This window comes from Flavobacterium sp. GNP011, from assembly GCF_056428925.1.
The window spans coordinates 1-57,671 of sequence record NZ_JBWJVJ010000002.1; the positions used below are offsets into that span (position 1 = coordinate 1).

52 protein-coding genes and 1 tRNA gene are annotated in these 57,671 nt (G+C 33.3%); 23 read left to right on the forward strand and 30 right to left on the reverse strand.

The features are described from left to right. Nucleotides 1-32: 32 nt before the first annotated feature. The 3 genes from AC061E_RS02595 to AC061E_RS02605 all read left to right on the forward strand — a co-directional run bounded on the left by AC061E_RS02595 (nucleotide 33) and on the right by AC061E_RS02605 (nucleotide 1,682). Nucleotides 33-377, forward strand: a complete 345-nt coding sequence (locus AC061E_RS02595) for a hypothetical protein (RefSeq protein ID WP_478284867.1) — start codon at nucleotides 33-35, stop codon at nucleotides 375-377. 11 nt (nucleotides 378-388) lie between these two features. Continuing rightward, complete coding sequence (locus AC061E_RS02600; protein ID WP_478284868.1) at nucleotides 389-775, forward strand: hypothetical protein; 387 nt, start codon at nucleotides 389-391, stop codon at nucleotides 773-775. 454 nt (nucleotides 776-1,229) lie between these two features. Then, nucleotides 1,230-1,682 (forward strand): SRPBCC family protein, encoded by a 453-nt coding sequence (locus AC061E_RS02605; protein WP_478284869.1) that lies wholly within the window; start codon nucleotides 1,230-1,232, stop codon nucleotides 1,680-1,682. 15 nt (nucleotides 1,683-1,697) lie between these two features. On the opposite strand, the gene AC061E_RS02610 is transcribed toward AC061E_RS02605, so the two are convergent. From AC061E_RS02610 to AC061E_RS02650, 9 genes are all read right to left on the reverse strand, one after another. Beyond that, nucleotides 1,698-3,089: a GH25 family lysozyme gene (locus AC061E_RS02610; RefSeq protein ID WP_478284870.1), complete on the reverse strand. Its 1,392-nt coding sequence runs from the start codon at nucleotides 3,087-3,089 to the stop codon at nucleotides 1,698-1,700. 2 nt (nucleotides 3,090-3,091) lie between these two features. Further along, on the reverse strand, nucleotides 3,092-4,510 hold the full coding sequence (locus AC061E_RS02615) for a hypothetical protein (protein WP_478284871.1): 1,419 nt from the start codon (nucleotides 4,508-4,510) through the stop codon (nucleotides 3,092-3,094). 97 nt (nucleotides 4,511-4,607) lie between these two features. After that, nucleotides 4,608-5,612, reverse strand: coding sequence for a hypothetical protein (locus AC061E_RS02620; RefSeq protein WP_478284872.1), 1,005 nt, complete (start codon nucleotides 5,610-5,612; stop codon nucleotides 4,608-4,610). Nucleotides 5,613-5,915: 303 nt separating this feature from the next. Then, entirely contained in the window at nucleotides 5,916-7,121 is a 1,206-nt protein-coding gene (locus AC061E_RS02625; RefSeq protein ID WP_478284873.1) for a hypothetical protein, read from the reverse strand. A 70-nt stretch (nucleotides 7,122-7,191) separates the two neighbouring features. Next, entirely contained in the window at nucleotides 7,192-8,661 is a 1,470-nt protein-coding gene (locus AC061E_RS02630) for a hypothetical protein (protein ID WP_478284874.1), read from the reverse strand. A gap of 292 nt (nucleotides 8,662-8,953) precedes the next feature. Then, nucleotides 8,954-9,700: a LytR/AlgR family response regulator transcription factor gene (locus AC061E_RS02635; RefSeq protein WP_478284875.1), complete on the reverse strand. Its 747-nt coding sequence runs from the start codon at nucleotides 9,698-9,700 to the stop codon at nucleotides 8,954-8,956. Then, nucleotides 9,693-11,237, reverse strand: coding sequence for a tetratricopeptide repeat-containing sensor histidine kinase (locus AC061E_RS02640; protein WP_478285110.1), 1,545 nt, complete (start codon nucleotides 11,235-11,237; stop codon nucleotides 9,693-9,695). The genes AC061E_RS02635 and AC061E_RS02640 overlap by 8 nt, the downstream gene beginning before the upstream one ends. Nucleotides 11,238-11,509: 272 nt before the next feature. Further along, nucleotides 11,510-11,902, reverse strand: coding sequence for a hypothetical protein (locus AC061E_RS02645; RefSeq protein WP_478284876.1), 393 nt, complete (start codon nucleotides 11,900-11,902; stop codon nucleotides 11,510-11,512). A gap of 511 nt (nucleotides 11,903-12,413) precedes the next feature. Beyond that, entirely contained in the window at nucleotides 12,414-13,220 is an 807-nt protein-coding gene (locus AC061E_RS02650; RefSeq protein WP_478284877.1) for a UbiA prenyltransferase family protein, read from the reverse strand. Nucleotides 13,221-13,365: 145 nt separating this feature from the next. Between AC061E_RS02650 and gcvP the strand changes: the two genes are divergently transcribed. From gcvP to AC061E_RS02690, 8 genes are all read left to right on the forward strand, one after another. Continuing rightward, complete coding sequence (gene gcvP / locus AC061E_RS02655; protein WP_478284878.1) at nucleotides 13,366-16,215, forward strand: aminomethyl-transferring glycine dehydrogenase; 2,850 nt, start codon at nucleotides 13,366-13,368, stop codon at nucleotides 16,213-16,215. A 92-nt stretch (nucleotides 16,216-16,307) separates the two neighbouring features. After that, on the forward strand, nucleotides 16,308-17,654 hold the full coding sequence (locus AC061E_RS02660; protein WP_478284879.1) for a M48 family metalloprotease: 1,347 nt from the start codon (nucleotides 16,308-16,310) through the stop codon (nucleotides 17,652-17,654). 23 nt (nucleotides 17,655-17,677) lie between these two features. Continuing rightward, nucleotides 17,678-19,225 (forward strand): DUF6770 family protein, encoded by a 1,548-nt coding sequence (locus AC061E_RS02665; protein ID WP_478284880.1) that lies wholly within the window; start codon nucleotides 17,678-17,680, stop codon nucleotides 19,223-19,225. Between the two features lie 330 nt (nucleotides 19,226-19,555). Beyond that, a complete protein-coding gene (locus AC061E_RS02670; RefSeq protein ID WP_230154017.1) occupies nucleotides 19,556-20,614 on the forward strand; it encodes a 3-oxoacyl-ACP synthase III family protein in 1,059 nt (352 codons plus the stop codon). Nucleotides 20,615-20,848: 234 nt separating this feature from the next. Further along, nucleotides 20,849-21,376, forward strand: coding sequence for a methyltransferase (locus AC061E_RS02675; RefSeq protein WP_478284881.1), 528 nt, complete (start codon nucleotides 20,849-20,851; stop codon nucleotides 21,374-21,376). Between the two features lie 26 nt (nucleotides 21,377-21,402). After that, a complete protein-coding gene (locus AC061E_RS02680; RefSeq protein ID WP_478284882.1) occupies nucleotides 21,403-22,251 on the forward strand; it encodes a glycosyltransferase family 2 protein in 849 nt (282 codons plus the stop codon). A 79-nt stretch (nucleotides 22,252-22,330) separates the two neighbouring features. Continuing rightward, complete coding sequence (locus AC061E_RS02685) at nucleotides 22,331-23,080, forward strand: MlaE family ABC transporter permease (RefSeq protein WP_478284883.1); 750 nt, start codon at nucleotides 22,331-22,333, stop codon at nucleotides 23,078-23,080. Next, nucleotides 23,077-23,838: an ABC transporter ATP-binding protein gene (locus AC061E_RS02690; RefSeq protein WP_478284884.1), complete on the forward strand. Its 762-nt coding sequence runs from the start codon at nucleotides 23,077-23,079 to the stop codon at nucleotides 23,836-23,838. The genes AC061E_RS02685 and AC061E_RS02690 overlap by 4 nt, the downstream gene beginning before the upstream one ends. A gap of 4 nt (nucleotides 23,839-23,842) precedes the next feature. Here AC061E_RS02690 and AC061E_RS02695 read toward each other — a convergent pair whose 3' ends face one another. After that, nucleotides 23,843-24,442: a SprT-like domain-containing protein gene (locus AC061E_RS02695; protein ID WP_478284885.1), complete on the reverse strand. Its 600-nt coding sequence runs from the start codon at nucleotides 24,440-24,442 to the stop codon at nucleotides 23,843-23,845. A gap of 12 nt (nucleotides 24,443-24,454) precedes the next feature. Continuing rightward, nucleotides 24,455-25,132, reverse strand: a complete 678-nt coding sequence (locus tag AC061E_RS02700; protein ID WP_478284886.1) for an SDR family NAD(P)-dependent oxidoreductase — start codon at nucleotides 25,130-25,132, stop codon at nucleotides 24,455-24,457. 129 nt (nucleotides 25,133-25,261) lie between these two features. Here AC061E_RS02700 and AC061E_RS02705 point away from each other — a divergent pair, with 129 nt between their 5' ends. Then, entirely contained in the window at nucleotides 25,262-25,834 is a 573-nt protein-coding gene (locus AC061E_RS02705; protein ID WP_478284887.1) for a GNAT family N-acetyltransferase, read from the forward strand. Here AC061E_RS02705 and AC061E_RS02710 read toward each other — a convergent pair. From AC061E_RS02710 to AC061E_RS02755, 10 genes are all read right to left on the reverse strand, one after another. Next, complete coding sequence (locus tag AC061E_RS02710; RefSeq protein ID WP_478284888.1) at nucleotides 25,827-26,807, reverse strand: M28 family peptidase; 981 nt, start codon at nucleotides 26,805-26,807, stop codon at nucleotides 25,827-25,829. The two genes, AC061E_RS02705 and AC061E_RS02710, sit on opposite strands and share 8 nt — an antisense overlap. A 39-nt stretch (nucleotides 26,808-26,846) precedes the next feature. Next, entirely contained in the window at nucleotides 26,847-27,500 is a 654-nt protein-coding gene (locus AC061E_RS02715) for a hypothetical protein (RefSeq protein WP_478284889.1), read from the reverse strand. 4 nt (nucleotides 27,501-27,504) lie between these two features. Continuing rightward, nucleotides 27,505-28,539 carry an ATP-grasp domain-containing protein gene (locus tag AC061E_RS02720; RefSeq protein ID WP_478284890.1) on the reverse strand — a complete coding sequence of 345 codons (1,035 nt, stop codon included), beginning with the start codon at nucleotides 28,537-28,539 and terminating at the stop codon, nucleotides 27,505-27,507. Between the two features lie 10 nt (nucleotides 28,540-28,549). Further along, nucleotides 28,550-29,260 (reverse strand): NRDE family protein, encoded by a 711-nt coding sequence (locus tag AC061E_RS02725; protein ID WP_478284891.1) that lies wholly within the window; start codon nucleotides 29,258-29,260, stop codon nucleotides 28,550-28,552. Next, entirely contained in the window at nucleotides 29,248-29,736 is a 489-nt protein-coding gene (locus tag AC061E_RS02730) for a DinB family protein (protein WP_478284892.1), read from the reverse strand. Before AC061E_RS02730 ends, AC061E_RS02725 begins: the two co-directional genes overlap by 13 nt. Further along, entirely contained in the window at nucleotides 29,730-30,119 is a 390-nt protein-coding gene (locus AC061E_RS02735; RefSeq protein WP_478284893.1) for a DoxX family protein, read from the reverse strand. Before AC061E_RS02735 ends, AC061E_RS02730 begins: the two co-directional genes overlap by 7 nt. 12 nt (nucleotides 30,120-30,131) lie before the next feature. Next, nucleotides 30,132-30,590 (reverse strand): YHS domain-containing (seleno)protein, encoded by a 459-nt coding sequence (locus AC061E_RS02740; protein ID WP_478284894.1) that lies wholly within the window; start codon nucleotides 30,588-30,590, stop codon nucleotides 30,132-30,134. A gap of 2 nt (nucleotides 30,591-30,592) precedes the next feature. Further along, nucleotides 30,593-31,192 carry a peroxiredoxin-like family protein gene (locus AC061E_RS02745; protein ID WP_478284895.1) on the reverse strand — a complete coding sequence of 200 codons (600 nt, stop codon included), beginning with the start codon at nucleotides 31,190-31,192 and terminating at the stop codon, nucleotides 30,593-30,595. Between the two features lie 80 nt (nucleotides 31,193-31,272). Next, nucleotides 31,273-31,950 carry a Crp/Fnr family transcriptional regulator gene (locus tag AC061E_RS02750; protein WP_478284896.1) on the reverse strand — a complete coding sequence of 226 codons (678 nt, stop codon included), beginning with the start codon at nucleotides 31,948-31,950 and terminating at the stop codon, nucleotides 31,273-31,275. An 85-nt stretch (nucleotides 31,951-32,035) separates the two neighbouring features. After that, nucleotides 32,036-33,175 carry an acyl-CoA dehydrogenase family protein gene (locus tag AC061E_RS02755; RefSeq protein ID WP_478284897.1) on the reverse strand — a complete coding sequence of 380 codons (1,140 nt, stop codon included), beginning with the start codon at nucleotides 33,173-33,175 and terminating at the stop codon, nucleotides 32,036-32,038. Between the two features lie 88 nt (nucleotides 33,176-33,263). Here AC061E_RS02755 and AC061E_RS02760 point away from each other — a divergent pair, with 88 nt between their 5' ends. The 5 genes from AC061E_RS02760 to AC061E_RS02780 all read left to right on the forward strand — a co-directional run bounded on the left by AC061E_RS02760 (nucleotide 33,264) and on the right by AC061E_RS02780 (nucleotide 38,164). After that, complete coding sequence (locus AC061E_RS02760; RefSeq protein WP_478284898.1) at nucleotides 33,264-34,328, forward strand: anhydro-N-acetylmuramic acid kinase; 1,065 nt, start codon at nucleotides 33,264-33,266, stop codon at nucleotides 34,326-34,328. A gap of 148 nt (nucleotides 34,329-34,476) precedes the next feature. Further along, entirely contained in the window at nucleotides 34,477-35,061 is a 585-nt protein-coding gene (locus AC061E_RS02765; RefSeq protein ID WP_478284899.1) for a chalcone isomerase family protein, read from the forward strand. 88 nt (nucleotides 35,062-35,149) lie between these two features. Beyond that, complete coding sequence (locus tag AC061E_RS02770; RefSeq protein ID WP_478284900.1) at nucleotides 35,150-36,376, forward strand: Glu/Leu/Phe/Val dehydrogenase dimerization domain-containing protein; 1,227 nt, start codon at nucleotides 35,150-35,152, stop codon at nucleotides 36,374-36,376. A gap of 175 nt (nucleotides 36,377-36,551) precedes the next feature. Further along, nucleotides 36,552-37,451, forward strand: coding sequence for an energy transducer TonB (locus tag AC061E_RS02775; RefSeq protein WP_478284901.1), 900 nt, complete (start codon nucleotides 36,552-36,554; stop codon nucleotides 37,449-37,451). Between the two features lie 71 nt (nucleotides 37,452-37,522). After that, nucleotides 37,523-38,164: a hypothetical protein gene (locus AC061E_RS02780; protein WP_478284902.1), complete on the forward strand. Its 642-nt coding sequence runs from the start codon at nucleotides 37,523-37,525 to the stop codon at nucleotides 38,162-38,164. Nucleotides 38,165-38,450: 286 nt separating this feature from the next. On the opposite strand, the gene AC061E_RS02785 is transcribed toward AC061E_RS02780, so the two are convergent. Together AC061E_RS02785 and AC061E_RS02790 are read right to left on the reverse strand one after the other, a co-directional pair. After that, nucleotides 38,451-38,846: an ExbD/TolR family protein gene (locus AC061E_RS02785; protein ID WP_144894004.1), complete on the reverse strand. Its 396-nt coding sequence runs from the start codon at nucleotides 38,844-38,846 to the stop codon at nucleotides 38,451-38,453. A gap of 1 nt (nucleotide 38,847) precedes the next feature. Next, entirely contained in the window at nucleotides 38,848-39,543 is a 696-nt protein-coding gene (locus AC061E_RS02790) for a MotA/TolQ/ExbB proton channel family protein (protein WP_478284903.1), read from the reverse strand. Nucleotides 39,544-39,671: 128 nt separating this feature from the next. On the opposite strand from AC061E_RS02790, the gene AC061E_RS02795 reads away from it, so the two are divergent. Beyond that, nucleotides 39,672-40,892, forward strand: coding sequence for a bifunctional folylpolyglutamate synthase/dihydrofolate synthase (locus AC061E_RS02795; RefSeq protein WP_478284904.1), 1,221 nt, complete (start codon nucleotides 39,672-39,674; stop codon nucleotides 40,890-40,892). 87 nt (nucleotides 40,893-40,979) lie between these two features. Beyond that, nucleotides 40,980-41,054: transfer RNA gene (locus tag AC061E_RS02800), tRNA-Val, on the forward strand. A 62-nt stretch (nucleotides 41,055-41,116) separates the two neighbouring features. Here the strand turns inward: AC061E_RS02800 and AC061E_RS02805 are convergent. Further along, the gene (locus AC061E_RS02805) at nucleotides 41,117-41,698 is read right to left on the reverse strand and encodes a MiaE family protein (protein ID WP_086454570.1); all 582 of its coding nucleotides are present in this window, start codon (nucleotides 41,696-41,698) and stop codon (nucleotides 41,117-41,119) included. Between the two features lie 348 nt (nucleotides 41,699-42,046). Here AC061E_RS02805 and AC061E_RS02810 point away from each other — a divergent pair, with 348 nt between their 5' ends. Next, nucleotides 42,047-43,282, forward strand: coding sequence for a glycosyltransferase (locus AC061E_RS02810; RefSeq protein ID WP_478284905.1), 1,236 nt, complete (start codon nucleotides 42,047-42,049; stop codon nucleotides 43,280-43,282). 40 nt (nucleotides 43,283-43,322) lie between these two features. Here the strand turns inward: AC061E_RS02810 and AC061E_RS02815 are convergent, their stop codons facing one another. The 6 genes from AC061E_RS02815 to porU all read right to left on the reverse strand — a co-directional run bounded on the left by AC061E_RS02815 (nucleotide 43,323) and on the right by porU (nucleotide 52,448). Then, entirely contained in the window at nucleotides 43,323-43,694 is a 372-nt protein-coding gene (locus AC061E_RS02815) for a RidA family protein (RefSeq protein ID WP_478284906.1), read from the reverse strand. 337 nt (nucleotides 43,695-44,031) lie between these two features. Beyond that, nucleotides 44,032-45,696: a dihydrolipoamide acetyltransferase family protein gene (locus AC061E_RS02820; RefSeq protein ID WP_478284907.1), complete on the reverse strand. Its 1,665-nt coding sequence runs from the start codon at nucleotides 45,694-45,696 to the stop codon at nucleotides 44,032-44,034. 7 nt (nucleotides 45,697-45,703) lie between these two features. Continuing rightward, entirely contained in the window at nucleotides 45,704-46,702 is a 999-nt protein-coding gene (pdhA, locus tag AC061E_RS02825; protein ID WP_478284908.1) for a pyruvate dehydrogenase (acetyl-transferring) E1 component subunit alpha, read from the reverse strand. A 143-nt stretch (nucleotides 46,703-46,845) separates the two neighbouring features. Then, nucleotides 46,846-47,328 (reverse strand): cytidine deaminase, encoded by a 483-nt coding sequence (gene cdd / locus AC061E_RS02830; RefSeq protein WP_478284909.1) that lies wholly within the window; start codon nucleotides 47,326-47,328, stop codon nucleotides 46,846-46,848. Nucleotides 47,329-47,409: 81 nt separating this feature from the next. Next, nucleotides 47,410-48,579 carry a type IX secretion system outer membrane channel protein PorV gene (gene porV, locus AC061E_RS02835; RefSeq protein ID WP_478284910.1) on the reverse strand — a complete coding sequence of 390 codons (1,170 nt, stop codon included), beginning with the start codon at nucleotides 48,577-48,579 and terminating at the stop codon, nucleotides 47,410-47,412. 38 nt (nucleotides 48,580-48,617) lie between these two features. Then, the gene (gene porU, locus AC061E_RS02840; protein ID WP_478284911.1) at nucleotides 48,618-52,448 is read right to left on the reverse strand and encodes a type IX secretion system sortase PorU; all 3,831 of its coding nucleotides are present in this window, start codon (nucleotides 52,446-52,448) and stop codon (nucleotides 48,618-48,620) included. Between the two features lie 203 nt (nucleotides 52,449-52,651). On the opposite strand from porU, the gene gldJ reads away from it, so the two are divergent. The 3 genes from gldJ to AC061E_RS02855 all read left to right on the forward strand — a co-directional run bounded on the left by gldJ (nucleotide 52,652) and on the right by AC061E_RS02855 (nucleotide 57,280). Then, a complete protein-coding gene (gldJ, locus tag AC061E_RS02845) occupies nucleotides 52,652-54,331 on the forward strand; it encodes a gliding motility lipoprotein GldJ (protein ID WP_478284912.1) in 1,680 nt (559 codons plus the stop codon). Between the two features lie 64 nt (nucleotides 54,332-54,395). Continuing rightward, a complete protein-coding gene (locus tag AC061E_RS02850) occupies nucleotides 54,396-55,682 on the forward strand; it encodes a UDP-N-acetylmuramoyl-tripeptide--D-alanyl-D-alanine ligase (protein WP_478284913.1) in 1,287 nt (428 codons plus the stop codon). Between the two features lie 836 nt (nucleotides 55,683-56,518). Continuing rightward, entirely contained in the window at nucleotides 56,519-57,280 is a 762-nt protein-coding gene (locus AC061E_RS02855) for an NUDIX hydrolase (protein ID WP_478284914.1), read from the forward strand. The last annotated feature ends 391 nt before the right edge of the window (nucleotides 57,281-57,671 follow it).

Genomic DNA, 57,671 nt, shown 5'->3' on the forward strand with positions numbered 1-57,671 from the left:
AATTTAATTGGTCATTATAAATTATAACAACCATGAACCTCAACATTATTGGTTACACAATTTACCTATTGATAACCACAATAATCATTATAAAAGTTGGGAAAATATGTTACAACAACGGCAACATATTCGTTTCAGAACTACTTCCAAATCATGAAGATTTGTGTCACAAAATCAATCAAATATTGTTAGTTGGATATTATTTATTAAATCTCGGATACTGTGCAATGACTTTAATTTCTTGGGATAAAATCATAACCTTTCATCAACTTATTGAAATTATTGCTTTCAAATCGGCGGTCATTATTTGTACTATTGCCATGATGCACTACTTCAATATTATCCTTCTTACGAAATACATCAAAAAATTAATTTAAATACATTTATTATGGAAACTACAAAAATTTTAATCGGTTACGCCTTTTATTTACCAGTTGCCTTATTATTAACTTATTATGTTTCAAGAACGCTTTTCAAAAACAGTAAAGTTTATATGTTAGACATTTTCAAAGGTCGAGAAGAAATTGCAAATGCGACCAACAAATTATTCGAAACAGGTTTTTATTTATTAAATTTAGGATTTGCACTAATGATTCTTGAAATGAATATGTATCAAGACAGTTACCAATTATTAATAGAAAAATTAAGCTACAAAATTGGAGGATTCACTATCTATTTAGGATTTATGTTATTTTTAAACTTGTACTTTTTCTTTAGAGGAAAACGTAAAGCAAGTGAAACCAAAATTGAAGAACGGATAGCAGTTAAAGAATAAAACAACAAACTTCACAGGTTTTAAAAACCTGTGAAGTTTAAAGATTTGAAAACGTTTATAACAAATTAGCTATGAATTGGAGTTATTTATTTAAACATTGGTTAGGAACATTATTTCTCGCGCCAATAATTTCAGAGCTTATCAATATATTATTTATTCCAACTTCGAACAAAATAGTAGGTTTGATGGAAGTCTATCCAATTACAATTATTTTTGGCTTTATTTTTTCAATTCCAACTTATATCATCTATTCAACAGCATTCTATTTCCTGGGAATAAAAAATGTAAAAATAATAACTTCAAAATTAATTTTGATTACATTATCAATCATTGGAATTATAATTAGTTTTTCCATCGCATTTAATAATCGAGAACATGAAATAACGACAGCCTACATTTTAGCATCACTAGCGACAGGCATATTTTTCAAATTAAATTTTATAGAAAACCAGAAATGACAACCATACAACTAACAACCAAAATAAACGCACCAATTGAACTCATTTTTGATTTATCAAGAAACATAGATGTTCATCAACAATCCACTGCGAAATCAAATGAAACCGCTATTGATGGAATAACTTCGGGTTTGATAAATTTAAACGAAACCGTAACCTGGCGTGGAAAGCATTTTGGCGTTTATTTAAAACACAAAAGTTTAATATCAGCAATGGAAATTCCAACCTACTTTGTGGATGAAATGCTCGAAGGCAAGTTTAAATCCTTCAAACACCAGCATACTTTTATTCAAAAAAAAGGATTTGTGATCATGGAAGATAAAATTCAATATGAAACACCTTATAGCATTTTTGGAAAACTTTTTAATCAATTAATTTTAAGAAAACATTTGACTCATTTTATCATAAACAGAAATAAAGTATTGAAAGCATTAGCAGAAAAATCGTAGACTTGAAAAGTTAACTTATTTATATAAATCTGATTTTTTTCCATAAAAAACATCAAAATCATAAATATTGGAATCTACAAAATAGGAATTACTTTTTTGCCAAATTTTATATCCTTTTTCTTTCCATGCTACAGGGATTTTAATTTCTTTGGCTTTAGTATATTCTGCTACCCACAGAGGATATTTAGAAAATAACGTGTTTGCTAAGTATTTATTGGCAAATGACGGAGCTGTGTATATCATTGGTATTCGTCCGCTTACATACTCAATATAGTTCAAGAACTTCACTAAATCATTTTGCAATTTGACTGGCTTAACTCTTCCATTTTTGGGTAAACTCAATTGTTCAATATCTACAATAGGTATCATATCTGTCTTACCTTCAGCAGCTATTGTTTTCCAATAATGTTGTGCTTGCTTTATAGGATCTTGATATGTATTATAAAAATGGTATGCACCTAAAATACATTTTTTCTCTCTAATGATTTTCCAGTTTTTAATAAAATCAATATCAATTTCAGAGGTTCCTTGAGTAGCTTTACAGATTATAAAAGAAATATTATCCGCGGGGTCTATTTGCATAGAAGCGTCCCCGTTCCATTTGGAGATATCAACACCATAAAAATATTGTGCCGAATCTATCACGGGTTTCGGAACAATCATTCTATTTGGAATGTTATTTTTTTGATTCGTGTTACTATAATTTTTATTTAGTACTGTCTTTTCCTTGTTACTAATACGTTTTAAATGTCCCTCATATTCCATTGTTTTATTATAAACAAAATAAGTCAGCGCACTAAGCAGTATAAAACTAAAGATATTTGTCAACAAACTTCTCTTACTGTTGCTTACTAATAATTTTTGGACTGGATCGATGTTATACTCATTTACTAGTAAATCTCTAAACTTATCAGAAAGTACCATTACACCTGTAGTGGTACTTAATATGAGTTCAAAAATATCTGCATCAAAAATAATTCCTTTATATATTATGTTCTTATTCTTGTCGTGTATGGTATTGGTTGAAGAAGAATAATCCCCTTTATCATTTAAAAGAATAGACTTTCCAGAGGCTTTGACATCCGTAAATGTTTCCTGAAAAAAGTAAAGCATTTCAGTTTTATTTCTGTAAATAGTTAAATAATTGTTTACCTTAAGATAGTTAAGAAGTGTAATTAATTCAAAAAATAATTTTACTTCTTCACTATTTTTCTCCTCATCATCAAATATTTCAGGAGTCATAAAAAAAACGGCATAATACCCGTGTGATTGCAATATTAATGCTCTCTTGCTTTGTTCTGTAAAATAAAGCTTCTGCAGGAATTCATTCAACAAAATATGGTTATTAGAATTAGCTTCTAGTATTTTATTTAGAATACTTTTTTCCCTGTCGTTAAATTGTCGCATAATTAGGTAGTTTTTACTTTTGGAGGATAATATTTATCCTGCCACAATCCTTCAATTTGTGATTTTGATATCTTCTTCAAATTAAAACTGATTGGTACGCCAACATTGTTATCTTTATTGTTAATTGCTGTTAAATAATTTTCGAAAGCAGTCATCATCGAATTTATATCCAGCACATTATTGGAACCATGATCAATTTTCCCCAATCCTTTAATAACGCTTTGAATTTTGGCATTTTGAACGTTTAAAATTCTGGCGCCAGTTTTTGATTTTTCCGCATCGGAATTGATCGTATCAATACTTTCATTTTCTTCAGAAGCTATAATCGAAATTAATTCCGGATCTACTTCTGCCAACTTGCCTACTCCTAATTTTAACTGGTTTGACGCTATGGAGGGAATTGCCCCCATTACAACAACACTTACATGCGATGAAACACTCTGGGTACTAAGCATTTCTTTTACCTTATTCATAAAAGAATCTTCAACACCGAACCCACCGGCTGCATTTTCTAGCCAGCCACCTATTTTTAACTTTTCATCCAATGCTCCTTTCAATTTATCGGAAGGACCAATACTACTGGAATCAGAATTTAAGATATGTACCATGCCGATAAAGCTCGATCCGTAACCAGCACCCGCTAATAAGGATAAATCATCAGAATCATTATTACTTTTGCTATTTGCGCTGCTTGATGATGCTGTTTTTAAAGTTGATGTATCAATTTTATCATTACTATTTACTGTATTCCAAACAGAAATTACCTTATCAGGATCAATAACTAAAGGTTCAAACATTTTTACGTTACCATGCGTGCAACTTGCTGTAATGATAAGTGTACCAGCAATGCTATGATTTTGGACTTGTTGATTTATTTGCGAAGAAACCGTGCTTGCCATTTCATCAGATTTGGAACCCAAATTACTTGTAGAATCTCTGACATATTTTTCGATATTGGCCATGGTGTCATCCTGGCGGTTACTGCCAAAGGAAAAATATTGAGAGTCCAGTTTTAATGATTCTGAAGACAAAGGAAGAGTCTTAAGACTGCTCAAGGAAAAATCAACAGGGCTTTCTAGTCCTTCTGCAATTTCCAGCTCGCTAAGTTCTTCACGAAGTTGCTGAATTTGTGTTTCATTTGCTATCCGCGACGTTAAATAATCACCTGCGCTTTGGGTAATAGATTTGTCTATTTCGGGTTGTCTTTCTTTTAATTCAGTAATATCCACATTCATATCAGTAAGCTCGTTTATCGTCATGGCAATACTTCTTTTCATCATGATAAAAGAGTTCAGTTTGTCTTGTGATGAATCAATCTTAACCTGACATTTGCTTATGTTTCTTAAAATATCTAGAACTTTTGGATCGACAATATTGCCTAATACTAAAGAAGGGTGATCGTAGGGAATGGATGATGGCATTTATATTCGTATTAAGATTATTTTAAAAAAAGCAAACTAAAAGATTACAAGTTGTTTACTACTTATTTATAAAGAATTCCATGCCTTTCATAAGACATTAATTAAAGGAATTTATTATTTTACTAGTAAACTTACTTTCATAAGTTAGCGCTTCCAGAAATATATCTGGAATATTATTTGACCTGCCATTAATGGCTAGTGCTTTAAAAAGAGTGTCAAATTTGGAAGGGTTTTTTTTAGTTAACACTAATTTCCCTGTATTATACCATTCATTTATCTTTTTCTGCCAATCAGATTTAAACTGAATTGAACATGTTGAAGGAATATTCCAATTGTCTCCTCTCCCTAAATGTGTAGAAGTAGCAGCTCTATTCTGTGCCGTCATAAAAGCTGAGCAAGGAAAACATGAAGAGACCTTATTGGTATTGTTTCCAAGAGCAATTTCAAATATAAAAGAATTTGTATCTATGGTGGTACTATATTTAATCATCGATTGTATCATCCCATGATAACTTTTAAATAAACTCCCATCAATATATGGTGCCGTTACAGCTGCAGAAAAAACTGTGTAATCAATACTCATTCCTTGAGTAATGACAGTGTTTTTTTGCGCCTCTTTCACGGCATTTATAGCATTATTTGTATTAACGACACCATTTTTATAAGCATCTGATATAGAAGCGTCAACTTCTGTTCGATACACTGAAGAGTATTGCTCTAAGGCTGATGGCCCAACCATAAACAGTTTTGATGTAGTTGACATACCCCCAATATAAGCACCATAAGGTGGTGAGCTTAACAAATTAGCTTTTTGTTCGATTACAGCTAAATATTTTGAATATTCATCAGTAAATTGATATGCCGCATCCAAAGTTGCAACTTTTGGCGTTTTTGCAACTATATATGCCAAATCACTCTTGCTTACAGATTGACTAACAGCAATAGAAACGCCCTGATCTTGAAGAAAATTCTTTACGCTGATATAATCTGTTTTTTCTCCTAAATCAGAGTATTGAAATTCGGTAATATCCTTGGTTGATGCGCCAACGAATATGGTCGCACAAAGAGCATCAGCTAACGATTGGTTTAAAAATTTGTCCATAAAATTATTTCTTTACTTATTATATTAGTTTTCGGATTCCCTTTTGTATTTAAAATATAATTACTCTATTGAGCGGTGTGCTACCCAATAAATTGTTATTGGGCTAGTCACATTTATTAAAGTAATAATATCCTAAAGAGTAGTTATATTTGGTAATGCATTAATCGCAATATCGCCAACTTTGTATATGCCTGATTGAGTCAGACAATGATTAGTTTTAAAATGGTCACTTCCAAAGGCAAATAAAAATTCCTTTGGAAGAGCCATCTCTCTTTTATGGGTTAAATTACTTCTTGGAAAACATTATAATGCCAGAGAAGGCATTAAGCGAACATTCCCGGAACCCAATTGCCAAAAAACATTATCATCAACGATAGTTGTTCCAATGGACACTTTATCCGTTACTTTGACAACAGTTGTATTTGCTAACGGTGCTCCATTATTTGCTTCATAGAGTTTGTTTACTGCCGGTACCTGGGTACCATTTGCACCATTCCATACTTGTGTATGGCATCCAGAAGCCAAGGGCGGCAATGTGTTTAAGCCATCGCAGTTAAATGCATACGAATGTGGAGTTGGTCCCGCAACGGGCAGTAATCTTATAGAGGCGTCCTCTAAAGACAAACCACCAGAAGGTACCAATTGGATTTTTACATATTCGTTGGCAGTCCTTATTCGCCCAAAATCATTTGCAAAATCACCTCCACTTCTGGCATGATCCAAACACACTTCGATACCGAATTTTATAGGAGTTCCTGTAGAATCGTTTACATCTTCAAGAGTAAAAATAGCTCCTCCTTCGGTTACTCCAAACAGATCCTCAGGTATTATTGTCTTGTCATCTAATGGCTTAACACTGAGTGTCGAGTGAGAAATATCGACTGTGTTAGTAAGAAAATCAATATTAGAAATATAATGTTTTCTGGAAGCATAATTAGTACTGATATTTTCTAACCCGCCTAATTGTACTAAACAGGTATTGTAGGCTTCTGCGGCATTATCCGTATTATAAACGTAGTTCCCATCATTGGTTTTAGCACCAGTAAAGGACGCACTGATAGCCGTTCCGAAAACAAAAACCCAATCATTGTATTTACTATTGGACGCAATCAATTGTAATCCTCCAAATAATCCAGGCCATTTATTGTAAGAAGCTGGTAAATTAAATTCTGCTGGCGCCTTACCATTCCACCCATTAAGTAAATCGTGCAGATAAGCACCGCCAGCACCCCTGTATAAAAATTCTGGTGCCATAAAAACTTTTAATGTGCCTGGATCTTTATCTGATTTATCATACGCTTTAGATATTGCGTCATCAGTAAATGAAATACGTGAATTAATATCGATACACTGCGACAAAGCATCTATTCGGCCATCTAATGATCTGCTATATCCAGGATAATACTTTATTAGGTTTGCAAACGGAGAAGAAGGAGGAGCAGGGATCATGACTTTTGCCGGCCCTGTATTTAATTCCCAAGAAATGAATTGAACTTTTGAGTAATTCATAATACTATTTTTCTTTTATAAATTGCCTACTCTATCCAGTTTTCGGCATCCCTGTTATTCTAAGAATCTGCTATGAAGCAGGTGTTGGATTTACAGGAGTTGAATCATCTCCATTACCAGCCTGATTGTATTTATTAGGATAGTATTTTGCCAGCCACATTTGTGCAATTTGGGACTTGGTAATTGGTTTTAAATAGTAATTAATCGGAATACCTATGTTCCCTGCTATACATTTATTAACATAATCTTCCATGGCATCCATTAAGGAATTGGTATCAATTATTTTATTGTTCTGATTATCAATAGTTGACAAACCACTAAGTACGGCACTTACTTTGGCAGTTTGCATCGATACCAACTGTCCGCCAGTTCTAGCGTTACCAGCAGCAGAATCTACGGTTGTCATATCATCTGATGTTGCGTTTTGAAGTGTCTGAACGGCTTTCATGGAAGATGCTCCGTCAAAATCACTAAATGATTGCACCGCCATCATTACCGTATTTGATTTAATCGACGGAATAGACCCCATAACCGTAAGCGTGCAATGTGACGTAATAGACTGTGAGCTCAACAAATTTTTGGCATCCGCTGAAAAGCTTGAATCTACACCAAAGCCGCCCGACTCATCTGCAAACCAACAACCTACACTAAATTGTCCCTGAATAGATTCAGCAATAGAATACATCGATTCCGTTGTAGTAGTATCAGTTATATTTAAGGTATGAACCATACCAATGAAACAAGAACCACATGTTTCTCCGGACAATATCTGGAATTTATTTTCCTGAGGAGTGTCCTGCTGAGCCATTGTTTTAATGATTCCTGGAATATCATTAGTTTTGATCATATCATCAGTAAACAAAGAGTTCCATACCCGTACCGATTTATCCACATCTAAAATAAAAGGGGCAAGTAACACAGCATCCTTATGGGTACATGTTATGGTTACCACCATTGTTCCGGAAATGTTATGATTCTGGTGTTGACTGTTCACTTGTGACTGTGCCGAAGTTTTGGCTTGGCTTGAATATGTATCGCCGAATACACTAACTGAATCACTGACAAAAGATGCCACTGTTGCGGCATGAGTACCAGAATCCTGTAGGTTTTGATCAAAGGCAAAATATTGGCAATTCATTTTAAGAGAATCGGCAGCAAGTGGCATTTGTTTAATCTGTGTTTTATTATAATCAATTGGACTTTCAACGCTATCGCTTAGTGTTCTTATTTTAGCTTTTAAAGGTTGTATGGCTTTTTCTGATTCCACTTTAGCTTTTCCATATGCTTTGGCCGCATCTGCTATTTGTGTTCCAACATCCATGCTTTCCTGAATAACATCAGCAACGTCAATATTCATTTCTATTAACTCCTGCACCGTCATATCAAGACTGCGTTTAAGGGCAATCAATGAGTTCAAAGTATCCTCAGAGGCATCCGCCAGTGATTGCGCAGCGCTAATGGCTACCAAATTATCTAGCTTGTCCTGGCTAACAATATTGCCTAATACTAAAGATGGATCATACGGGATGGTTGATGGCATAATTTATTTACTTAAATTGTTTTTCTTACTCATATGGCTTTTCGGAATACGCCCCGTTTTTTAAGTAGTTCCTGAACTCTACTTTTTTATCAGAAGTAAACAGATTTTTTTGTGTTCTTTCTGGTAATTCTTCTACAATTTTATAGTAAAGAATTAGAATTTATAAATAAAATGGCACCAGACAGAAAATCTTTGTCATGAAGTTGGGAAAACTTCTAATTAGATTTATAAACAAAAAAAAATCTTTCAAGAATGAAAGATTAATTAGAGGTAAAACGGAAAAAAGGATAACTCACTTTAAGACATGAAATCTTTTAATAATATCCTTATATTTATCACTCAACATGATTTTATGATTTCCCTTTAAAATAATTAGGTTTTCGGAAACAAGTATTTCCTCTATTTTTTCGGAATTCACGATGAAGTTTCTATGTGTCTTGTGAAATTTATTGGCGTCCAAAAGTGTAATAATTTTTGTTAATGAAATTAAGATCACAAACTTTTCACTTTCAGTTACAATATTGCAGTATCTTTCTTCTACTTCTATGTACAAAATATCAGTAATCAATACTTTTTTTAAAGCATTTTTCTTTTTAACAAACAAATAGTCCTTGCTTATTACCGTGTTTTGATCTTTGCTTAAAAAAACATTGGTCTGTGCATAAAACTTCTCTACTGCCATTTCTATGGCATACAAGATTTCCAATTCATTAAACGGTTTTAATAAAAAACTGAAAGGATGAGTGAGTTTTGCTCTTTCAAAAATTTGACGGTCTTTTGAACTTGTAAGAAACACAAATGGTTTTATGGAATCCGGAATTATACTGATGGTTTCAGCAAAGGCTATTCCGTCAGGCTTTCCATCTAAAAAAACATCAATGACTATGATATCAACCGCATTTTTATAAAACAGTAAAAGTGCCTCATTATAGGTAGTTGCAACTCCTACAACTGTATAATTATTTTCTATAAGTACTTTTACAAGTGGATCACTTTCTGTGGGAAGATCTTCAATGATAAGAACATTAATGTTATCCATGATTCTCAAATTTTGGCAACATTACAATTATTTTAGTCCCTATATTTTCTCGGCTTTCAATTCCTAATTTACCGCCGTTTTTACTAATCATAGTTTTACATAATTGCATGCCTAGTCCAGTCCCCATACTTTCATTGTTCCTCTTTTTAGAAAGTAAAATGGTTTCTTTCAAAAGTTCTTGCCGTGTCGTTTCATCCATTCCCAATCCGGAATCTTCTATTATTAAATTGCAAAAAACATCATTAGAATCACGGGTATAAATCAATATTTTCTCATTTTTACCAGAAAATTTAATTGCATTGTCCAAAAGATTTCTGAGAATTATTTTTATCGAATCCAAATCTGCAAATACAAAAACATCATTAGAAACTGCATTCTCAAAGGTTAAATTTTTATCTGCCATCAAAGGTTTATAATTGTATTCTACCTGTTGAACTATAGAATACAAATGCAGGGATTCCTGAAAAAAGTACAATTGTTTGGTTTGCAATAAGGCCCAATTAAGTAAATTATCCAATAAATTATAAGCACCATTAGCAATGGCGCTATTCCTATGCAACAATTTATCTAACTCTGTAAAGTTTTTGATCTCTAAGCTTTCAATCAATTTAGCATTACTATTTTTTAATGCACTTACCGAAGATCGCAAATCATGGCTCACGATAGAAAACAATTTATCTTTTGTTGCATTCAATTCATTTAATTCCGCTTTTTGGGCGAGTATTATTTTATTGTGTTTTATTTTTTGTCTATAAAAATAAATACCTGTTCCAAACAATAACAATAATAAAACCGAAGAATAAAAGAGTCCGTTTCTCTCCGCAATCTTAAGCTTGTTTTCGGCTTCAAGTATATTAATTTCCTTTTGCTTTTGCTTTACTGTAAATTTCTTTTCCAACTCAGCAACTTCCCATATCTTGTTTTGGTCGTTTAAAGAATCTTTCCAAGATTCATATTCTTTTCTATACACTAAAGCTAATGGAAAATTTTTCCTGTTCTCTTCAACAACAGCCATGTTCATAGCTGTTTCTGTTTTTAGTTCAAAATTCTTTACTTTTTTTGATAATAGATATGCCTTTTGGAAGTAGGGAATGGCTTTTCTGTCTTCATATTGCACATAATACAAGTTGGCAATATCCATATAAGAACTTATTAGCAATAAAGTATCCTTTTCAATTTTCTGTAAATCAGCACTTTTAAAAAGATATTCTTCTGCTTTATCAAATTTATTAAGATGTAAATAACTCAAACCTAAATTATGAATAACGGTGCTTCTTTTCAAGTCCAATGAATTATCGTTATTCATTTTTTCAATTTCTTGAAAATAGGCTATCGCTTTTGAAAAATCCCCTAACTCTAATGAAATTTCCCCCAAATATAATTTTACTTTGTAATAAAATCTAAATTTATAAGAAACTGCATTAAATTCATTTTTGGCCTTATTTAAAAGTTTTTTTTGTTGAAAACTGAATCCTCTAAAATAATGGCAATAATCTACAAGTACCGGATTCTTACTGTTTGTGCTCAATTGTTTCATAGAATAAACCAAGGTGGAATCCCAGTTTTTTTTAATAAAAAACAAATGAGCCTTATCAAAATTAATTTCATTTTTAAATTCTCTAGCCTTTTTTTTTATTTCAATATTTAAAAAATCTTTGCTTGATTGTTTTTTAGAAAAAAGGGGAGATGTATAAAACAACGATATTAAAACAACAAATAATTTAATTTTAGTCATTATACTCTGAAAATAGATTTTACTGTTACAACATTACAATGAAAGTTTATTAATTTTAAAATAAAAAGCTCCTTCTAACCATGTTGTACATGAGTCACAGTACCCCTTGACGTTATTGGGTCAATATCATTATTATATACTGTAACCTTATCATTATACTTACAAGTGTAAAAAACATCAATATACCATGCAGTATAATTTTTAGGCACTTCCTCTCTGGAGTCGTATTGTAAATAAAAATCTGTATTATTTTCCGCTACACAAAATGTAGGTGCTTTTGTGTTATTACTATCTATGAAAACAACAATTCTAAAATTTAATGCACCTTTTATATATTGTACCGTAACTAGAGGTGCAATTGGTCTTTTAAAATCTTCAATTGGAGCCTTAACTACACTAGCAGGGACTTTCTTACCAATCACAATAGGCTTAACAATAATGGGTATTAATTTTGGAGTAGAATTCATAATTAAATATTTGACTTCGTTTAACGATTAAATTTATTTAGCACTAAAATATAACTTTTTATAGAACAAAATTATTTTTTATCTATTATTACTATGATTTGACAAATAAAATTAAAAACAATCAATTAGGTTTAATTATTTATGATTTGAATTTTAATTCTATTTTTTGCATATCAACGTAAAATTTATTGAGATTTTAAACAGATGTTATTGCAGTTACTTTTTTTCTATAAAACTTACAAAATTGTCGACTTATTATCGCTAAATCTGAATTATGTATTCTATCTAAACAGTGAACTCTCAATCTTAAATTTAGCTGGATAACATAATACATTTTTATCTGTATCAAAATTTATTTTACAACCTAATAAGAATTCAAAGAGCATGTAATTCCAAAAAGTCTAAAATCTTTTTCAATATATTTAATTCGGACATTAGCTTTTATCCTGCGAATACTGAATTATTGTATCTTAATGAAATATATCAAATTGTATATAAATAAAGATTTTGATTAAATCAAAAATAACCACCAAAAAACAGGAATACTTTCTACCCAAAAAGAAGCATAATATCTGGAACGGTTCTCATTTGCATATCCTAAAAATAAGATAATAGACATTGCCAATCCTGTTTTTAATGCTAAAAATTCGATTCTAAAATCATTGGATAAAAATTCTAACATTACGAATAAAACCATCATAACCACTCCTACTCTCTTTGTATGTGGCACACCTATTTGTTGTGGAACGGTTTTTAAATGTGGGTCATCCCATTTTAAATCAACTATTTCAAAAATTAAAATCAAAACAAAAATCAGTATGTAACGTTGTATTGCAACTAAAAAAACAAAACTTGTAACTACTGTATTATTGTTAACTATGGGTAAAAAAAGCGTCACTCCTACCCAACATAAAGCCACAATATAGATTTTAATTCCAGCCCAGTTTCTGGCATTTTTTTTATTCGGAAAAAAAGGTAATGTATAGAGTAAAACGATGATTAGAAAAAAAAGACCAATAAATTGTGTGACTCTTTCTAAATAAAAAAAACAATAGCCCGTGGCAATTAGTGATAGAAAACTGAGGAATGCGATGGCTTTTAATTGAAGTGTCATTTTCAATTTTTGAGTTCTAACTAAAGCATCGTATTTTACAAAATTATAGCCCACGATGGTTCCGAAAAAAGTGAAGAAAGCCACGCTGGTATTATAAGAAATGTGGAACATACTGTAGGTGAGATGAACCAGCGCAAAACAAGATAATGCCACGTGAATACTACTATTGATGTAAAATTCAAAAATATTTTTAAAATATCGCATTAGACAAAATTAATCAATGTGTTAATAAGAAAGGCTTTTAGTTGAAAAATTCATAGAAAATCAACTAAAAAAAGGTTATTTATAGCATATTAATATTTAATTTTACAGCCTTAAATTAAGAAACACACAACCCATTAGACATACAATGAAAACAGACGCTTTTGCTTTAAGACACATTGGACCTAGAGAGAATGATGTAACGCACATGTTAAAAACAATTGGTGCCGACTCACTAGATCAATTGATTGACGAAACCATTCCGAGTGACATCCGATTAAAAGCTGATTTGGACTTAGAACCTGCCATGACAGAGTACGAGTTTGCAAACCACATTTTTAACTTAGGAAACAAAAATAAAGTATTCAAATCATATATCGGTTTGGGGTACAATGCTGCTATTATTCCTGCGGTTATTCAAAGAAATATCTTTGAAAATCCAGGTTGGTATACAGCATACACGCCTTATCAAGCAGAGATTGCTCAAGGTCGTTTAGAGGCTATTTTAAATTTCCAAACTACAGTAATCGAACTTACGGGAATGGAAATTGCAAACGCATCTTTACTTGATGAAAGTACAGCTGCAGCCGAGGCTATGGCACTTTTATTTGATGTCCGCTCTCGTGACCAAAAGAAAAACAATGTTAATAAATTCTTTGTTTCTGAAGAAATTTTACCACAAACCCTATCGGTATTGCAAACGCGCTCTACTCCTATTGGCGTTGAGCTAGTGGTAGGAAACCATGAAGATTTTGATTTCTCAAAAGATTTCTATGGTGCTATTTTACAATATCCAGGAAAATTTGGTCAAGTAAATGATTATGCTGGTTTTATTGCTAAGGCAAAACTAAATGAAATTAAAGTTGCAGTTGCTGCAGACATATTGAGCTTGGTAAAACTGACTCCTCCAGGAGAAATGGGAGCCGATGTTGTACTAGGAACTACACAACGATTTGGAATTCCATTAGGATATGGTGGTCCTCATGCCGCTTATTTCGCTACCAAAGAAGAATACAAACGTTCTATGCCAGGTCGAATTATCGGTGTAACTGTTGATACAGATGGAAATCGTGCTTTACGTATGGCTTTACAAACCAGAGAACAACATATAAAACGTGACAAGGCTACATCAAATATTTGTACTGCACAAGTATTATTGTCTGTAATGGCCGGAATGTATGCTGTTTATCATGGTCCAAAAGGATTGCAATACATAGCTGATAAAGTTCATGCTTCGGCAGTAACATTGGCAAACGAAATAGAAAAATTGGGCTTGTACCAAACCAACACTTCGTTTTTTGACACGATTGTCATCAAAACTAATGCTCAAAAAATTAAAGAAATAGCAGAATCAAAAGAAGTAAATTTCTTTTATGCTGACGAAAATACAGTTTCAATTTCTGTAAACGAAACAACAAGCATTGCTGATTTGAACACCATCGTTTCTATATTTGCTGAAGCTACTGGAAAATCAGCTACAACAATTTCAGAATTAACAACCGAGAATCAAATTCCGTCTCAATTAGAAAGAACATCAACGTTTTTAACACATGATGTTTTCAATAAACACCATTCAGAAACGGCTTTGATGCGTTACATTAAGATGTTAGAGCGAAAAGATTTAGCATTAAACCATTCCATGATTTCACTTGGATCTTGCACCATGAAATTGAATGCTGCCTCTGAAATGTTGCCTTTAAGTATGGCACAATGGAACAACATTCACCCGTTTGCACCATTAGATCAAGCACAAGGATACCAAGAAATGCTAGTTAAACTAGAGCAACAACTTAACGTAGTAACTGGATTTGCAGGAACTACATTGCAACCAAATTCTGGTGCTCAAGGAGAATATGCAGGTTTAATGGTTATTCGCGCCTACCACCAATCTCGCGGTGATCACCACCGTAACATTGCTTTAATTCCATCATCTGCTCACGGTACCAACCCCGCTTCTGCAGCTATGGCGGGAATGAAAGTGGTGGTAACTAAAACTCTTGAAAACGGAAACATTGATATTGATGATTTACGTGAAAAAGCCATTCTTCACAAAGATAATTTGTCATGTTTAATGGTAACCTACCCTTCTACACACGGAGTTTTTGAAAGTGCTATTAAGGAAATTACCCAATTGATACACGATAATGGTGGACAAGTATATATGGATGGTGCTAACATGAATGCACAAGTAGGATTGACAAATCCTGCAACCATTGGTGCTGATGTTTGCCACTTAAATTTACACAAAACGTTTGCAATACCTCACGGTGGTGGTGGTCCAGGTGTAGGCCCTATTTGCGTTGCACCACAATTAGTTCCATTTTTACCTACAAATCCAGTAATACCTACAGGTGGCGAAAATGCGATTACTGCAATTTCTGCTGCACCTTGGGGTTCGGCTTTAGTTTGTTTGATTTCTTACGGATACATTTGCATGCTAGGTGCTGAAGGTTTGAAGAAATCTACTGAGTACGCTATATTAAATGCAAACTACATCAAAGAAAAACTAAACGGTCATTTTGATACGTTATATTCTGGTGAAATGGGTCGTGCTGCTCACGAAATGATTTTAGAGTGTCGTCCGTTTAAAGAAAAAGGAATTGAAGTAACTGATATTGCAAAACGTTTGATGGATTATGGTTTCCATGCTCCTACAGTTTCATTCCCAGTTGCAGGAACACTTATGATTGAACCTACTGAAAGTGAAAACTTAGAGGAACTGGATCGTTTTTGTGATGCTATGATTTCAATTCGTAAAGAAATTGAAACAGCAACATTGGAGAACCCAAACAATGTATTGAAAAATGCACCACACACCTTGACAATGGTAACTTCTGACACTTGGATTTATCCGTATACACGTGAACAAGCAGCATTCCCATTGGAATACATTGCCGACAATAAATTTTGGCCAACTGTACGTCGTGCCGATGAAGCATATGGAGATAGAAATCTAGTATGCTCTTGCGCTCCAATTGAAGCGTATATGGAGAGTTAGTTTTCAAATAAAATATAAATAATAAAAATACCTCGATATATCGGGGTATTTTTATTACTATTGCATTGGAAAATAATTCTTACAACTAGATTTTGAAAACAAACCTATTATTATTTTTATTGCTATCCTATTTTGGAACATGTCAAGCCCAGAATTCTGGATTTAAATATTCCCCTGAAAGTATTGATTCACTGGAAAATTACATTACTAAAATAACGAATAATAAAATAAACGAGTTTAACGCCATTCAACAAAAAAAGGCAAAAGAAATACTTTCAGAACGAAAAGTATCTTTCTTAAAAGATATAAAAGACAGCACATTTATTTTTGACAAAACCATCAATGGATTTCTTAAAAAAATACTTGCCGAAGTATACCAATCAAATCCACAAATTGATTCAAAAGATTTTTATTTTCTGATTAACAAATCCTTAATACCTAATGCTGGCTGTTATGGAAACGGTATATTCTCTATTAATTTAGGCCTATTCTCACTTATTGAAAACAATGATGAAATGGCATTTATTATTTGTCATGAATTAGCACATTACATCTTAAAACATAATGACAAAGCACTTATAGAGCATCTCGAAACGTTCAATTCTAAGGACTTCAAACAAAAATTGAATACTGCCTCCAATAAAAAATATGGCCGAAGGTCTGCTGTAACTTTATTATTAAAGGATTTAAAATTTAATTTCATGAAACGAAGTAGAAGTGCAGAGACACAAGCTGACTCACTTGGTTTTATAATGTTTAATAATACTAAATACAACAAGCAGGCTTCCATAAACATTCTAAAAAAACTAGATTTGACTGACGGGATAATTTTTAATAACCCAACCGATTTAAAGCAAAATTTCAACTTTGAAGAATATCCATTTAAAGAAGTTTGGATTGAAAAAGAAGAAAAAATGTTTGATACTACTGAAAGTGCAAATGATTTAGAAATTGACAAAGATTCATTAAAAACACATCCAAACATTCCACTTCGTATAGAAAACTTAATTCAAAATCATACTATCACTTCCACAAATGCAACTAAAAACGAAATAGACTTAGTACAGAAAAAAGCATCTGAAAATAGTATTATAACTTTTTTTGACGACTCTAAATTAGACTTTGCTTTATACCAAATATTATCTCTTCACAAAAAAAATGAATTGGATAGAAAAACCTTTAATAGTTATGTTGCTTACTTATTAAAAAAAGTCTACATCTTAAAAGAAAAACATGTTTTCGGAAAATATGTTGGCCCAGTAAACTCTTTTTCAGAAGAAAAATACATTAATGAAATACGGCTATTTCTTAACAATTTTGAACTAAAAGACCTTAGAAAAATAGGTTATTATTTTTGTCAAAAAAATGAATTGATATCCAAAGATGATACTGAATTCCAAGATGCTTATACTTTTTTCAAGACTTTAAATAAAAATTAATACAATTTAAATACAAACCAATTATGAAAAGAATCTCTACTTTACTTCTAATCTCCTTTGTGGCCAATTTGACTTTTGCACAAGAAAAAAAAATCGACAAAGTCAATACCTTTATAGTGAAGAATTCAGGAGCAATCCTTAACAAAGAGAAAGATGTTGATGGTTATTATTTCTTTTATGAATTAGATAAACTAAAAAAAGGCGACCGTGAGTTTGCAATTCAAGTTTTAGATAAAAATTTAGTAGAAGTTGCTAAGAAAACATACATTGATAATAAAAAAACTTTTTTGATGAAAAGTAGCTTTAACAATCAAGGAATAATGTTTGTAATGGCTAATTTTACAGAAAAAAAAATCAGTCTAGTAAGCTATGATAAAAAAGTCAACCAATTACCAACTATTGACATTCCTTTAGAAAGCAAAGAAATTCGTTATATCCAATACATGCAGCAAACAGGTGATTTCAACATTTTATTTCCTGTAGAAAATAAAGGATTCATTTTCAATAAGCTTGAAGACAATAAAAAAATAGGATACTCTTTGAAATACTACCCAACTGATGGTGGAAAATCATGGGAGTTTAATTCTCCTAGTGATTCAAAAGAAATGTTGGCAATAAATCCTATTGAGGTAAATGATAAAGTAATTGTTGCTTTAGAATCATCAAAATCAAGTCTTTTGTCTAGAAAAATCACTTTGAAGACAAAAATTATTGATGTGAATACAGGACTTTTATTATGCGAAAAAGAATATAATAAAAACAGTAAACCAAGACTAATCAACAATGCATTCCTTGACAATGACAACAATGTTGTTCTTATGGGGGAATATTTTAAAGAAGGTGATAATATTGTTGATGATAAAAGTTTAGGACTTTTTACTGAGGTTATCGACTTATCAGGAAAAACTTTAAAAGAAAATTTCACTAGTTGGAAAGAGGATGTTGCTAAAATGGCAAAAGTAGACGGAAATTATATTGAAGATAAAGGATATATCTATTTCCATAATATTGCCAGAACAAAGAACAATGAGTACTATGCAATTGGAGAATTCTATAAAAGAACTGCAAGTGCCGGAGGAATAGCATTAACAACATTGTCTATATTAGGCGGTGGTGGCGGTGGCGCAAGTGTTACACAACTTACAATTACAAATTCTGTAGTATTTAAGTTCAATTCTGATTTCAAACTTACAGGAATTCAAGAATTTGAGAAAGGAAAATCAAGAGCTCCGAGCTTATCTGATTTTGGAAGCCCTCAATTAAACGCACACGCATTAAAAGCATATGGAGCATTTGATTATGAATATACTCAATTAGACAAAAAAAATGATCGTTTCTACGCTTGTTTTATAGATTATGAAAGATTAAAAGGAGAAAAAAACAAAAGTGCTTTTAAAACTATCATTTATGATAATGGACAATTATCCGAAGATAAAATTTATCTAACAAATGATAAAAACAATTCTGATTTTAGAGTTTTACCCGCAAAAGTTGGAAATGTTTTATTACTAGAATATGACAAGAAATTAAAAGAAATAAATATACATTTAGAAAAATTAAATATTAAATAATATCTAATGAGCCACATAATAGTGGCTCATTTTTTTTTTGCTCACACAACAGGATAGAAATTCCCTATTACTATTTTCATCAAAAAAAGCCACACCATTTAAGCAATCGCAATAAGGTATTTTAACACAAATAAATCCTTAAAATGCAAGCTTTACGAATTGCTAGAATTACAAAATAATTATCTCAACAATCTTCTTGATTTGCAATTGAATTATCAGTTTTTTTGCCAATTATCTATTATTTCATAATTATATGCACGCATAGTAAATTTTGTGAGTGTTCTAAATTAATATTGATTAAATTAGCCTCAAATTTGGAAAATTAACACAATGAAAATAAAAATAGCTGGAATAGGAAGCTATATTCCTGAGAAAAAAGTAAGCAATACTGACTTTGGCGAACATGTATTTTTGAATGAAGATGGAACTCCTTTTGGCTATCCTAACCAAGTTGTTATTAAAAAATTTAAAGGCATTACCGGAATAGAACACAGACGCTATGCCGAAGATCATCTCAATTCATCAGACTTAGCCTTTTTTGCTTGCGAAAAAGCAATAGCAAATGCATCGATCGATCCAGAAACCATTGATTATATTATTTTTGCACACAACTTTGGTGATGTGAAATATGGCACAAACCAATCGGATATGCTACCTAGCTTAGCTACACGTGTGAAAAATAAACTACAAATAAAGAATCCAAAATGTGTTGCTTACGACATCCTTTTTGGATGCCCAGGCTGGATTGAAGGCGTTTTACAAGCGAATGCATTCATCAAATCTGGAATGGCAAAACGATGTTTAGTAGTAGGTTCCGAAACACTTTCAAGGGTTGTTGACGTTCATGATAGAGACTCCATGATCTATTCAGACGGAGCTGGTGCTGCCATTATTGAAGCTTCGGATGATGAAACTGGAATGTTAGCCTATGAAAGTGCCACATACTCCATTGACGAGTCGCACTATTTGTTTTTTGGCAAATCATACAATCTTGATTTAGATCCAGATACACGCTATATCAAAATGTACGGTCGCAAAATCTATGAATTTGCGTTAAACAATGTTCCCTTGGCTATGAAAAACTGTCTTGATGCCAGTGGAATAGGCATTGACGACGTGAAAAAAATCTTGATTCACCAAGCCAATGAAAAAATGGACGAAGCCATTATTCAGCGATTCTATAAATTATTTGACAAAACAGTACCTAAGGACATCATGCCCATGAGCATCCATGAATTAGGAAACAGTAGCGTTGCAACCGTACCGACTCTTTTTGACTTACTAATTCGTGGTCAAATAGAAAATCAATCCATTCAAAAAGGTGACATCCTTCTCTTTGCCTCTGTAGGTGCAGGAATGAACATCAATGCCTTTATTTATAGATATTAACTACAACAATTGCATGAGTACATGAAGCTAATCCGGCTGTACACTGCAATTCCTCCTTATAAAACTTGTTTTTCTAAGGGGCAATAAAGCTTCTGTTAGTCGCTTTTTGCCCCTTGAAAAACTACATTTTATACGTGCGGGATTTTCGTTGCCATCCGGGCTAAAAAACAGTGCCCAAAACACATTTATTACTATATTTGTACCTGCGTGCCTCAGTGGCAAAATCAAAAAAACATGTACGAAAAAACATTTCCTAATAAAAGATTCAAACATACCTTAGAATTTTTAAAACAACACGTTACCACCTCAGAAACCATCTTTGATTTAGGAGTACCTAATCCGTTTTCTAAAATCATGGAAGAAAATGGATACCAAGTAAAAAACACCAAAGGAGAAGATTTAGATAACGACCAAACGGCATTGCAAACCGAAACTTATTCTGTTTTTACTGCCTTCGAAATATTCGAGCATTTATTAAATCCATATACTGTTTTAGAAAATGTAAACTGCTATAAATTAGTTATTTCTATTCCGTTGCGTCTTTGGTTTTCACCAGCGTACCGCAGTAAAACCGATATGTGGGACAGGCATTACCATGAATTTGAAGATTGGCAATTAGATTGGTTATTAGAAAAAACAGGTTGGAAAATCACCGCTCGAGAAAAATTTACACATCCAGTAAAAAAAATTGGTTTTAGACCTTTATTACGCTATTTCACACCTAGATATTATATGGTTTGCGCTGTTAGAGAAAATAAATAATAGAATAAAGAAAACAGATTTTTCTAATGAGATATTATATCGTAATTCCTTCACATAACGAAGAAGCATTGATTTCTTTGACACTTCAATCATTAGTGGAGCAAACTGTTTTACCAACGAAAATTGTCGTGGTAAATGATAATTCTACTGATAATACAGCTGCTGTTGTCAATTCATTTATCAGCAAATATCCTTTTATTTCATTGGTTAACAAGACTTCAGATGCTGTTCATTTACCCGGAAGTAAAGTGATTCAAGCCTTTCAAACAGGATTTAACACTTTAGATGAAAACTATGATTTAATTGTAAAAATCGATGCAGACCTAATATTTCCTGCTAATTATTTCGAAACCATTATAAAACATTTCCAGTCCGATGAAAGAATTGGAATGGCAGGTGGATTTTGCTACATCGAAAAAAACGGTGAATGGATACTTGAAAACTTAACAGACAAAGATCATATTCGTGGCGCATTAAAAGCCTACAGGAAAGAAACGTTTCAACAAATTGGCGGACTAAAACCAGCTATGGGTTGGGATACCGTAGATGAATTGTTATGCAAATTTTATAATTGGAAAGTCGTAACCGATGCAAGTTTGCAGGTAAAACATTTAAAACCAACTGGCGCCAACTACAATCAAAAAGCACGTTACAAACAAGGCGAAGCTTTTTATACACTTGGTTATGGCTTTTTCATCACAGCGATAGCTTCGGCAAAATTAGCAGTAATGAAAAAAAAACCACTTCTATTTATAGATTACATGAACGGTTTCTGGAAAGCAAAAAGCTCAAAAACTCTCTTGTTAGTTACTACAGAGCAAGCAAAATTCATTCGCAATTACCGATTGAAAAAAATGAAAGAAAAACTGTTTTAGTTTTACAGCCGGAAACTAATGATTCACTTGACACACAAAATGCTTACAATTTTGTAATTTAGCCCATATTCGTAAACTTATGATGCTCATTCGATATATAACGCAAATAGGAAGGTATTTCCTAATGCTTAAAGAAATTTTCAACAAACAAACCAAATGGTCTGTGATGAAAAAGTTAATTTTTAAAGAAATTGATGACTTAGTCATTGACTCACTTGGGATTGTTGCTTTTATTTCCTTTTTTGTGGGAGGTGTAGTGGCCATTCAAACTGCATTAAACCTTACAAACCCATTAATTCCAAAATATCTTATTGGCTTTGCCACAAGACAGTCCGTTATATTAGAGTTTGCTCCTACCTTCATATCCGTTATTATGGCTGGAAAAATGGGTTCCTTTATCACATCAAGTATAGGAACAATGCGGGTTACAGAACAAATTGATGCGCTGGAGGTAATGGGTGTAAACTCATTAAATTACCTTGTTTTTCCTAAAATTATAGCGCTGTTATTGTATCCTTTTTTAATTGGCATAGCAATGTTTTTAGGGATTTTAGGTGGTTGGACAGCCGGAGTTTATGGAGGATTTATATCAAGTAGCGAGTTCATTTCTGGTACACAAATGGAATTTATTCCTTTTCACATTGCTTATGCTTTTATCAAGACTTTAATATTCGCCATGTTACTAGCAACTATTCCTTCTTTTCACGGCTATTACATGAAAGGCGGAGCGCTAGAGGTTGGAAAAGCGAGTACAGTGTCATTTGTATGGACATCCGTTTGTATCATACTTATCAATTATATATTAACACAATTGTTATTAGGGTCATGATAGAAGTAAAAAACGTAGAAAAATCATTTAACGGAAATAAAATTCTAAAAGGAATATCGACTGTTTTTGAAACAGGAAAAACAAACCTAATTATAGGACAAAGTGGATCCGGAAAAACTGTTTTGCTAAAAAGTCTTTTGGGTATACACACCCCAGAGTCAGGACAAATTTGTTTTGATGGTCGCGTGTATTCTGAACTCGAAGCAGATGAAAAAAGAGAATTACGTACAGAAATTGGAATGGTTTTTCAAGGAAGCGCCCTTTTTGATTCTATGACCGTAGCAGAAAATGTTGCATTTCCACTACGAATGTTTACGAAAGATAATAATACCAAAATAAAAGAGCGTGTTGATTTTGTTTTGGACAGAGTTGCATTGGTTAAAGCTCATAACAAACTGCCATCTGAAATATCTGGTGGAATGCAAAAACGTGTTGCCATAGCTCGTGCCATTGTAAACAATCCTAAATACTTGTTTTGTGACGAACCTAACTCAGGATTAGATCCAAATACGGCAATTTTGATTGACAACCTCATCAAAGAAATCACCGAAGAGTACAACATCACTACTGTAATAAACACGCACGACATGAATTCAGTAATGGAAATTGGTGAGAAAATTTTGTTCTTAAAAGATGGTTTAAAAGCTTGGGAAGGTACCAAAGAAGAAATTTTCAGAACCGATAATGAAGCTGTAGTTGCGTTTGTATACTCCTCAAACTTGTTCAAAAAAGTGAGAGAGGCCTACTTGAAAGAATAAACAATTAGGATTGTATCACTTCGACCTCAGCATTTGGATTAAAAAGATAGAGTTTACCAGAACTTATTTCGAGACATTCAAAACGCTTTGTTCTTACAGCTATTTTCTTGAATATTTTTCCATTTTTGATTCGAAAAACACTTCCATACGGAATTTCAAAAACATAATTTTTATCGTTTTGATTGTCGTACTGTTTCAAGGCTAATGCCAAAGTAGTATCGGTATCACTTGTAGCGCTTGGATTTCTAAAATGTCTTGCTAACAAGGGCAATAAATGATTGGGATAAATCTCTGGCCGAATATAAGGCACCATCAATTGCTGAAAAGTATGTTTCCATTCTTGACCATGAGGCTTAATAGTGCGACCATATTTCTCAAAAGCGACCAGATGAGCAATTTCATGAATAAGAGTCATAAGGAACCTGTATTTATTTAAACTCCCATTAACTGTTATTTCATGTTTTCCACTTAGCCCTTTCCTGTAATCGCCATGACGTGTAGCGCGTTCATTCACAATTTTTAGATGAACACCATGTGTCACAATCAATTCAAATGCAGGTTTGACAGCGTGATCAGGCAGAAATTTAGCAAGCGTTTCGATCAAAATAATTTAGAATTATGGATTTGTAGAAGAAACTTGCAGCACCTTACCGTTAAAATACTTATTGCCATTTAAAGTAAAATCAAAAATATAATTTGCCATTTCATTTGCTTGAATAGGTGCTTGATATCCTGGAAAAGCTTCTTCCAGCATCTCAGTTTGAACAGAACCAAGCGCAAGAACATTAAATGCTATTCCTTGCTCTTTATACTCCTCAGCTAATAATTCTGACAAAGTGATAACAGCTCCTTTACTCGAACTATATGCGGCTAAGCCAGCAAATTTTAAGCTTCCTTGAATGCCTCCCATAGAACTTATGGTCACAACATGACTCCCTTTTTGCAAGTACGGCAAACAAATTCGGGTTAAATTAGCAACTCCAAAAACATTGACTTTGTAAATATTTTCAAAATCTTCTTGAGTGGTTTCAACAAAAGGCTTCAGTAATAAACTTCCTGCGTTATGAATCACAGCATCGACCTGTTTCCAAGATTGGTCAAGAAATTCTTTGACTTTATTTAATTCAGATTCAACAGACAAATCAACTGAGAGACACGTAATATTTTGGTGTGCTAGTAATGCTTGCGGAATGTTTCTAGAAATTGCAAGGACTTGATGTCCCGCGGTTGCAAACTGCAAGGCCAATTCAAATCCAATTCCTCTACTAGTTCCAGTAATAATGATATTTTTCATAGGACAAAAATAAGCAAAAACAGCAAAAAAGTACTGCTTTACCTAGAGATTGTTGTCACCATAAAAATTAAAATTCGTATTATTACGTAAATATTTAAATCAAAAAATAAAACTTTGAATTCTCAAATCATGACACAAAATATATCTTTTGAAATAGCCCAAATAAGTGACATTGACGGAGTACTGGCCTTACAAAAATTATACCTCGTTGCAAACTTAACTGAAACTGAAAAAGCTGCTGGATTTGTTACTACTCCTTTTACAGTTTCACAGTTAAATAAAGTTATTGAAAAACAAGAACTATTTATCGCTAAAGACCGTGACAAAATTATTGCTTACATTTTTGCTGGAAGTTGGGGTTTTTACCAACAATGGCCCATTTTTGAATACATGAGTTCACTCCTTCCAGAATTACAGTTTTTAGATCATACTTTTACCCTAACCAATAGTTTTCAATATGGTCCAATTTCAATTCATCAGGATTACCGGGGAAAAGGACTAATATTCCCTCTATTTGAATTCATGCGCGTACACATGTCGCAAAAATATCCATTGACCTTAACTTTTATAAACAAAATAAACATTCCATCTACGAAAGCACATACACAAAAACTGAATTGGACAATCATTAGCGAATTTCAATTCAACAACAATGATTATTATATTTTAGCGTATGATATGAATCAAGCCTTAACTATTTGAGCATGATGATTTCATGAGATCCAGTATTTGCCATTTGTGTCACAGCAGGTAATAACTCCTGAATAAACGAGGTCATATGAGGAACATCCATTGCTTTGAAATCATCTGAAACATGGTGATAGAATTCAAAATTTTCGAAATCAAATGTACTTATAGATTGACATGGCACTTTAAAAACATCATAAAAAGAAAAATTATCTGATCTGTAAAACAATTCGTATTCAGCTTCTTTTGGCAAAAAACCAATGGTTTGCTTTCCCGTATACTCGTTTATTTTAGCCGCCATATTAGACTTATCAAAACCAGTAATGTAGGCCAAATAATCTCTTTTCATAGGAACGCCAATCATTTCGATATTAAATTGAGTGTACAAGTTGAAATTTTGTTCTTTTAGTTTTTTTGCCAAATGCTTAGATCCTAACAAACCTTTTTCCTCTCCGGCAAAAAAGACAAATAGAATACTACGCTTGTTATTTTTTGTTATGCTAAAATATTTTGCCATTTCAGCAACAGCAGTGGTGCCTGATGCATCATCATTGGCGCCATTGTTAATAAAATCACCGTTTACACCTTTTTTATCAATACCTATGTGGTCATAGTGAGCACTTATTATAATAAACTCTTTCTTTAATAGAGGGTCATTTCCTTCAACAAAACCCACAACATTAAACGCTGTTACCTCGAACGTAGTCAAGGTATCTTTATAGGTTTTAAAGTAAGGCTTTACATTATTATCCTTAAAAAATTGTTCTAAATAATCTGCAGCTTTCACTATGCCGGGCTGTCCTGTTTCTCGACCTTCTAATGCATCTGATGCTAAAAATTGCAATGTAGCAGCTACTTCTTTTTCATTTACTTGATACACCGCTTCGATACTTTTAAGCGGCAAAGCACCATTAGTTTGAGCAAAGACTGTTGCGGTTGAAAAGCATACAAGAAAAATTTTAGGAAGAGATAAAAAAATATTTTTCATAGATATTGTGGTTTAGTTATTAGCGAAATTTAGAAATTTTTACAATGGCATTTTTTTTGAAACATACTTTTTGTAGACTTTTACGATTTGAAAAAGCGCCAAGACAACAAAAAATAAAGGAAAAAGTACCGGTACTACAAACGTTGAAAAACTTGTTGTGCGTTGCGCCAAAAGACTTAAAAGCAGTATCAAAGTAAGCATTCCTGCAAATGTCCCAGCCAAAGTTCCTGCAATATAATACAGTTTCAACCTTTTTGCAACCGTAATATAATTCCCATTCATTAAATAGAGGTTCCATCCTGTCCAAAATGGAACTTGAACAAAATTTATTGCACTCAATCCGAGGCCAATTAAAAAAGGAGAAAAAGCAGCATATTTTTCTAAAACTGATGGATCATTTAGTGTTTTATTGCCACTTACATAAAAAGTACAGGCAAGAATTAAGAGAAAAAAAATGGCAAAAAAATCAATAACTTTCATTAATTTTTTATTGGAGACAAGTTGTTTTGCGAAAAGTAACGTGAAATATATAACAAACATTTCTACTATTAGAACGCCAAACAAAAATAAAATCAGACTACTTATTCCAAGTTTCGAATAGATTTCAAAACCAATCAAGTTTAAATAACCTAATGGAATTGAACCAATAAAGCTTACCAAAAAACCAACAAAAATATTTTTTATGGCTCTCATGGCATTAGAAATTTACAATTTTTTCACTTTGTTCTAGGTGCATTCTATATTCCTTCATTCCCTCTTTATGTTCTAAATAAGGAAAGCCATTTTTATGGTTTGCCACACTTATTTCATACATATACGTAATGTGACGCGCTAATTCTTTCCAAGCAAAAAACAAAGAATGCTTAGGGTCATAAATATGAGTTGGCTCACTCCCAGCTCCATTTAACTCTACCACTGCAAAATTAATTCCTTGTTCTAACTCTTCGATCGTATTGTACATGACATCCAGTCTACCAAAATAAAAACCGGGAATTTGCAAGCACATTTCATTAATCGTTTGGGTCAATTTTGGAGTTATCCAATGACTGCCATCTACAAATTTTGCACCGCGAGCATGATTGCCGTAGGGAACTAAATTTAACTTCTCGCCTTTTGGTAAAATTTCGAATAATTTTTTACCATACTCTTTTTTCAAGACATTCAATTGAAGTTCATAGCGCGGATTCTGCTTGATTAACTCTTGAACGGTTGAAAAACCATCTCCAGTAATAATCAAGAATTCTTTAGATACTATTCCGGTAATTCTTCCTGATTTTTCATTGGGATAACGCACATAAAAAACACCAACCTCTTTTGGGAAAGGTATTAAATCTTGAATCAAGTAATTGAAATTTGCTTTTTCAGCATATTCTTCTAAATCCTGAACCGTGTTAATTTTTTTGACTCCAGATCCTCGCAGTCCAATATCTGGTTTTGCAATAAACGGATACTTAATTGCTGCGCTTTCAACTGCTTTTATAACATTTTCTACCCTTGTTCCTTCTTTTATTAATTCCGTTTTTGGATAATACTGTTGTGGTATCAAGTCATAAATTTCTTTCTTAGACTCCATCATAAAACCTCCATTTTTAATAGTGGGATTAGAAGCATTAAAGAAAAAAATAGATTTTGCCTTGATTGAATAGTAAGACCATAAAAAATAAATGGGGATATAAACAATCTGAAAAGGCCAATATTCCCAATGGGTAATTTTATGAAAAAATAATTTCAAAATGTAGTATTTAGACGGTGATAAATGAGGTTGAAAAATCGAGTTGCTCTACCAAATCATAATGTAAGATACTAACTTTATTTTGATGTACTACAGCCTGAGTAATACTTAAGGTTTTCATCTCATTATTTCGATTGATTACTAAACCGTTTTCCTCATTTCCTTCCTGCGTATTCCGATGAAAATCAAACAAATTTTCTTTTGAAACAACATCGGTTTCGCTCATAAAGGTATGAAACCAATTTGCTCGCTGTTCCCTCACCAAAGCTGGATACAAAGTAGATGAAGACCAAATGTGATTTTTATTGGTATCTAAAGCTAAAGTTTGCTTATTTTGTCCATCCCAACGTAATTGAAAAAGCTCCTGATTTTGAAATAACACTAACGTAAATGGTTCTATTGCCTCTAAAGCAATCTCCACCCAAAAATCTTTTGGCGACGCGCTACTAATCATTTCTAAAACAATCAAGCCACGACTTTTTCGATATGATAATTGGACCTCATGTTTTTCTGCGGCACCATTAAGCAAAACCAAAATAGTTCCATCAGCTTTGGTCACAAACCAAGTTCCTCCTGCTTTTGGATCTTTTGGAAAAATAAGATTTTGTCCATTTATAGTATAACTTTTTGGAGGAATGGCGCTAGGCCTTATTGTTTTTTCGTCTCGGTTCGAAGTAATGATAACACTATCACTTGTTGCTACAAAACTTACTGTACACATTGATTTCTATATTCTATAGTTGATCTTGCAACACCAAAATTTGGATCAATCGTAACGGTTTCACATTGTAATATCGCAACTTTTATCAGTGCCTGGTGGTGAATGCAATGCTCTAAATTATACAGCAATTCTCTATTATAGTTGCTTTCGATTCGGATTTCTTCGCCGTCAATAATTTGCAATAAGGTTATGTTTTTATTTTCCTTCTCCAAATTTTTCTGAACAGCCCTAATATTTTCTATTGCAAAAGTGGTATCCGTTTGAATAAGGGTGTTACGCTCTCTTTTATCATAGTTTACAACTCCTAAATCATATTGATTTTCAAGACATTGAAACATTTCAATAATATGTCTCGTATGTTCGCCAATAGTAGCATTGCTTAATTCTGTACAAGAATTCGAATATTCTTTTTGTGACAATTGACCTAGCAAATCTATCAGTTCGTTTAAACTATAATGTATAGAAGGTATTAGCATATTTTATTTAACCAATTCATTAAATTATTTCTTTTCAATACAAATAGAGTACCACAACAAAGAAAGGCAATTACTGCCAAAATAAAAAGTACTCCACCATCATTTTTTACTTCTAATCCCAGAACTAGTATATGACCTAAAATTGCACCTGCCATTACACCACATCCCAACAAAGCGCCTATCCATGTGCTCCTTGGAATCACTATAAGTACCACTACGACTAGCTCGAGAAGTCCAATACCTATTCTACCATAAGGCTCCATTCCTAACGCAGCAAAAATATATACAGATTCTTCACTTGCTGTGAATTTAAAAAACAAGGTTTGCAACAAAATAACAGCAACTGTTAAACGCAAAACCCAACAAAAAATAGCTGTTTTCATGATTACACTTTTTTATTTGTACATTTTAATCCAGTTAGCATCTGCATTTTGCATTAATTTCAATTCTGCTTTATTCCAGCTTTTTAGCGTGTTATTAAAAAACGCATTGTAAAACAAGTACAACTTTCCATTAGAGATTTTGAACGTTTCTGGATTTATAGCAACTCGATCATTCGATTCTCCCATAGCATAAGCGCACCATCCGCCATATTGCGGCTCATATTTAGATGGGTTATTTATAAAAGCTTCCTTGTTTACCGAATTCGAAAAATAATAAACCACCCCTTCGTAACTTGCGCTAATTGTCCTGGTTCCCTTTGTTGCCTTTCCTTGCTTAAAATATGCTACGGGATCATAGCCTTGAATTGCTAGATTTTTCTCTAAATTAAAATGAGAGAGTCGTTTATTTTGCTTTTGCGAAAAAACAGTAATACTGCATAAAACGATTAGAGTAAATAGTAGTTTTTTCATGATCAATTTTTTAAGGATTTTGCAGCAGCAAGCAACAATTGATTTGAAATTCTGTTTTTGAAATTAGGTGTAATGTACTCAAATTCAATCTCAGCATCTTGATTCACGATAAATACTGATGGAACAGGTAAAAACACCGTATTTCCACCATTAGAACCTTTAGAAATCGTTGATATATAATTTTCTGGAGCTTGAAATGCAATCCCAACTGATCTTGACAAAGCACCTGAACTATCAGATAAAAGCAAGTAATTTAGTTTCTTTTTTTCTTCGGTTGCCTTCAAGCTTTCCGGCGCATCTGGACTAATGGCTACAATTTGATAACCCAAACCAAGCAATTCTTTTTCGATTTCTCCGAGTGCGGCTAAGTGCGCGTTACAATAAGGACACCAACCTCCTCGATAAAAAACCAATATTGTTTTTTTCTTGGCAAATACTTCAGTCAAAACAACATCTGTCTTGGTAACTGATTTCAAACTTAAACTTGGTATTTTTTCTCCAATCAATAGTGGAGCAACATCGGTGGCTACTTTTGGTAAATCATTCTGACTTTGAACAGATAAACCGAATAAAAGCAGTGCCAAATAGATACATTTTTTCATAGTGATACATTTTAATGGTGTAAATGTACCGTGGCCTTAGCGATGAATTTGTCGGCTATATTACAATTTCCACAAATAAACTAAAATAGAGTAATATCTGGAATTACGATTTCCTTCCTTCCATAACGGATACTGCCATTATTTTCCATTTCATTCAGCAATTGTGTCGCTGTTTGCCTAGAAGTACAGATGATTTGCGCAATATCATTTTGTGTTAGGTAATTTTCAATGACGACACTGTTATTGGTTCTTTTACCCTCCTTCTCTGCCCAGTCCTTCAAAAACTGAAACATTCGAGCTTTTGCATCTTTTGAAATTAAATTGGAATAACTGTTTTTAATGCGCTTCATTTTCAACCCAACAAACTTGGTATATGACAACGCTAAACTAGGATTTCGGAGTAATAAGTCCTCAAAATCCGAAAGCAAAAAACTACAAATTGCTACATCATCAGAAAGTACTTTGGCATATTCATTGGACCTTTCATCAGCTTCCAAGGTTAATTCTCCAAACAAATCTCCTTTTTGAATGATATCCTTTATAGTCTCATTTCCTTTCTCATCGACAGCCACAATTTTAATATTCCCTTTCTTGAGCAAAAAAATTCGTGGTAAATCAGAGGATGAGAAATAGATTATCTCACCCTTTTGCGCTTTTTTAAATCCAGTTACAATACACAGTTGCCTAATTTGGCCAAAACTTAGCGTCCTAAACAACTTATGATCACGCAAATACCAATATTTTAAATCTTCGTACATCCTAGTTCTTTTGGTAAATATATTAAAAAAACAAAACCCTTTCCAACCGAAATTGAAAAGGGTTTATTCTAAATTTTTATCACAATTAGGAAACTAATCCTCTTGAAATCACGATTCGTTGGATCTCCGAAGTTCCTTCGTATATTTGTGTAATCTTAGAATCACGCATCATACGTTCTACATGATATTCAGCAACGTAACCATTTCCTCCGTGAATTTGAACTGCTTCATTAGCAACTTCAAGAGCAATTTCCGAAGCATATAATTTTGCCATTGCACCAGAGTGTGCAATATCTTTACCTTCGTCTTTTTCACAAGCAGCTTTCATTACTAATAATTTAGCAGCAGTAACTTTTACGTACATATCAGCTAATTTAAAGGCAATAGCTTGATGATTAAAAATCTCTTTACCAAAGGCTTTTCTTTCTTTAGAATATTTTAATGCTATTTCGTAAGCCCCTGTAGCAATACCAAGTGCTTGAGATGCAATCCCTATTCTACCTCCATTTAATACGTTCATGGCAAAAGCAAACCCAAATCCATCCTCACCTATTCTATTTTCTTTAGGAACCTTTACATCTGTAAACATTAAGGAGTGTGTATCACTACCACGAATTCCCATTTTCTTTTCTTTTGGTCCAATGTCAAACCCTGCCCAACCTTTTTCAACAATAAAAGCATTAATACCCTTATGTCCTTTTTCAATATCCGTTTGCGCAATTACTAGATATGTAGAGGCAGTACCTCCATTTGTAATCCAGTTTTTCGTACCGTTCAACAAATAATGATCTCCTTTATCAATTGCAGTTGTTTTTTGAGAAGTAGCATCACTTCCTGCTTCTGGCTCAGACAAACAAAATGCACCAATTACCTCACCTTTAGCAAGAGGCACAAGGTATTTCATTTTTTGTTCTTCTGAACAATATTTCTCCATACCTGCACAAACTAATGAATTGTTTACAGACATAATTACAGCTGCAGACGCATCAACCTTTGCTATTTCAGTCATTGCCAATACATATGAAATGCTATCTAAACCTGACCCACCGTACTTAGGATCAACCATCATTCCCATGAAACCCAATTCGGCCATCATCTTCACTTGCTCAGTAGGAAATTTTGAATGTTCATCACGCTCAATCACTCCTGGTAATAATTCTGCAACTGCAAAATCTCTAGCAGCTTGCTGAATCATTAAATGCTCTTCGGTTAGATTAAAATCCATATTTTTATTGTAAATTAATTGTTCTTAAATTTGCCCCCAAAAGTAATTATTAAATATCAGATTTCAAACGATTTCGCAATTTTAGCCAATGTTTAAAGAAAAATACAATATTATAGGCGTCATGTCAGGCACATCGCTTGATGGCATAGATTTGGCACATGTTGTTTTTACTACAAAAAACAATATCTGGGAATTTAAAATTTTAGAAACTCAAACTGTTTCATATTCACTAGATTGGTTAAACAAATTAAAAAGTGCTGTAACGTTTTGTAAAGAAAATCTACTTGCATTAGATGAACAATATACACAACTTTTAGGAGAAGTAATATTTGAATTCCTTAATACCAATAACATAAGTGGTATTGATGCCGTTTGTTCTCATGGCCATACAATATTACACCAGCCACATCATGGAATTACATTGCAAATAGGCAACTTACCAAAACTAGCAACCATAATAAATCAAAAAGTTGTTTGTGATTTTAGAGTTCAAGACGTTGCACTTGGAGGTCAGGGCGCACCACTTGTACCCATTGGAGACCGCATTTTATTTAGCGAATATGACTATTGCATCAATTTAGGTGGATTTTCAAACCTATCGTTTGAAGAAAATCAAGAACGGATAGCTTTTGATATTTGCCCTGTAAATACGGTATTAAATCACTATTCTAATTCACTAGGATTGGCTTATGATGACAAAGGTGCTATTGCAAAAAAAGGCACATGCCATTCTACCTTATTACAAGAATTAAACACATTAGAGTTTTACCAAAAAAAATACCCCAAATCACTCGGTTTTGAATTTGTCAAAGAAATAATTATTCCCTTAATAGACCAATATGAAATTCCAATTAAAGACAAATTACACACCTTTACACATCATATTGCTATACAAATAGCAAATGCGTTACCACAAAAAAATAGAACATTATTTATTACAGGTGGCGGAGCATACCATGATTTTTTAATTGAATCTATACAAAAAGAATTGCCATTTTCTAGAATTATAATTCCTTCACCCAAAATTATTGAATTTAAAGAGGCATTAATCTTTGGAATACTTGGGATATTACGTCTTGAAAATAAAATTAACATATTAAAAAGTGTTACTGGAGCCAAAATGGATCATAGTTCTGGAAAAATTTATGAATAATTAAATATTTTTCATTATTTTTATTACAAATTAAAACAGAGATAATAATTCTTAATCGAGTTTTTTGGCTCAATATTATTATAATGATTTTTTTGACCTATATTTGCCGATTATTTTAAACCCAAATTTTTTAATTAAATACCACATTATGAAAAAAATACTTTTTGTATTCGCTTTAATGAGTGCCTTACATTTCAATACTGCTAACGCACAAAAAAATTTCACCGTAAATGGAGTTGATATTCCAAGAACAATTGAATTTAAAGGAGTAACTCTTTCTCTGAATGGAGTGGGACAACGCTCTAAATTTTTTACAGATTTATACATTCAAGCCTTGTACTTGACTAAGTTTAGCCAAGACGCCAATAAAATTCTTGAAAGTGGAAATGAAATGGCTGTTTCGCTGCACATTACATCTGGATTAATTACTTCAAAAAAACTATCTAAAGCACTAGCTAAAGGTATGGAAAAATCTGTTGGTGAATCAGGCATTCTCAAATTTGCAAAAGAACTTAAAGATCTTGAAGATTTATTAAGCACCGAAGAAACTAAAATAGGAGATATTTTTGAGTTAACTTTTAATCCACAAGACGAGTCATTATGGATTACAAAAAACAAAATCTACAGAGGTAAAATCAAAGGAATAGAATTCAAAAAAGCTTTCTACGGTATCTGGCTTTCTGAAAACCCAGTTGATAAAGGATTGAAAGAAGATTTGTTGGGAAAAGAATAACTTAAAATCTTTGTTCTTTTTTTTTGAAGAATAAACAATTAGCAAAATTGCTTTTTTTATATTTGCAAAAATAAACATATTGCAAAAAATGAAAGATTTATTAAAGAAATTTGAAAATAAAGAGCCTGAGATTGTTTTTAACTGGAAAGATTCTGAGACCGAAGCCGAGGGCTGGACTGTAATAAACTCTCTTCGCGGAGGAGCTGCAGGTGGAGGAACAAGAATGAGAAAAGGACTTGACATAAATGAGGTTCTATCTCTTGCCAAAACAATGGAAGTTAAATTTTCAGTTTCTGGACCTGCTATTGGTGGGGCTAAATCTGGAATAAACTTTGACCCAAATGACCCAAGAAAAAAAGGAGTATTGCAACGCTGGTACAAAGCGGTTTCTCCTTTATTAAAAAGTTATTACGGTACAGGTGGCGATTTGAACGTAGACGAAATTCACGAAGTAATCCCTATTACGGAGGAATGTGGCGTTTGGCATCCGCAAGAAGGTGTGTTCAACGGCCATTTCAAACCTACTGAAGCGGATAAGATCAACAGGGTAGGTCAGTTGCGCCAAGGTGTTGTAAAAGTAATAGAGAACCCAAAGTTCTCTCCAGATGTTTCTAAAAAATATACTGTTGCTGATATGATTACTGGTTACGGTGTAGCCGAAGCCGTTCGTAACTTTTATGCAATTTATGGAGGAGATGTAAAAGGAAAGAAAGCTATAATTCAAGGTTTTGGTAACGTGGGTTCTGCAGCAGCTTTTTATTTAGCCGAAATGGGCGCCAAAGTAATTGGTATTATTGACAGAGATGGTGGATTGATTAATGAAGAAGGATTCTCTTTTGAAGAAATAAGAGCTTTGTTTTTAGCCAAAGATGGAAACAAACTGGTTGCCGAAAACATGATTCCTTTTGAGGAAATCAACCAAAAGATTTGGACAATTGGGGCTGAAATATTCACTCCATGTGCAGCATCAAGACTTGTGACTCAATCTCAAATTGATAGTTTAATTTCTCATGGTCTTGAAGTAATTTCATGTGGTGCCAATGTTCCTTTTGCTGACAAAGAAATATTTTTTGGACCAATTATGGAAGATGTAGATCATAAAGTGAGCTTAATTCCTGACTTTATTTCTAATTGCGGTATGGCACGTGTATTTGCTTATTTTATGGAAAAGAAAGTTCAAATGACAGACGAAGCTATCTTTTTAGATACTTCTGAAATCATTAAAAAAGCTATCGAGAAAGCATACGCAATCAATCCTAGCAAAACTAACATCAGCGCAACTGCATTTGAAATTGCACTAAAACAGCTTACTTAATACAAGCTATCATAATTACACTTATACAAATGGGAATTAGTAGTCATAAAAGCTACTGATTCCCATTTTACTTTAAAAAAGCTCCCATTTATATTTGAGTACTCGCTTTTTACTCTTGACAATTTTTAGTACTTTTCAACGTTTTTAATCATACACTTTTACAAATAAAACAAAAATGAGTTCCACCATTTCATCTAATCGAAAGAAATCTTTAATCATCACTACTCTTTTGTATGCGACAATGTTGTTGATTTTATTTTTTATCCGATTTTGGCCTCCTGCAAATGCAGATGAACTTGCTGGCGGTGGTGGCGGTGGCGGAGTTACAGTCAATTTTGGAGATAGTGATCTTGGGTCTGGAGCTGATTATCAAAGTGAAGTGCTAGAAGTAACCAACCAATCCAAGCAAACTCCAGTAAATACTGCACCTGACGAAGCTATATTATCACAAGAAAACAGTACAGATGAAAGCGTAGTTATTCCTACAAAAGAGAAAACAAAGAAACCTACAGTAGTTGTCAAAGAAGAAACAAAACCAGTAGTTGTAAAACCAAAAGTTTCGAATACTACAAATGATGCATTATCTAGTATTCTTAAAGGTTCAAACAAAGGAGGCGATGGTGATGACAAAACAGCCGGAAACAAAGGAAAAGCAAACGGTAGCTTAAACTCTGGAGAATATTATGGATCCGGAGGTTCTGGCGGAGGAACAGGCGGAGGAAACGGAACTGGAACTGGTATAGGAACTGGGAGTGGCTATGGTTCTGGAAGTGGAGGCGGATCTGGAAGTGGTTCTGGTGGTGGCGTTGGCTATTCCCTAGGAAACAGAAAAGCGGTTGCTAAGCCTGCTCCTAAATATACGTGCAACGAACAAGGCAAAGTAGTAGTAGAAGTAGCCGTTGACCGCAACGGTAGAACAATGAGCGCTCTCGCTGGCGTAAAAGGAACTACAAATACGGCAAAATGCCTATTAGATCAAGCTAGAATTGCCGCTATGAACACCAAGTGGGACGCAAGCAGTGATGCACCTGAGAAACAAGTAGGCAAGATCGTTTATAACTTCAATTTGAATTAGTAGTTTAATTGTAAAAGATAGTCGTCAACAATTTAAACGGTAGCATAAATTTTATTACACTTAAGTTAAAAATGAAAAAATCAATAATTATATTAACCGCATCATTTTTTATTTTAAGTTGTAGTAAGAAAAATGAAAATTTTCAAATGAATGGCGAACTTATTGAAAAACCATTAAGTATAAATGAGATAAAAAATATTAACTCAATTATTGAAGTTATAATAATCCAAGATAGTTTGAAAGTTTTAAAATCAAATGACTACGTTAACTTTCTTTGCTACGATTTGAAAAGACTACCCGTCGATATTCCAGAAAAGCAGGGAAATGGATTAGTTTTACCTCCAGCGCCAGGTCGTATTTATTTAACTGAACTATTGAATGAAAGAATAAACGATGAAATATTTTTCGCAACAAAAGATTCGTTTAATCTAATTGCACAAAACTCTAAACCTTCAAAATTCATAGTTGACCAATCGATTTTAAAAAATATAAATTCAACATCTTTTGAGAAAGAAAATGCAAAACGAAAAAAAGGCGAAAACTATCGTTTTTATGAAATGACTATTCCAATTTTTTCGCTCGACAATCAAAAAGCTTACGTTGAATTAGGATATCACTGCGGAACTCTTTGTGGATACGGAAAAGCTATTTACTTGAAAAAGGTAAGCGGAAAATGGATAATTGTAAAAAAGTTTAGAACTTGGATAAGTTAAAAAACTTCTGTTAATACGCGTTTTGCACAATTGCCTATTTTTTGCAAGCCGGACATCTTTTTCTTGCAAGAAATATTACATTGCTAGGAATATCCGGTTCCGAAGTTCGCAACAATCGCAAAGCGTTAGAGCTATATTTTGCGTGAGGGATAGCAGCAAGTACCGAAGTACTGCGAATAGCCCGACCGGAATAAAAAAAGGGGCTAATCACTATAAAGTTGATTAGCCCCTTTAATTTATTGTGGTCACGCCCAAAAACAACACCTTTAAAAACTTATAATCTTATTTATTTAGGACTGGTAGCAATCACAAATTTTAGATTGTTTCTCACTCCTATTTGCAAGACATCGACTAAATCTTGTACTTGTAAGTTAAATGGAATTCTAACAATAACGGTTTGATCTTTTGCCGAACCCATTTTTGACATTAGTGTAGTCTCGAGTTCTTCAAATGAAACAGGCTCTTTGTCAATGTAGAATTTTTTATCCTCAGTGACTGATAAACTGATGTATTGCTTGTTTGTTTTTTCATTTGATTGTGCCTTTGGCAAGGTCATCTTGATCACATTTGGATTAGCAAGTGTTGAAATAATCAAGAAAAAAAGCAGTAAAAAAAACATGATGTCGCTTAACGAAGAAGTTGCGACCTCAGCATGGAATCTTCTTTTTCTTTTTATAGACATGTTATGATCTTTGAATAATATTTACAAACTCAAGAACTTGTTTTTGGATTTTTAGTGCAAAATTATCAATTTTTCCGTTCAACAAGTGATATCCACTGTAGGCAACAATTCCTACTATTAAACCCGCTCCACTACTAATCATTTTTTCGTACAATCCACCAGAAATGTTTCCGATACTAATATTCTCAGTTACTGATATGCTGTAGAAAATTTTAATAACTCCAGAAATTGTCCCAATAAAACCTAAGGTAGGCGCGATACCCGCAATAAGTCCCAAATGGCTTAAGTGTTTTTCCATTTCGCCAATTTCAATATCGGCTGCACGATCCATATTCGATTCGATTTCACTAATTGGCCTACCAATAACAAGAATACCTTCTTTAATTATATTTCCAGACCCAGTGCTGCTTCGTTCTGCAATAGATCTTGCTAAGTCCAAGTTTCCAGAATTCAGCTGATCCCTTACATCACGCAGGAGTAATGAATCTATTTTTGAAGCTTTACTGATGTATAAATAGCGTTCTACAATGAGATAAAAGGTATAGAACAATAAAATCCCAATAGGAATTAGCCATATTCCTCCTTTTAATAAAAATCCTAAAGTAGAAACCTCTGTATTAGGAGCAATTTTTTCAATAACTACATTTGATGCAGCATTAGTAAGGGTGTCCGCTTGTAATTGTATAAAACTAAACATATAATATTATTGTATTTTAATCATTAATTCTAAAATTTATTTCAATTTTGCAATAAAGATACTTTTCGATGTAATATTAAACTAAAAAAATTGAAAAATATTTTAAACAATTCCTATTTACCATCAAAATGAATTATCAAGACACTATAAATTGGATGTTTAATCAACTCCCAATGTACCAACTTCAAGGAGCACAAGCTTACAAGAAAGATTTAACTAACGCCCATAAACTTGCTGCACACCTTAATCATCCAGAGAAGCAGTTAAAATGCATTCATGTGGCAGGAACCAATGGCAAAGGATCTACCTCTCACATGCTAGCATCTGTTTTACAAGAAGCGGGATATAAAGTAGGTTTGTACACGTCTCCACATTTAAAAGATTTTAGAGAACGTATTAAAATAAACGGAATCGAAATATCTGAAAAATTTGTTGAAGATTTCATTACGGAACATCAGCTTTTTTTTGAAGCAAATGACATGAGTTTTTTCGAAATGACAGTAGGATTAGCATTTGATTATTTTGCTACTTCAAAAGTTGACATTGCTATTATTGAAGTAGGAATGGGCGGAAGACTAGATGCAACCAATATTATCACCCCATTAGTTTCGGTTGTGACCAATATAGGACTGGATCACACCCAGTTTTTAGGCAATACACTTGAAGTAATTGCTTTTGAGAAAGCGGGAATTATAAAGCCGAATATTCCCGTGATTATTGGAGAATACAGCTCTGAAACAAAACCCGTTTTTATAACCAAAGCCAAAGAAGGAAATTCGGAGATTTATTTTGCCTCTGATTTAATTTCAGAAAACTATGCTTCAGACTTGATTGGCGATTATCAAATGCACAATAAAAAGACAGTAATACAAACCATACAGGTTTTAAATAAGCAAACTGAATTTGAAATCACACCTCAAAATATGCAAGATGGTTTGTTACATGTGGTAAAAAACACAGGACTTCAAGGCAGGTGGCAGCAAATACATACGGCTCCAAAGGTAATTTGCGATACTGCGCATAATAAAAACGGGCTTGAAATCGTATTAAAGCAAATACAGAAAGAGAAATTTGACACGTTACACGTTGTTTTAGGTGTTGTAAATGACAAAGATCTAGAAGAAATCTTGCCTTTGTTTCCAAAAAATGCAAAATATTATTTTTGTAAGCCCAATATTCCTCGTGGACTAGACGCTTCAATCTTACAACAAAAAGCCGCTTTATTTGCACTTAAAGGCGAAGTATACAATTCTGTTTCAGAAGCTTATCAAAAAGCATTACGAAATGCAGTAGAGACCGACTTCATTTACGCAGGAGGCAGTACCTTTGTAGTTGCAGAAATTTTGTAATTTTTTTTGTTTTTTTAGTTGCATATTCAAAAAACAGTCTTATATTTGCACTCGAAATAAGGAAATGAAAATTATCGAATTGCACTAGGGCGATTAGCTCAGCTGGTTCAGAGCACCTCGTTTACACCGAGGGGGTCGGGGGTTCGAACCCCTCATCGCCCACAAAACTTCTCAAGAAATTGAGAAGTTTTTTTTTTGCACTAAACTGAACACTAACTTTCGGTTTAGCCGTGAATGGTTTCACTTGTTCCATAGTTCACAATTATCGAAGTTTCAAAGGCAATCCATTCCTTCCAGCGTTTATCCACATCTACATGATCCGCATATTTTTTTGCAAATCCTAAAAAAGTCGTGTAATGTCCCGCTTCACTAATCATTAAATCCCTATAAAATTTAGCTAATTCAGCATCAGCAATGTTTTCCGAAAGTACTTTGAAACGCTCACAACTTCTTGCTTCAATCATAGCCGAAAACAACAAACGTTCACACAAAGCATCATTCCTACTTCCATCTTTTTTCATGAACTTAAACAATTCATTCACATAATGATCCTTGCGCTCGCGCCCTAACGAAAGCCCTTTCTTTTTAATCAAGTCGTGCACCATTTGTAAATGCTCTAATTCTTCCCTAGCAATAATCATCAATTCAGTTACCAGCTCTTCTTTTTCTGAATTTTGAGTAATCAAACTTATTGCGTTCGATGCCGCTTTTTGTTCACACCAAGCGTGGTCTGTCAATATTTCCTCAATATTTGACTCTACTATATTCACCCATCTTGGGTCCGTAACTAATTTTAATCCTAACATTTCAATATCATTTAATGTAGTACAAAATTAGTGATTTATTGCATAGACACATCCATCAAGATCAGATTGAACCCTTAATAAAACAAAAATAATTAGAGCGTGCCACCAAAAAAAATGGCCCAGCACCATTCCACTCAGCCATTTTTTTGCTGTCGGGCTATCCGCTTCAAGTCCTCATTGCGTTTTCTGCTACGCGACAACGCCATTGCGGGCTATACGCTACTATCCCTCACGCGGCGTCTAACCTGAAATGAAAGCCTTTATATTCATCAGAATTTACGAGTCTCTAAAGCTACAATACCACATTAAATTAGTATTTTGCAACCGTAATTTTCATCCCTCAAAAAAGTGCAATCACTCTTAATTATTGGTTTTGTTTGGCCTGAACCCAACTCCTCAGCTGCAGGTGGTAGAATGCTACAATTAATTTCGCTGTATCAAAAACAAGGATTTAAAATCACCTTTGCCTCTCCAGCACAAGACAGCGCTTTTAGTACGGATCTTGAGCCCCTAAACGTTGACAAGAAAACAATCCTTCTCAACTCGTCTACTTTTGATGCGTTTATCAAAGAACTAAATCCGGCTGTAGTGCTCTTTGATCGCTTTATGATTGAAGAACAATTTGGCTGGCGTGTTGCCGAAAATTGCCCTAATGCTATCCGAATATTAGATACCGAGGATTTACATTGTTTACGTCTTGCCAGACAAAAAGCTTTCAAAGAAAACCGAGTATACACAACCCAAGACTTAGTTGTTGAAGAAGTTGCCAAACGAGAAATTGCTAGTATTTTGCGCTGCGATATCTCCTTAATGATTTCTCAATATGAAATTGAAATACTAACCATCACATTCAAAATTGACCAGTCGCTACCATTATACCTGCCTCTTTTACTTGAGTCAGAGGCAATTTTAAATGCAACTACAACACCATCCTTTGAAAACAGAAGCGACTTTACTTTTGTTGGTAATTTTTTACACGAACCCAATTGGAATGCGGTTCAGTATTTGAAACAAACCATTTGGCCCTTGATTAAAAAACAAGTACCTGAAGCCGTTTGCAAAATTTATGGTGCCTATCCTTCCCAAAAAGTGCTGCAACTACACAACGCTAAAGAAGGATTCTTAATTCTGGGTCGGGCAGAGGATGCGCAAGAAGTAGTAAAACAGGCCCGAGTTGTTCTAGCACCCTTGCGTTTTGGTGCAGGAATAAAAGGAAAATTGCTCGAAGCCATGCAATGCGGTACACCTAGCGTAACTACTACAATTGGCGCCGAATCGATGCATGGTGATTTGCCATGGAATGGTTTTATCCAAGATAATCCCGAACTTTTTGCCAACCAAGCAGTGTTGTTGTATCAAAACAAAAAAACGTGGCTAGCCTCTCAAGAAAACGGATTTGAAATAATCAAGCTACGTTATGCAAGAATATTATTTGAAACTGATTTCAATAATCAAATGCAAAGCATACAGAAAAATCTAAAACAACACCGTTTGAACAATTTTATGGGTGCATTGCTACAACATCATACTTTGAAAAGCACCATGTACATGTCAAAATGGATTGCCGAGAAGAATAAAAACTAGAACGAAATTTACTTCTAAACTAATTAATTTCAAGCTATATTTATTCCGTAACAGCGATCGCTTCAATTTCAATGAGCCAATCTTTATTACCCAATACCGAAACGCCAACAAGGGTGCTTGCTGGATAATTCTCATTTCCTAAAAATTCGTTTCTAATTTTTCTAAAAATCGGTAAATCGGTTTCGGGATTAAAATTTACGATATAGGTATTCATTTTAACCACATCCTTAAACGTAGCATTGCATTTGCGCAATTGCTGTTCAAGGTTTTGAAAAGTGGCAATTACTTGGGCTTCTAGGGTATCCCCAATGCCAATTTGCCCTGAAATATAAAGAGTTTTAAAATCGCCCGTTTTTACCAGTACTGTTTGTGAAAAACCTGCACTGGGATCAATGTATTCCTTTTCAATCATTTTGTAGTATATTAAGTCGATACAAAATTAATAGTTTATCTATTGAAAGTCCTTTAATAAAAACATTTTTTAAACAAGTGATACTACAACCTGAAAACTACTTTGTTTGTCTTTCGTTTTCAAAAATACGTAGACTGCTACACAATTTTCTCTATTAATATCTCGTGCGCATGAAGGATAGGAGCGGCATCCTTTTATGAAGCGGTAGCGTAATAAAAGATATAGCGAATAGCCTGACGCAGCTGTAACGCTAGTGGAAGCTGGGACAGGCCCAAAAACACAAAACCCATCAGCTTAAAAAAAAGTGATGGGTTTTGTTATTAGATTGAATCCGTAGTTATGCAAGCATGGTCACTGGATTTTCAATGTATTGTTTTAAGGTTTGCAAGAACTGTGCTCCAGTTGCTCCATCGATGGTACGGTGATCACAAGCAAGAGATAACATCATGGTGTTTCCTACTACAATTTGTCCATTTTTAACAACTGGTTTCTCTACAATTGCTCCTACAGATAGGATTGCAGAGTTAGGCTGATTGATAATTGAATTGAATTCAACAATACCAAACATTCCTAAATTAGAAACAGTAAAAGTACTTCCTTCCATTTCTGTAGGTAATAGCTTTTTGTTTTTTGCTCTTCCGGCAAGATCGCGTACACTACCTCCTATTTGAGACAAACTCATAGCATCTGTAAATTTCAATACAGGAACTACTAGACCATCTTCAACAGCTACAGCAACTCCAATATTCACATGGTGATTGATCGTAATGGCATCCTCTTTCCATTGTGAATTAATTTTTGGATGCTTTTTCAAAGCCATTGCACAAGCTTTAATTACCATATCGTTAAAAGACACTTTTGTATCAGGCACGGTATTAATTACTGCTCTTGAAGCCATTGCATCATCCATAGCTACTTCGATTACTAAGTTGTAATGCGGAGCGGTAAATAAGGATTCGGCCAATCGTTTTGCAATAATCTTGCGCATTTGAGAATTCTTGATTTCCTCTGTAAATGTTTCTCCAGTAGGAACAAACACTTTTGGTGCAGCAGGTGCAACAGGTGCCTGAGCAGTTTCAGTTTTAGCAGCTGGTGCATCAGCAGTTGTTTTAGGAACAGCTGGTGTAAAGTTTTCGATATCGCTTTTTACGATTCTACCATTTTCACCCGAACCCTTAACTTGATTCAACTGAATTCCCTTATCACTAGCAATTTTCTTTGCTAATGGCGAAGCCAAAATACGTTGCCCATCAGCTGCAGCTTCTTGAGCAACTGGCTCAGTCGCTGCCGTTGTTGTTGCAACTTCTTCTTTAACTTCTGCAGCAGGAGCAGCTGTCGTTGCTCCGCCTGCTTTATAATTTGTAGCAATTCCAGCAACATCGGTTCCTGCGGGACCTATAATTGCTAAAAGGCTATCAACAGGAGCTGTATTTCCTTCTTCAATACCTACATATAATAATGTACCCGCATTGAAAGACTCAAACTCCATTGTTGCTTTATCGGTTTCAATTTCAGCAAGAATATCACCTTCGGCAACTGCATCTCCTACTTTTTTCAACCAAGTTGCAACAGTTCCTTCGGTCATCGTATCACTTAAACGAGGCATTGTTATTATCACTACTCCTTTTGGTAAAGAAGCCGCTACTGCAGATGACTCTTTAGTAGTTTCTGGAACAGCCGCCGCTTCTGAAGCAGGTTTTGCTTCGTCTGCAGCTGGAGTTGCCTCTGCTGTTTTTCCTGCAAGTAATGCTGAAATATCTTCGCCTTCTTTTCCTATGATGGCTAATAATGAGTCTACTGCTGCTGTTTCACCAGCAGGTATACCAATATGTAAAAGAGTTCCTTCGTTGAAAGACTCAAATTCCATTGTTGCTTTATCGGTTTCAATTTCGGCAAGAATATCTCCTTCGCTTACTTTATCACCTACTTTTTTTAGCCAAGTCGCTACCGTTCCTTCCGTCATCGTATCGCTCAAACGAGGCATTGTAATAATTGTTGCCATAATTGATTTATAGTTTATGAGGTATAAAAGGATAGTTTTCTTGTTCGTAGACTACGTCGTACAATTGTTGAATTGGTGGGTAATCAGACTCTTCGGCAAATGTAGCACACTCTTCAACCAAATCTTTCACTCTTTGATCTATAGCTTCTATTTCTTCAGTTGTAGCGTAGTTTTGATCTTTAATTACATCTAAAACTTGTGTAATTGGATCTATTTTTTTGTATTCTTCAACTTCTTCTTTAGAACGGTATAATTGCGCATCCGACATAGAGTGGCCTCTGTAACGATATGTTTTCATTTCCAAGAACGTTGGTCCATCGCCACGACGTGCTCTATCAATTGCTTCTGTCATTGCTTCAGCAACTTTTACTGGATTCATTCCGTCTACTGGACCACAAGGCATTTCATATCCCAAACCTAGTTTCCAGATATCCGTATGATTTGCTGTTCTTTCTACAGAGGTTCCCATAGCGTATCCATTGTTTTCAACAATAAAAACTACAGGTAATTTCCATAGCATAGCCATATTAAAAGCTTCGTGTAAAGAACCTTGACGTGCAGCTCCATCCCCAAAATAGGTCATAGTCACACCTCCAGTATTAAAATATTTATCTGCAAATGCTAAACCAGCACCTACTGGAATTTGACCTCCTACAATACCGTGACCACCATAAAAACGGTGCTCTTTTGAGAAAATGTGCATAGAACCACCCATTCCCTTTGAAGTACCCGTCACTTTACCAAGTAATTCTGCCATTACACGCTTAGGATCTACACCCATACCTATTGGTTGTACGTGATTTCTATAAGCAGTAATCATTTTGTCTTTAGTCAAATCCATAGCGTGAAGCGCTCCTGCTAATACTGCTTCTTGACCGTTGTATAAATGTAAAAAACCTCTAACTTTTTGTTGAATGTATAATGCTGCCAGTTTATCCTCAAACTTTCTCCAAAATAGCATGTCTTCATACCATTTTACATATACTTCTTTTGTAACTTCTTTCATCTGAATTTTTCTTTTGCTTAAGTGTTATTGTTGAATCAATTTGAACCTATAACGCAAAATAGTTTCCTCCCACAAATTTGCGAAAAGCAAAAATAAGACATTCCGCGTAAGAACTAAAATATAATAGGTAGTTTTTGGGAATTTTAAAGGAATTTTTTGTCAAACATAAATGGCAGTAAATTTTTCAAGGAGTCTGATTTGTATATCAAACCTATTTCACCCATAAAATAGATTTCTATAGGCATTTCTTGTTTGATTTCATATTCTGCAATTGATTGCCTGCACGATCCACAAGGTGGAATTGGCGCAGTGGTTTGATTGGTATCTGACGCAGCTGTTATAGCCATTTTTAAAACTTTAGCATCTGGATACTTTGCACCAGCATAAAAAATAGCTACACGCTCTGCACACAATCCTGATGGATAAGCTGCATTTTCTTGATTTGAACCTACAATTACCTCTCCATTATCTAGTAAAATTGCCACTCCTACTCTAAATTTTGAATAGGGCGCATAAGCATTTTTCCGGACATCTACAGCCTGCCGCATTAAATTTTGAACCTCTATTGGCATGTCTTGTGTAGTCTCGAATGCTGTAAATTGTGTTGAAATTATTATTTCTTTCATATTTGTAAGGGAAAAAAAATCCAAATTACACTTTTAACAAAGGTGTAATTTGGATAGTCAGTAAGTAATTAATCTAAATTTTTAATATTCATCGTATTGATCTCCAAAATTAAATGTCAAGGAGAATCGTAATGTGTTTTCTAGTGGGTTTCTAACTTTAGATGCTGAAAATAAATAAGAAACATCTACTTTGATTGTTGTGTACTTAAAACCAGCTCCAAGAGATAAGAATTGACGTGCTCCTTTTTGGGGACTTTCATGAAAATAACCCAATCGCATAGCAAATGAATCTTGATAAAGATACTCTGCACCTACGGCATAGGTTACTTCTTTCAATTCTTCACTTATTCCATCTGGTGCATCTCCAAATGATTTAAAAATTCCTGAAGTCCATCCTATGGATCTGTAATTTTCTAAATTTTGATTTGCTTCTTCAGGTGTAGTAATTCCATCGCCATTCAAGTCGTTTTTTTGAAAAGTAGGAACTAGCAATTTATTGAATTCTACATTAAGTGCTACTTTATTAAAATCGTCCAATATAAAATCAAATCCAGTACCTAACTTTAAATTAGCTGGTATAAAATTATTATTAACATCATCATTGTCGTAACTAATTTTTGGACCTAAATTTTGAAAATTAAATCCAGCTCTCCAACGTCCGTTAAAATCAGAATAGGCAATTTCTTCTGATTGAAAAAAACCTGCTACGTCTACTGCAAAAGTACTTGCAGCGGTTGCATCATTAGCATCCGAAGCTACCTTTAAGTTAGAATTGATAAATCGTCCTCCTACAGCCATCGAAAATTTCTCACTCAATTTTAAGGAGTACGATAAATCCACCGCAAATTCATTTGGCGAAACTACACGAGCAGCCTCATTAGGATCTCCAGTTTCACGTAGTTCAATTTCGCCAAGACCAAAATAACGAATACTACCAGCAAACGCACTTTTTTCGTTTAGTTTGTTATAATACGTTAACTGACCTAAGGAAATATCATTTACTAAATCAGTCAAATAAGGAGTGTAACTTACTGAGAATCCCTGAGCATCTTTAGAAAATGCATACTTTGCAGGATTCCATTGTTGTGAGAAAGCATCAGCTGATGTTGCTACTCCCATATCAGCCATACCAGCCGCTCTAGCATCGGCAGCGACTAATAAAAATGGCACTCCAGGATTAATTGTCCTGTCTTGTGCGGATGTGATGTTCATGCAAAAAAGCAATACAAAAATTGGTATTATGTTTTTCATTACGAGGCTTCTATTTATTAAACAAATATAGTACATTATTAAAGTATTACAAGTTTTTCGAATTTTTCTGCTTTTTTATTAGTTGTATTCGATTTTACAGTTAGTTTATACACATAAACTCCTTTTCCTAGCTTGTCGCCAAAATCATCTCTTCCGTTCCAAGTGAGTTCTTTTGATAAAAATCCTTCAGTATTCACAATTTGATTTTTTGTCCAAACAATTTTTCCCGTCACTGTCATCACTTGAACCTGCACTTCTAGAGGTTCAAATGGCTTGTTGTGAGTAAACCAAAACTCTGTGTAGTTTACAAATGGGTTGGGATAATTAAGCACGTTAGTCAGGGTTAACGAATCATTACCTACAACCACAAACTGTGTTTCGGCAATTACAGGATTGTTATAAACATCCCAAGCTTTGAAACTGATTGTATGCAAACCCGGTATAAGGTTCCGAAGCGGAAAACGCAGTGTTCCTTTGGTAAAATCGTCCAAATCTGCTTGGTAATAATCATTCAATATAAAAGGATTGTTTACATCATCATCTAAAATAGCCACAATATCATGACCTATTCCGCTTGCCGTGTTAATGCCACTTTCATCACCTAATTTAGCTATTAAAAAAGGAGATTCATTCGTATTTCCACCTGCTACAAAATTTTCATCGTTCATATACAATTGCACTCTAGGACTTGTGGTATCAAGTGGTGCATTTTCATTAATACCCCCTATTTTAATGTTGCTATCAAAACCATTTTCGTTTTGCAAGGCGTCTTTCTTTTTGGCGTAAAAACTAATTCTTCCATTTGCAACAGGTATTCTTATATCTCTAGGCACAATAAAACTATATTCAAACTGACCGTTTACAATACTTGCGCTTCCACGAAAAATAGTTTCACCCAATACATTAAAGTTAATGGGCAGACTGTTGCCATCATTATTAAGTGTTGTTCTGTTGAGCATTTTATCAAAAATCATCGAGGTTACTTCACCATTGTAATTTGAAATAATATTGTTATTTTCATCACTAACTTCACCAGTAATTTTTATTTTTGACAAAGACTTAAAATCTTCTATCGAATGACTTACAGGAACATCATTAACTTTTGTCAATCTAATTTTAGGTTTTGGAATAGCAAGTTTCAAAGCAGGATCACCAATGTAAAAAACAACATTTGTAGCTGAATTTGGATTGCTATTTTTTGAAATACGAAGTGCTTCAGCAATAGATGTATATTGATTAGAACCGTAAGAAAGTAAGTTTTTTGTAAACGTATCATTAAAGGTTTCAGCGCTAAACTGACCAATAGATCGTATAGTTGTAATCATTGCTATGGCACCCCCTTTTGGGTTCCAATACGTATATTCACCCGCAGTAGGTCGTAAAGGGTTGTCAAATCTTGAAAACTCACAAGTGATGGTTATAAATAAAGGATATCTGAATTGATTGCTTAAATTTTGACCATCCGATTTTTCCCAAATACGCTCAACCGACAGTCCGTCTTCACCACCATGCCCTAAGTAATTAAAAACCAATGCTCCTTTTTCAAAAGCATTAAAAAAATCAGTTCTAGCTTTTGGATATCGAGCACCACCTGCAGCTGCCTCTTGTATGTATGAATCCAAAAGAATTTTATTAACATTAAAAAAGGGTTTTTCTGTAGCTATTGTATTGGCTAGATTGTTTTGTTTGTTTTGCAAATTGGCATCTGATAACACATCAGAATCATCTGAAATGAGTACGAAATTATTACGCCAGCTACCAAACGATTCGGAATTGTGATACTCCAAAACTTTATTAATCATTTCATTAGCTTGTTTAGCATCGTTAACCAGCATTCTTCCCACAGCGATATCAATACCACCAAAAGAAGAAGTAATATTACCTTCATTATCATCCATCAAACCATAAAAATCATCTGATGCATAAGAAGATTCTCCAGAACTGCTACTATTTAAAGCATGATATATAGGTACCACATTTGTATTGTTTGAAATTCTATTTTTGTAGTCGTATGAAGAATCTCCAAAAAGGTTAATATATTTAAGCCTTTTGTCAGCGCTTGAGGCATTCTGATAAATGTATTTAATACAATTTCTGATTGCTGCAATGTCTTGCTTTCCGGACGAAAACTCGTTATAAATTAACTCAAGCGGAATTACTTTCACATTTAAGCCCGAATTTGTACGATGAAAATTAGCCAGCGTCTCTGCTTGCGACACGAGCACCGTGGGCGAAATAATTACATAGTCAATATCCTGAAAATTACCCGACCTATTTGTAAAAAGCGTTCCTTTTAAATTCTGGTTAGAAACTCGTGTTTGAGCATCTTTCAAAGGCACAAAAAAGTCAGTTTCTACAAGGGCAACATACTTTTTAATTTCACCTAAATTGATCTTGAAATCAATTGTACTTAGATTAGAATTCACAATTGTTTTAGCATTATGAATATCCGTTACATCCCAAATTTGTGAAATTCCAGCTGCATTAGAAACCGTGTAATTAGCAATACCACTAGATGCGTTACTAGCGTCATATTGAAATTGAAATTGTTTTCCATAACCCTGAAGTTTTCTTTTTGCAACAAGTCGAATTTGATCAAGAAAACCTTTAGACCCAGGAACACCATTGTTACTATAATTGAGTTTTATTTTTACATTTTCAGCACTTGTTATTGTCGTATTATTAGGCAAGTTAGCAACAAAAAACTCCGTACTTGATGTATTACTAAGTGCTGGAAAAGTAAGTGTTGCAAGGGCACTACCATTTGAAGTGATCTTAAAAGAAGTGGATGTAAATGCAGCCGCAGCGGCAGTCAACATGATTTTTATGGGAACTGATGTGTCAACATTTGGGAAATTAAAATCAAATTCTTGCTCATTTTTAATTTCAAAAGACTCCCCAAACCATTGCCTACCCAATTTACCAATATTTGTTATATCCTTTTCATAGAATTGGTAATCATCAAATGTATTTAATAACACTGTAGGAGAGCCGCTTGGTTGTACTAAAGGACTAATTCTTTTGCCATTTTCTCCTTGAACATTTATATAATAATAAGATTTAGTATCATATAAATTAACATTGGTTTTACTTTCTTCATTCCAAGTATCTGTTCCTTCTCCGTAAAAGAGGACATAATCTGAATTGTCAAACGTTCCGTCATTTTTCCCAACAATTTGTATAGCGTTCTCAACTAGATCATTTGGATATACAATGCTATTGCTAAGAGGCAACATCCTGCCCCCATTCCCGTAAATTTTAATCTTTCGCGAATCTACATTTTTAAAATCAATACCTAGTTGCTCTAAAAACCTTTTTGACAATTTATAAACACCCGATTTTTCAATATAAAATCTATACCAATTACCATTTGCCAATACAGAATTAGAGATACCTGCTGTAGTTTTAAAACTACGATTAGCTAAAGATGTGTTGCCATTAATAGAATAATTAAAAGAAATAATTTTTTTAAAACCAAAATCGTCCCTTATTATGGGTGAAAAAATAATATGAGCAGTAACTAGATCTCGTGCTGACGAAATAACTAAATCAAAATTAGTTTTTGAAGGTATATTTTTAAGATTTAAATCCCCTAAAAGTTCTTTATCTATGGATTCATAAAGTATAGAACTAACCTGTAATTTACCTTCTTGAAAACTTAAATTAGTAGACACTTTACAGTAAGCTTTAAGAGATTGACTTGTATCATCATAATGAAATTCATCTCCTGAAAAATAGGGAATGTTTACTTGATTTGTACCATAATACATCTCTTTTTTCTCAAACCAATTCAATTTTATTTCACTATTTACTTGCGAAAAACTGAATGATGGGACAAAGACTAAAAGAAACAAAAGTATTTTTCTCATTCTTTTTTTAACGTGTTTTTTTTATTCATAGTATTTATTGGTAAAAATAAATCAAAACATATCGTTTTAAATAATAATTATTATAAATTTGCGTTGTGATATATAAATTAATGTTAAAACTTAGTTTTACATTATAATTAATTTTCAAGCTGTTTATCATTAGTCAGTATATTGCAGCACTAAATTATTACCTACTAAATAATATGAAAGCAAACAAAATTATGGGCCTACAAGTGTTACTCTCAATCATGCTGATTGTTGGTTTCTCAAGTTGTAGTAAAAAATCCAGCTCTAAAAACACTTCAAGAGCAACCGGTTGGAACATGGATAGCAAGAAAGGAGCTAGCAAAAAGAAACAAGAAGCTGGACCAGGATTGGTTTTTGTTGAAGGAGGTACATTTACCATGGGTAAAGTTGAGGATGACGTAATGCACGACTGGAACAACTCACCAACACAACAACACGTGCAGTCTTTTTACATGGATGAAACAGAAGTTACGAATTCTATGTACCTTGACTACCTAGAATGGTTAAAAAGTGTATATCCACCTACTGAAGAAAATTACAAAAACATATACGAAGGTGCTTCCCCTGACACCTTAGTATGGAGAAATAGATTAGGTTATAATGAAACAATGACTAACAATTACTTGAGACACCCATCTTATGCTGAATATCCAGTAGTAGGTGTTAACTGGATTCAAGCTGTTGAGTTTAGCAATTGGAGAACACAACGTGTAAATGAAGCATTGTTGGAGAAAAATGGTTATTTGAAAAAAAATGCCAAAACAAATGATGTAACAGCCGATAGTAATTTTGACACTGAAACTTATTTAAACTCACCAACATCTGCATATGGTGGAGATGAGACCATCGTTCTTAAAGGCAGAAATGCTAAAAAGCAAACTAAGAGTGGTAAAAATGGTGCAGCCATTGAACCAAAAAATGTATATGCACAAAGATCATCTGGAATTTTACTGCCAGAATACAGATTACCAACAGAGGCAGAGTGGGAATATGCTGCAGCTGCAGATGCTGGACAACGAGAATACAATATTTATAAAGGACAGAAAAAATATCCATGGTCAGGTGGTTACACTCGTTCAGGAAAAAGACAGTCTAAAGGTGATCAACTTGCAAATTTCAAACAAGGCAATGGAGATTACGGAGGAATAGCAGGATGGTCTGATGACGGTGCAGATATTACTAATGAAGTTAAAAAATATCCAGCTAATGATTTCGGATTATACGATATGGCAGGAAACGTTGCCGAATGGGTTCAAGACGTTTACAGACCAATAGTAGATAACGAAGCAAATGATTTCAACTATTTTAGAGGGAACTTATATACTAAAAACATGATTGGTGCTGATGGTAAAATAGTTATTATCACTAAAGAAAGCATTAAATACGACACCTTGAGCAATGGTAAAATAGTAGCAAGAAATTTACCTGGTCAAATTGCACAAGTACCAGTTGATGAGCAAGAAACATATTTGAGGCAAAACTTTGACAAAAGTAACAATATCAACTACAGAGATGGAGACAAACAATCTACAAAGTATTATGATTTTGGTGACTCAGATGAAGATAAAGCAAAATCTGAAAGAACTATGTACAACTCTCCTAAACACAATGTTACAACAGACAGTTTAGGGAAAATGGTTCGTAAATTTGATAGATCAAGCAAAAGGACTACTTTAATAAACGATCAGTCTAGAGTTTATAAAGGAGGTTCATGGAGAGATAGAGCATATTGGCTAGACCCAGCTCAAAGACGTTATTTTCCTCAAGATATGGCAACAGACTATATTGGTTTTAGATGTGCGATGTCAAGAGTTGGTCCAAAGGCTGATAAGAAAAGATCCGTTAGAAATAAATAATCACATTTTTAGTAAATACAGTAATAGCCCTTTTTAGGGCTATTCTTTTTTTAAATTAATTCATATGGATGAAATACAGGAAATTCATAGTTTGTTTTTAAAATGCAGTTCTATCTCAACAGACACCCGAAGAATTGAGAATAACTCAATGTTTGTAGCCTTGAAAGGAGAACGTTTTGATGCAAATATATTTACAAAAGAAGCACTCCAAAAGGGTGCATCATATGTAATAATTGACAATCCAAAATATTATATTGACAACAGAACAATTTTAGTTACAGATAGCTTAAAAACGCTTCAAGACTTAGCACAATATCATAGAATTTTTTTAAAAATACCTATTATTGCTCTAACAGGGAGTAATGGCAAAACAACTACCAAAGAACTTATCACAAAAGTTCTTGCAATGAAATATAATGTGAAATCAACTGTTGGTAATTTAAACAATCACATTGGTGTTCCTTTAACATTACTTTCTTTTACAAATAAAACCGATATAGGTATTGTAGAAATGGGGGCTAACCATCAAGAAGAGATTGCTTTTCTTTGTCAGTTAGCTAAACCTGATTATGGATACATTACTAATTTTGGAAAAGCACATCTTGAGGGATTTGGCGGTATAGAGGGTGTAATCAAAGGGAAAAGCGAAATGTATGATTTCTTACGCATGAATCAAAAAGTTGTTTTTATAAATCACGATGATACCATTCAAGTTAAACAATCTCATGATATTAAGACTTTTTCATTTGGTACACAAAGTCCACAAGCAAATATATTTATTGATTCCGTAACTGCAAATCCACTAGTTACAGTAACATATCAAGATATTAATATCAGTTCACATTTAATAGGTTTATATAACGCAAACAATATAAACGCTGCAATTACAATAGGTATTTATTTTAAAGTACCCGATATAGATATTAAAGAAGCTCTTGAAAATTACATTCCTGAAAACAACAGATCCCAATTAATTACAAAAAAAACGAATTCAATTATTTTAGATGCCTATAATGCTAATCCAAGCAGTATGAAAGTAGCCATTGAAAACTTCTTACAATTAAAAAACCCGACTAAAATTTTAGTTTTGGGAGATATGTTTGAATTAGGCACAGATAGTCAAAAGGAACATGAAAACATTGTTAAAATGCTATCTAATTCGGATGATATTTATTGCTATTTTATAGGTAAATCCTTTTACAAAAATAAAATAGATAAAAATACTTTTTGGTTTTTTGATACATTTGAAACTTTCTCGAATACTTTTTTAAAAAGAAAATTAAAAAACACCTCCATTTTGATTAAAGGATCTCGAGGAATGGCATTAGAAAGAACTTTAGATTTAATATAAAAGGATCGATCTAAATTGACAAAATACCAAGTATACAAGTATTTAATTTATAATAACCTATTAACCATTTCCTAATTAATGTCAAACTAAAAGATAAATAGCAATCCTAGACCGGTAACTTCTATTCATTTATATCAAAGCAAATTAAAAAAAATGATTTCAGTAGGTCATTAAAAAAACCCATATGATAACGCGGACTAAACTGTTTCTCGAACATTAATAGTTGGTTAAATCATACTTTTCGATGCTTAACTAGAATGTTATTTAACTCTAATTCTTGAATATGCTGATCAAAAATATGAATTTAAATAATAACTGTTACTAGTATATTAATAAATCCTATTTACATTAAATAGGTTAAAGAGATCGTTCATAATTTTATAAACAAAGAAAACTATTTCATTACGAAGTAGTTTTCTTTGTTTATAATTAATAAATATCGTTAGAAGCTTTATATTCATTACCGATGTATATATCAATTTTAGTTAAATTAAAGATTTTTCGTCCAAAATATTTCTCTAAATTCACTGAATATTTATATGCATCTCATAATTTTATTATTAAAAGTTTTACAAACTTGAACAAAGAATAGAAAGTCACGCAAAATAAAAGAATTGAAAAAATGATAAATGGATATTAAATTTGTTTAAAAGTTGATAATACTGAGTCAGTTAAAACATAGTCACAAGCTGTCAATTTTTAAAACAAAAAAACTTGAAAAATATGTCAAAAATTTCTTGAAATAAATAAGAGATTCTAAAAGCATAGAAATAGACTCTTGGGTGTGCAAAAAATATACTAAATTGCATATCAAGAAATTAAATAAAAAATTTAAAATGAGTGTATTAAAAGAAATTTTAAAAAATACAGACTCCTATCAACCTGCATTGTCAATTGATTGCGTAATTTTCGGATTTCATGATAATCAACTGAAAGTTTTACTCATAAAAACAAAATATAGTAATAAATGGGCTCTACCCGGAGGGTTTATTCCCATAGATGAAGATCTTGACCACGCCGCAATTTCAGTCTTACAAAAGAGGACAGGTGTAAAAGGTATTTTTTTAAGACAATTTGCTGCATTTGGTAAAGTCAACAGAAGTGAAAAAGAATTTAGCAATACAATACTAGATTTTTATGGTATTTCTCATGAAGAAGGTAAATGGTTTACAAATAGATTTATAACTGTAGGGTATTATGCACTGGTAGATTTTTCAAAAACAATTCCTCAAATGGAAACAAATAATGAGATTGTTAAATGGATAGATCATATGGAAGTACCAGATTTAATACTTGATCATAAAGAGATATTAAACAAAGCAACTGAGACTCTCAGAATGGAATTAAATCTTATGCCTGTGGGTTATAATTTGTTGCCGAAAAAATTTACAATTCCCGAATTACAAAAGTTATATGAAACTATCTTAGGTAGAAAATTAGATCGAAGAAATTTTTTACGAAAAATCACTTCAATTGGTATTCTAATAAAATTAGATGAGAAAAAAAGTAACGTTGCATACAAAGCACCGAATTTATACCGATTTGACAAAGATAAATACGAAGAAGTAGTAAAAAATGGTCTAACTCAAGGATGGTAATTAAATAGAAATCAAAATACCACAAAAGAGTAGATAAATAGCTTTCATTTAAAATAAATCATCAAAATATTTACAGACATTTAAGAATTGAACTAAACAATTATACGAAGGAAATAAAATTACGAAGAATTTTAAGTAACAAGGTTTAGAAATAAAAGTACTGGTTACAACTATCTACAATTACGACAACTATCTTTATACAATTTGAATTAAAGAATTATAAGGACTTCATAATTATCTTCACATTAGTGCATAAAATGTATTTAAAAGTTAGTAAAAAAGCTTTAATCAAGTCCTAAAAAACGATGAAGATTAATACACAAAATTAAAATTTTAAACAGTAGCAAACGTTTTCCCTACTGTTTTTTTTTGTTTTATAGGTTCTTATAAT

Excerpts from the sequence above, each read along its gene's own strand:
- AC061E_RS02595 (WP_478284867.1), top strand. The coding sequence starts at position 33 with ATGAACCTCAACATTATTGGTTACACAATTTACCTATTGATAACCACA.
- AC061E_RS02600 (WP_478284868.1), top strand. The coding sequence starts at position 389 with ATGGAAACTACAAAAATTTTAATCGGTTACGCCTTTTATTTACCAGTT.
- AC061E_RS02605 (WP_478284869.1), top strand. The coding sequence starts at position 1,230 with ATGACAACCATACAACTAACAACCAAAATAAACGCACCAATTGAACTC.
- AC061E_RS02610 (WP_478284870.1), bottom strand. The coding sequence starts at position 3,089 with ATGCGACAATTTAACGACAGGGAAAAAAGTATTCTAAATAAAATACTA.
- AC061E_RS02615 (WP_478284871.1), bottom strand. The coding sequence starts at position 4,510 with ATGCCATCATCCATTCCCTACGATCACCCTTCTTTAGTATTAGGCAAT.
- AC061E_RS02620 (WP_478284872.1), bottom strand. The coding sequence starts at position 5,612 with ATGGACAAATTTTTAAACCAATCGTTAGCTGATGCTCTTTGTGCGACC.
- AC061E_RS02625 (WP_478284873.1), bottom strand. The coding sequence starts at position 7,121 with ATGAATTACTCAAAAGTTCAATTCATTTCTTGGGAATTAAATACAGGG.
- AC061E_RS02630 (WP_478284874.1), bottom strand. The coding sequence starts at position 8,661 with ATGCCATCAACCATCCCGTATGATCCATCTTTAGTATTAGGCAATATT.
- AC061E_RS02635 (WP_478284875.1), bottom strand. The coding sequence starts at position 9,700 with ATGGATAACATTAATGTTCTTATCATTGAAGATCTTCCCACAGAAAGT.
- AC061E_RS02640 (WP_478285110.1), bottom strand. The coding sequence starts at position 11,237 with ATGAAACAATTGAGCACAAACAGTAAGAATCCGGTACTTGTAGATTAT.
- AC061E_RS02645 (WP_478284876.1), bottom strand. The coding sequence starts at position 11,902 with ATGAATTCTACTCCAAAATTAATACCCATTATTGTTAAGCCTATTGTG.
- AC061E_RS02650 (WP_478284877.1), bottom strand. The coding sequence starts at position 13,220 with ATGCGATATTTTAAAAATATTTTTGAATTTTACATCAATAGTAGTATT.
- gcvP (WP_478284878.1), top strand. The coding sequence starts at position 13,366 with ATGAAAACAGACGCTTTTGCTTTAAGACACATTGGACCTAGAGAGAAT.
- AC061E_RS02665 (WP_478284880.1), top strand. The coding sequence starts at position 17,678 with ATGAAAAGAATCTCTACTTTACTTCTAATCTCCTTTGTGGCCAATTTG.
- AC061E_RS02670 (WP_230154017.1), top strand. The coding sequence starts at position 19,556 with ATGAAAATAAAAATAGCTGGAATAGGAAGCTATATTCCTGAGAAAAAA.
- AC061E_RS02675 (WP_478284881.1), top strand. The coding sequence starts at position 20,849 with ATGTACGAAAAAACATTTCCTAATAAAAGATTCAAACATACCTTAGAA.
- AC061E_RS02680 (WP_478284882.1), top strand. The coding sequence starts at position 21,403 with ATGAGATATTATATCGTAATTCCTTCACATAACGAAGAAGCATTGATT.
- AC061E_RS02685 (WP_478284883.1), top strand. The coding sequence starts at position 22,331 with ATGATGCTCATTCGATATATAACGCAAATAGGAAGGTATTTCCTAATG.
- AC061E_RS02690 (WP_478284884.1), top strand. The coding sequence starts at position 23,077 with ATGATAGAAGTAAAAAACGTAGAAAAATCATTTAACGGAAATAAAATT.
- AC061E_RS02700 (WP_478284886.1), bottom strand. The coding sequence starts at position 25,132 with ATGAAAAATATCATTATTACTGGAACTAGTAGAGGAATTGGATTTGAA.
- AC061E_RS02705 (WP_478284887.1), top strand. The coding sequence starts at position 25,262 with ATGACACAAAATATATCTTTTGAAATAGCCCAAATAAGTGACATTGAC.
- AC061E_RS02710 (WP_478284888.1), bottom strand. The coding sequence starts at position 26,807 with ATGAAAAATATTTTTTTATCTCTTCCTAAAATTTTTCTTGTATGCTTT.
- AC061E_RS02715 (WP_478284889.1), bottom strand. The coding sequence starts at position 27,500 with ATGAGAGCCATAAAAAATATTTTTGTTGGTTTTTTGGTAAGCTTTATT.
- AC061E_RS02725 (WP_478284891.1), bottom strand. The coding sequence starts at position 29,260 with ATGTGTACAGTAAGTTTTGTAGCAACAAGTGATAGTGTTATCATTACT.
- AC061E_RS02730 (WP_478284892.1), bottom strand. The coding sequence starts at position 29,736 with ATGCTAATACCTTCTATACATTATAGTTTAAACGAACTGATAGATTTG.
- AC061E_RS02735 (WP_478284893.1), bottom strand. The coding sequence starts at position 30,119 with ATGAAAACAGCTATTTTTTGTTGGGTTTTGCGTTTAACAGTTGCTGTT.
- AC061E_RS02740 (WP_478284894.1), bottom strand. The coding sequence starts at position 30,590 with ATGAAAAAACTACTATTTACTCTAATCGTTTTATGCAGTATTACTGTT.
- AC061E_RS02745 (WP_478284895.1), bottom strand. The coding sequence starts at position 31,192 with ATGAAAAAATGTATCTATTTGGCACTGCTTTTATTCGGTTTATCTGTT.
- AC061E_RS02750 (WP_478284896.1), bottom strand. The coding sequence starts at position 31,950 with ATGTACGAAGATTTAAAATATTGGTATTTGCGTGATCATAAGTTGTTT.
- AC061E_RS02755 (WP_478284897.1), bottom strand. The coding sequence starts at position 33,175 with ATGGATTTTAATCTAACCGAAGAGCATTTAATGATTCAGCAAGCTGCT.
- AC061E_RS02760 (WP_478284898.1), top strand. The coding sequence starts at position 33,264 with ATGTTTAAAGAAAAATACAATATTATAGGCGTCATGTCAGGCACATCG.
- AC061E_RS02765 (WP_478284899.1), top strand. The coding sequence starts at position 34,477 with ATGAAAAAAATACTTTTTGTATTCGCTTTAATGAGTGCCTTACATTTC.
- AC061E_RS02770 (WP_478284900.1), top strand. The coding sequence starts at position 35,150 with ATGAAAGATTTATTAAAGAAATTTGAAAATAAAGAGCCTGAGATTGTT.
- AC061E_RS02775 (WP_478284901.1), top strand. The coding sequence starts at position 36,552 with ATGAGTTCCACCATTTCATCTAATCGAAAGAAATCTTTAATCATCACT.
- AC061E_RS02780 (WP_478284902.1), top strand. The coding sequence starts at position 37,523 with ATGAAAAAATCAATAATTATATTAACCGCATCATTTTTTATTTTAAGT.
- AC061E_RS02785 (WP_144894004.1), bottom strand. The coding sequence starts at position 38,846 with ATGTCTATAAAAAGAAAAAGAAGATTCCATGCTGAGGTCGCAACTTCT.
- AC061E_RS02790 (WP_478284903.1), bottom strand. The coding sequence starts at position 39,543 with ATGTTTAGTTTTATACAATTACAAGCGGACACCCTTACTAATGCTGCA.
- AC061E_RS02795 (WP_478284904.1), top strand. The coding sequence starts at position 39,672 with ATGAATTATCAAGACACTATAAATTGGATGTTTAATCAACTCCCAATG.
- AC061E_RS02805 (WP_086454570.1), bottom strand. The coding sequence starts at position 41,698 with ATGTTAGGATTAAAATTAGTTACGGACCCAAGATGGGTGAATATAGTA.
- AC061E_RS02815 (WP_478284906.1), bottom strand. The coding sequence starts at position 43,694 with ATGATTGAAAAGGAATACATTGATCCCAGTGCAGGTTTTTCACAAACA.
- AC061E_RS02820 (WP_478284907.1), bottom strand. The coding sequence starts at position 45,696 with ATGGCAACAATTATTACAATGCCTCGTTTGAGCGATACGATGACGGAA.
- pdhA (WP_478284908.1), bottom strand. The coding sequence starts at position 46,702 with ATGAAAGAAGTTACAAAAGAAGTATATGTAAAATGGTATGAAGACATG.
- cdd (WP_478284909.1), bottom strand. The coding sequence starts at position 47,328 with ATGAAAGAAATAATAATTTCAACACAATTTACAGCATTCGAGACTACA.
- porV (WP_478284910.1), bottom strand. The coding sequence starts at position 48,579 with ATGAAAAACATAATACCAATTTTTGTATTGCTTTTTTGCATGAACATC.
- porU (WP_478284911.1), bottom strand. The coding sequence starts at position 52,448 with ATGAGAAAAATACTTTTGTTTCTTTTAGTCTTTGTCCCATCATTCAGT.
- gldJ (WP_478284912.1), top strand. The coding sequence starts at position 52,652 with ATGAAAGCAAACAAAATTATGGGCCTACAAGTGTTACTCTCAATCATG.
- AC061E_RS02850 (WP_478284913.1), top strand. The coding sequence starts at position 54,396 with ATGGATGAAATACAGGAAATTCATAGTTTGTTTTTAAAATGCAGTTCT.
- AC061E_RS02855 (WP_478284914.1), top strand. The coding sequence starts at position 56,519 with ATGAGTGTATTAAAAGAAATTTTAAAAAATACAGACTCCTATCAACCT.